Raw genomic sequence first — 57671 nt, forward strand, 5'->3', positions numbered from 1 at the left:
TGGTCGGCGCGCTCGCCGACTGGTTCGCCGTCACCGCCCTCTTCCGCCGCCCCCTCGGCCTGCCCATCCCGCACACCGCGATCATCCCCACCAAGAAGGACCAGCTCGGCGTCTCCCTCGGCGAGTTCGTCGGCGAGAACTTCCTCTCCCAGGACGTCGTACGGCAGCGGCTGCGCGCCGTCGGCATCGCCGCCCGGCTCGGCCGCTGGCTGTCCGAGCCCGACCACGCCGACCGGGTCACCGCCGAGCTGTCGGCCGCGCTGCGGGGGGCGCTGACGGTGCTGCGCGACTCCGATGTGCAGGCCGTGGTCGGCGAGGCGATCACGCGTCGCGCCGAGGCCCAGGAGATCGCGCCCGGCATGGGGAAGATGCTGGAGAAGGTCGTCGCCGACGGCGGCCACAGACGGGTCGTCGACCTGGTCGTCGGGCGGGCGCACGACTGGCTGGTGCTGCACCGCGAGAACGTGATGGACGCCGTGCAGGGCGGCGCGCCCGGCTGGACCCCGAGGTTCGTCGACAAACGGGTCGGCGAGCGCGTCTACAAGGAACTGCTGCGCTTCGTCACCGAGATGCGCGACATGCCCTCCCACCCGGCGCGCGGCGCCCTCGACCGCTTCCTCACCGACTTCGCCTCCGACCTGCAGTCCGACACCGACACCCGGGCGCGGGTGGAGCGGCTCAAGAGCGAGGTGCTGGGCCGCGGCGAGGTCCAGGACCTGATCGCCTCCGCCTGGACCGCCGTACGCTCCATGATCGTGTCGGCGGCCGAGGACGAGCGCAGCGAACTGCGGCTGCGCGTGCGGGCGTCGCTGCTGTCGCTGGGCGCCCGGATGGCGGCCGAGCCCAAGCTGCGCGGCAAGATCGACGGCTGGGTGGAGGGCGCCGCGGTGTACGTCGTGGCGACGTACCGCACGGAGATCACCCTGCTCATCACGGACACGGTGGCGAGCTGGGACGCCGAGCACACCACGAAGAAGATCGAGGCGCACATCGGCCGCGACCTGCAGTTCATCCGCATCAACGGCACGGTGGTCGGCTCGCTGGCCGGCCTGCTGATCTACACCGTGTCGCGGGCGCTGGGGGCGTAACCGCGCCGGGCGGGGGCACCCGATCCGGGTTCCACTCGCTGAGGAGGGAGCCCATGACCACCGCGCAGGCCGAGACCGGCCGCACCATCACCACCGACATACCCGCTCGCCTGGACCGCCTCCCCTGGTCACGCTGGCACTGGACCATCGTGATCGGGCTCGGCACCGTCTGGATCCTCGACGGCCTGGAGGTCACGGTCGTCGGCAACATCGCCGGCCGGCTCTCCGAGCCCGGCAGCGGGCTGCCGATCACCTCCGGCGAGGTCACCGGTCTCGCGGCCGCGCTCTATGTCGCCGGCGCCTGCTTGGGCGCCCTGTTCTGGGGACGGCTGACCGACCGGTTCGGCCGTAAAAAACTCTTCATGATCACGCTGGCCGTCTATCTGGCGGCCACCGCTCTGACCGCGGTCTCCTTCGAGACCTGGTGGTTCTTCGCCTTCCGCTTCCTGACCGGCTTCGGCATCGGAGGCGAGTACGCGGCCATCAACTCCGCGATCGACGAGCTGATCCCGGCCCACTACCGCGGCCGCGTGGACCTCGCCATCAACGGCAGCTTCTGGGTCGGCGCGGTCTTCGGCTCCCTGCTGTCGATCCTCGTGCTGAACGAGAGCATCCTGCCCGCGAACGTGGGCTGGCGGCTGACCTTCGCGCTCGGCGCGGTCCTCGCCCTGGTGATCCTGCTGGTACGGCGGCACGTCCCGGAAAGTCCGCGCTGGCTGCTGATCCACGGCCGCGACGACGAGGCCGAGGAGATCGTCACCTCCATCGAACGCCAGGTCCAGGGCGGCCACCGCGCACCGCTGCCCGAGCCCGCCGGCGAGATCACCATCCACCAGCGCCGCAACGTCACCTTCCTGGAGATCGCCCGCACCGTCTTCGCCGACTACCGCAAGCGCTCGGTCCTCGGCTTCTCCCTCTTCATCGGCCAGGCGTTCCTGTACAACGCGATCACCTTCGGCTTCGGCGCGATCCTCACCAAGTTCTACGACGTCCCCGCCGACCACACCGGCTACTACTTCGCGGTCATCGCCGTAGGCAACTTCTTCGGCCCGCTGCTGCTCGGCCGCCTCTTCGACACCGTCGGCCGCCGCGTGATGATCTCCGGCACGTACCTGCTCTCCGGCCTGCTGCTGTTCGTCACGGCGTGGCTGTTCGGCCAGGGTTCGCTGAGCGCGGGCACCCTGACGGCGTGCTGGTGCCTGGTGCTGTTCTTCGCCTCGGCGGGCGCCTCCAGCGCCTACCTGACGGTCTCCGAGGTCTTCCCGATGGAGACCCGCGCGATGTCCATCGCCTTCTTCTACGCCCTCGGCACGGCCGCCGGCGGCATCAGCGGCCCGCTGCTGTTCGCCGACCTCACGGGCACCGGCAAGGTCGCCGACACGGTGCTCGCCTTCCAGATCGGCGCGACCCTGATGTGCCTGGCCGGCCTGGTGGCGGCGGCCCTCGCGGTCCGCGCGGAACGCCGCTCCCTGGAGGACATCGCCCAGCCGCTCACCGCGGTCCCGGCCCCGGCGGTGGCCCGCACCGGCCCGGAACCGGGGACGGCTACGGCGTGAGGCCGTGCCGTGCCGTGCCGGGGCCTGCGCCTGTCGCCTGACGGCGCGCGGCCCCGGCACGGCACGATCCCACCGGCGTCAGCCGCCCGCTCGGCAAGGGTCAGTAGGCGGCGAGTCCGCGGACGCCGGTGCTGCTGAACAGCAGCCAGAACCTGGTGCCGTCCTTGACGTCGGTGGCCGCCAGACCCCAGGTGTTGGCCTGGACCTGCCGGGGGTCGTTGCAGTAGTAGTCGCCGTTCGTGGGATCGAAGCACGTCTGGACGTAGACCGTCGTGGTCATCTTGACGTTGATGTCGTTGCAGTTGGACGTGGTGTAGGTGGCGCTGTAGGGCGGCCAGTGGCCGTTGTCGTCGGTGCCGTTGATGGTCTTGGCGCTGCCGTAGCACGACGTGGCCGCCGCGGACGCCGCGGGCGCCGGGACGAGGAACAGCCCGGCCATGGCGGTGGCAGCCGCCGCGAGCACCGCTGTCCGTCTTGCTGTCCGTTTCGCTGTCCGCCTCTTGCTTCGCATCACAACGCCTCCATACCGATTTCACGCCGGATAGGCCCGATATCAGCTTCTGCGCATGCGGCAGCCATGTCACTGTCATTCGAATCAGGTGAAGAGCCGCAGGTAGGAGAGCCGAGGGGGACCGGATGCTCCGCATCCATTTCACGGCTGGGGACCTGGCGAGAACCCGCGTCGCCACGGCACCGCACCCGTTGTGGGAGATAGCCGCCAGCCTGCACCGATTCCAGACCCGGGAGGGACGCTGGGCCTACGCGCACTGGTACCGGACCGCTCGCGTCCGGCTTCGGGAGGCCGGTCTCGACCGCGTGCTGCGGGGCATGCTCCTGCCTCTCTTCCCGCGCACGAGCTACTTCCCCGACTTCCTCACCCCGACGGAGGGCGCCGAAGGGCTGGACGCCGGTCTGCACGCCGTGCTCGCCGCCCCCCGCCGACAGGTGACCCTGGAGACGACCAGACTCGCCCGGACGATTCCGTCCCCCCGCTGGGTATCCCGCCTGAACGAGCGCGACATGCGCGGCCGTCTCGTCCAGGCGCTGCGCGACTACCACCGAACCGTGATCGCCCCCCATGAGGACCACATCGGCGAACGCCTGCAAGCAGAACGAATCCGCCACGCCCGGTCCCTGCTCGACCTCGGCGTCGAAGGCATGCTCGGCGACCTCGCCCCGACCATCCGCTGGCGCCATCCCGTACTGGAGATCCCCACCTACCCGGAGAGGCGTGACATCCACCTCGACGGGAGGGGACTCCTCCTCATCCCCTCCTACTTCTGCTGGCAGGACCCCATCACCCTGGCGGACCCCCGGCTGCGACCCGTGATCCTCTATCCCCTCCACCACGCCCCGGCCGCCTCGGCACCGGCCGCCGGCAGGCAGCCGCTGCACGCCCTGCTGGGCCGTACGCGAGCCGCCGTCCTGCAGGCGACCGTCACCGGAGCCAGCACCACCGAAGCCGCCCGGCGCGCCGGGGTCTCGACCGCGACCGCGACCCACCACACCGCCGCGCTGCGCGAGGCCGGACTGATCAACAGCGATCGCCACGCCAACATCGTCCTGCACACCCTCACACCGCTGGGTGCCGCGCTTCTGGCCGGTGCTCGGCCGGATCGCCCCGGCCCCCGACAGCCGCCTGCCCCATGAGGCACGCTCTCGTCGGCTCCGGTCACCAAGTGCGGCCCGCCACGGTCACCGTGCCGGGGTTTCAGCCCCGGCGGTCGGCGACCGCCCAGGAAGCGAGGGCCACGGCGCCCGCGACGCCGAACACGGCGGGCCAGGCGCCCACCTTCTTGGCCAGCGGGTGGGAGCCCACGAAGGCGGCGACGTACGCCGCCGACAGCGCCCCCGCGGCCTTCCCGCCGGCCCGCTGCCGCCACTGCTGCGCGGCGGCGGCCCCCGCGACGGCCAGCACGGCCCCGCCGAGCGGGCGCCTGCCGGTCCAGCGGGCCACGCCGTAGCCGCCGACGAGTCCGCTCGCGGCGATCACCGCACCGGGAACCTTGGCCATGGCCATCGTCTGCCTCCTGCCGCTGCCGCTTCGAGTGTGACTGATGTGCCCGAGGCTAACTCCGGCAACTCCGAAGGCCCCGAACCTGAGTCGGGAGTTGTCAACTTTCCTCTTGAGGGCTATATAAGAAGTCGTAGGGCATCGCACTGAGAGCGCCTGAGGAGAGGAGTGACCCGTGATGCTCATGCGCACGGACCCGTTCCGTGAATTCGACCGAGTCGCGCAGCAGGTCTTCGGCTCGACCGCCCGTCCCGCCGCGATGGCGATGGACGCCTACCGGGCCGGCGACGACTTCATCGTCCACTTCGACCTTCCCGGCATCGACCCCGAGTCGATCGAGCTGGACGTCGAACGCAACGTGCTGAACGTCCGCGCCGAGCGCAAGTCCCCCGCCCCGGAGGGCGCGGAACTGATCGTCGCCGAACGCCCCACGGGTTCCTTCACCCGCCAGCTGTTCCTCGGCGACACGCTCGACACCGAACGCATCGACGCCTCGTACGAGGCCGGCGTCCTGACGCTGCGCATCCCCGTGGCCGAACAGGCCAAGCCCCGCCGCATCCAGATCACGGGCGGCAGCGACCGCCCCAGGCAGATCAGCGGCTGACGTATCCCCGACACCAAGAGACCGAGACTCCACGAAACCGAGAAACACGAAACCGCGACAAGCGTCCCGCAGGCAGCGCGTCCGCCTGCGGGACGCGGCACACCTCTGCGTGAATCCGGAGGAGGAGCCCACACATGACGGCGACGACGGTACCGAGCGTGACGGTGCCGCTGACGACCCCGATGTCGACGACGACGACCGCGACGGCGACGGCGACGACGAGCGCGCCGACCGCCCCGAAGGCCACCCTGAAGACGACCCTGCTGAGCCCACGGCCCGCACCCGCACCCGCACCCGTATCGGTATCGGTCTCGGGATCGGTATCCGGCCCGAGAGCCGAATGGGACGACCTGGTGGAGGAGGTACGGGAAGCCGGTCAGTACACCACCCGGGCGGAGGCCGAACGCGTCACCCGTATCGTCCTGTCGGCCCTCGGCGGACACGTGGTCGGCGACGAACGGGTCGACCTCGCCCGTGCTCTGCCCGAGGAGGCGGCGCGCCTGGTCGCCTCCCAGATCCCGGTCACACGCCCGCTGACGGCCCAGGAGTTCGTCGACGCGGTGGCGGCCCGCATCGAGGGAGCCACCCCCGCTACGGCCCGCTGGGACGTCAGCTCGGTCCTGGGCGTCCTGCCCGGCCTCGTCGCCGACGACGACCTGATCGACCGCGTCCTGACCCAACTGCCTCCGGGCTACGCCCTGTTGTTCGGCCGCGCGGAGCTGGGCCCGCCGACGGCGTAGGCGTCGATGAGGCCGAAGACGGCCTCCGGCTGCTCGATGTGCGGAAGGTGGCCCGCCTTCGCGACGGTCTCCAGCCGGCCGTCGCCGAAGGCCGCCGCGTACGCCGCCCCGTACGCGGGCGTGACGATCCGGTCGCTCTCGCCCCACACCAGCAGAGCGGGCCGCCGCACCCGCGCCAGCCGCCGCAGCAGCTTCGGATCGTGCATGTACGGCTCCCCGGCCAGGATCCGCATCGTGGCCATGTTGCCCTGGCGGCGGGAGAGTTCCTCGGCGGGCAGGCCGGCGGGATCGACGTAGTACCGGTCGGGCTCGTGCCAGGAGTGCTCGGCGGCGGCGCGGGGGTCGAGCGCGAAGAAGTCGGTGATCGGCTCGGCCTCGACGCGCACGCCCACGGCGTTGATCAGCACCAGCCCGCCGACGATGCCGGCCATGTCGCGTACGGCCATCTCGGCGGCGATCCAGCCGCCGAGCGAGGAGCCGACCACGAGGACGTCGGTGAGCCCGCGGTCGTGGAGGAGGTGGAGGTAGGCGAGGGCGAGATCGTCGACGCCGGTGCACCAGTCGGGGCGCGGGTTGCCGTCCCAGCCCGGGTGCACGGGGGTGAGGGTGCGACCGGTACGGGCGAGGTGCCCGGCGAGCCCGGCGACGGTCGCGGGCCCGCCGCCGTGCAGGACGAGCACGGGCCGGCCGTTCGCGGGGCCGTCCTCGGAGATGCGCAGGGGAAGGTCGTCGTACACGTGGCAGATCTGTTCGGCAGGCATGCGCAGCACTGTAACTAAGGATGCTTATATAAGCTAGCTTAGTCCCTTGCTATCCTTGCCCTCATGCACGTTGACCAGCGACTTCAACTCCTCGGCCGGGCGGTCAAGCAGGCCCAGTACCGCCAGCACCGGGCGCTGGACGGCGCGCTGGCCGCGGTCGGCACGACCCTGGCCCAGTGGGACGCCCTGCGCGCGATCGCCCGCACCCCCGGCGCGTCGGCCCGCGAACTGGCGCCGGCCACCTTCCAGACCGAGCAGGCCTTCGGCACCCTGGTGAGCCGCCTGGTCGCCCAGGGCCTGGTCGAACGCCGCCCGGACCGAGGCCGCCGCCTCGCCCACCACCTCACCCCGGAGGGCGAGCGGACCCTGGAAGCGGGCCACCGAGTGGCTGACGCCGTCCTGACGGAATGCTTCGCGCCACTGGGGGAGGAGGAGCGGGGGGTTCTGCTGGGATTGCTGGAGCGGCTGAACGGGGGCGAGGTCACTTGACCCTCGCCTGCGCTTCTCTCCATTCACCGCTACTCGGAGTGGATGCCGTCGTCCGGTGTCACAGCGACGATGGCCACTGTGGGAGGTGGCGGCGACGGCGTGTACACGTACGCCACCGCGAGGCCGGGTACGTCAGCTCGGGGCTCGATCCTCGTCTTGCGCACCTCCGTGCCGTCGTGCTGCGGCAGTCCGAGGAGTACCCCGAGCCGAGGCGCGCGCTCCAGCTCTTGCCGTAGCGCTTCCAGCGCCTCCTCGGCGCCGAGCCCTTTCGCCCGCTGGGCGACCCGTCCTGTGACGGCTGCGATCACACCGCTCACTGGCTCTGGTTCTCCCGCTTCAGTCGGGCCGTGAAGTCGACACCTTCCTGCACTGCGATGTCGAAGTCGGGGTCCTGGTAGAGACGGATCCTGCCGCGGTAGTCGACGATCACGGCGGCGACGGCGTTGAGGTCCGTCTCCGACGACGCCTCCAGTGCTCGCTGAAGGTCCGCTTCGAAGGATTCCCGGTCCCCTGGGAAGCCGTGGCCCGAACGCAGGGCGGCTCGAATGTCGCCGATGGTCCGCAAGGGCAGCGACGCAGAGACTGGTGGCTCCGAATGTTGTGCGCTCACTTTGGTCTGCTCCTCGATGTCCTCTGTACTGAGGGGAGTGTCCTACAAGTGCGGGTGTCGCGTCTGTGTCATGTGCTGCAAGAAGAGTCGCCAGGCGTCGCCACCGATAGTGATCGCGGGCTTCTCCGTGTTCTTTGAGTCGCGTACCAGAGCACTGTCATCATCCAGCGCACACTCGACGCACTCCCCTCCCGCGCCGTTGCTGTACGAGGATCTGAACCAGACCGGACGTCCGGCGCCCTTGGGCGCTGTAGTGCTCACCTTGCATACTCCTTCAAGATCGACTCGACCAATAGTGCTGAGCGCTGAGGACTCAGAGCCGCTGCCCGCAGGCCGTCGAATGCCTTGGTGTACTCACGGACGTGATGCTCGCCTTCCAGATACACGGCGTCAGTAATGCCGTCTCGGTATACAAGATCGGGATCCTCCGGGGCGGGAAATCCGAGCACGGTGAACGTCCCTGTGGCTGGATAGGTGCCCGAGTCGAAGGGGAGTACCTGCAAGGTCACGGTCGGCAACTCGGCGGACTCCAGGACGCGCTCGAGTTGCTCTCGCATCTGACTGCGGTCCCCGATGACATTGCGAAGAGCACCCTCATTCACGACGAACCATGCATCAGGCGCATCGGGACGAGTCAGCATGGCCTGGCGTTCCATCCGTACATGTACGGCTCTCTCGATGTCCGCGGCGGTCATGTGAGCGCCCGACCTGTGGAGTTCGCTGGCATAGGCCTTCGTCTGCATGAGGCCGGGGATCACCTCGCACTGATACTGACGCACCGTCGATGCATCCTGTTCCAGGCCGATGTAGATGTTGAACCACTCTGGAATTCCGGCTCCGTGCACCTGCCACCAGCCGCGTGTCTTGGCCTCCCGGGCCAACGACTTCAGGAACTCGCGCAGCTCCTCACTGGTGCCGTAGAACCGGCACAGGGCCTCGATGTCGGACGGCTGGACCCGGCCGCTTCCCGTTTCCATGCGGTTGACCTTCGAGCCGCTCCAGTCCAGGGCCTCGCCGACCTGCGCGCAGGTGAGCGCGCTCTGCTCCCGGAGCTTCTTCAGCTCGAACGAGAGACGGCGACGGCGTGCCGTCGGTGATCCAGCCATATCAACCCCGTTTCGGATAGCGGGTGTTCAGTCTTGCGCCAAGGGGTGTGCTTGCCAATCACTCAGAAGTGGGAATCTCGCGCTGCAAATTGCACGAGGGCATACGCACCACGCACTCTGATGGCGAGGCAACCCACCGTGAGAGCCGGTAACAGTGGGTCGCTCGCGGGCTTCGCCGTAACGAGAGGAGATTTCGTGGATCAGGAAGCATGTGTGACACGCGAACCCTGGGACCTTTGCTTCACGGCCGAGCCGACAGAGGTGGCCGCCCTGCGTCGGGCCATGCGCCTGCACCTGGGCATCTGGGGTCTGCACGAGATCACCGACGAAGCCCAGCTCTGCGTCAGCGAGTTGGCGTCCAACGTCATCACGCACGTCGGCCCCGGCACACCGGCCACGCTCGCAGTCTCGATGAGCGGAGTGCATCTGCGCATCGAGGTCCACGATCCCGATACGCGCGCCCTGCCCACCCTCCTGAACGCGAACGCCGACTCGGAGGGCGGGCGAGGCATGGCCCTCGTCGACGCCCTCGCCGACCGCTGGGGCGTGCAACTCCGCCCCGATGGGAAAGCCACGTGGTGCGAACTCGCAACGGGTCTCACATCGCCGAACGGCCACGTGGCAGGCCCCGGCGTGCAGCGTGCCGAGGCGTTGTTGGAGTTCTACGCTGGTGCCAAACCCCCCTTCCGGCCCGGCCCGGGACGACTAGGGAGGGCAGTGGCCGAGGAGTCGGTGATCACGGTCATCACGGACTTCCTTCACTGGCTCCGGGCCCACGGCTGCGACCCCGACGAGGTACTGGACCGGGCGCAGACACACTTCGAGATGCAGAGCGCCGGCAGCGGTGGTCCACGGGGATGAGGAAGAGACCGGCACGGAGCGTCAGCCACCGTGCCGGTCTCACCTTCTGCACGCGTCGGTGGCACAAGGCGTCGATGCCCCCGACGCCGCACAGCCATCCGTGTGTCACGGTTCCAGTGCGTTGGCGAAGAAGCCCAGGTCGGGATCGTCCGGAGTGCCGATCAACAGGGCACGGTCAAGCAGGATGTTGTTGTGCTCGCAGCTGGTCTCCGGAAGCATCACGCACGCGTGGCAGGCCGCCAGGTTGATTCCGCCGGCGCCGGACGCTTCGGTTTCTATGCAGAGCGGGTCTGAGGAACACCACTCTGCACGCCGGAGGGCGGAACGGACCGTACGATCGAGAAGCTCCGGTTCACCTTGAGCGACCAGACCACCCAGACTGCCCGCCGAGTCGCTCGTCGCGGTGTAGACGAGGACCCCGGCCATGTCGTCGGCGGCGTAAAGGCGCTCGCGCAGGGCCGCAGCCGGATAGCCCGCCTCCAGGCTCCACTCGTTGATGAGAACGTGGGCCAGCGTGTGCAGCAGCACCATGCGAGGGGTGGCAGGGGAGGGGACGACCAGACTCGGGTCGTCGGCCCTCTGCTCCAGCACTCGCTGGTGGGCGGTACGCATCCGTTCGACCCGGGCTCCCACTGCCAGGGCCTTCTCCCAGGCGTCGAGTCGGTCCTCGTCCAGGCGGAGGAAGACGCCCTCGCCCCGCACCTCCATGGCCGGGAGCCAGCGCAAGGGATGCTCGGACAGCGGCATCTCCTTGGAGTCGGTCGTCGACTCGGCGTCTGTGAGCCGGGTGAACGCCTTCAAGGCGCGCACCTCGCGGAGCTTCTTGACCAGCATCGGGCCGGTGACGCCGAGCGGATCGAGCACGCTCTGGTCGCCCAGCGGAGTCTCGCAGACGAACTGCTCGTCGCGGGCGTGCTCGCTCTCGTCGTTGCCCGAGCGAAGACGCTCGTACTCCTTGTTACGCAGGGCGCGGTAGCGGTGGTCGAAGGTGGGAGCCGTCTCGCTGTCGGGGTCTTCCTCGCGTTCTGCGGCGAGTAGCGTCATCACCTCCTCCAGCGATATCGGACACTTTCCCTTGAAAGCACCTCTGAGATATATCTCGACGTGCGCAGGCTCGTCGTACTGACGAAGCGTGTCCCAGTGTTCGGCGAGCGGATCCGCGCGACCGTCGCTCCACGGCGGGATGGAGAGCGCAGACTTCAGCACCGGCTGCCACACCGCCGAAGAACCGCGCTGAAGCGTGCGCAGGGGGAGTCCGCAATCTTTAGCGGTGGCGGACGCACCGAGCCACGGGCGGGGGCCTCGGCACTTGAGGCCCAGGTCCTTGAGCGCGTTCCTGCGGAAGGAGCCCTCCATCGAGACCTCGGGAGCGTGCCCGCAGGTGCACGAGACGAGGATGGAGCGGAGCGACGCAGTGTGCCCGGACGTGCGCAGCTTGAGCTTCCCCCCGCACTGGCCGGCCGTTGAGGCACCGCGCTCTTTCGAGCGGTGCACCCACTGCCAGTAGGGGAACTCGCCGAGGTGTCCGTCCTTGCAGGCGACGACGAAACGGGAGGGGACCAGGTCGGCCTCACAGGTGCCACAGACGCTTTTACCGGCGGGCGGATTGAAGTCGCGGTGGCGCTGCAGGTCGTTGCAATCGGGGCAGGAGTGCATCAAGGGGAATCGTCGGACCCGGAGACCATCCTTGCTGGTGTCGTCGGAAGCGGGCGGCAGCCGGAAGTAGTCGACGTCGAGCAGCCGAGCCAGGCGGCGCTCATAGATCTGAGGGGACTCATCACGGCTCCAGATCTGTTCAGCCTCGTCGAGCCCCGAAACGATGAAGGACTCGTGATCGACGGCGATGAGCGACCCGACGCCGTACGTGGTGATCGCTTGGGCACGGCGGACCGCACCACGTCGCGGAAGGTTGTGGGCGGGTGCGGCGCCGTTCGCGCCGGTCCGGCGACGGCGGGCGGGAGGCGGGGTCATCGGGTTCCCTCCTGGAAAAGGGCGGTCTCGGCGTCGACGTCGCGCAGGCTCCACAACGTGGACCATGCAGTGGTGTCCTCGGCCTCGTCGTCGTAGGCCTTCAGGAGCGAAGGGGTACGACGGCCTCTCTGAGGTTCGAACAGCAGGCCGCTATGGATGTCGGCTTCCTCGCACCACCAGTCGACGAACTCGTCGAAGGCGCGGGAGACGGCGTCGGTCTCCTCCGGGGTGACCGCTTCGACGCGCTCCAGGAGGATCGACTTGATGCGCTCCCGGAGCACGTGTTCATAGGACTCGACCTGGCTGGCGCCCTCGTTGGGTCGGGCGGCGGGGATCATGATGCGGGCGAGGGCGACGATCACCGCGTGCAGACCCCGGTCGCGGGCGCGGGCGGAGAACGGTGTGACGGAGGTGGACTCGACCTCGCGGTACAGGGCCGAGTGGAAATGCTGGAAGCTCTCGTAGTGGGAACGGTCGCGGGACCGAGTCGAGTTGAGCATGACGGCGACCAGGCCGGGGTGTGCGCGGCCGACTCGGCTGGTCGCCTGGATGTACTCGGCGGTCGTCTGTGGCTGGCCCATCACGGCCATGAGGCCGAGGCGGTCCACGTCGACGCCGACCGCGATCATGTTGGTGGCCAGGAGGACGTCCACGGTGTCCTCGTCCGGTAGCCGCTTCTCGATGCCCTTGAGTCGGGTGGGGATCTCGCTGGCGTCGATACGGCTCGTCAGCTCCGAGTAGTTGGCGACCGAGCGGACCTCCACCCCCTCGCGCGCGGCGAGCAGCTCCAGATAGGCCACCACGTCGTCATGGACCTGGAGTTCTGCCGCGGACAGCAGCCGGAGACTGTTGAAGTAGCCGACGAGACTCCAGTACGCGTCACGTACCTCGTCCTTGGTCTTCGCGTGCTTGGCCCGGTGCAGAAGCGTCGCGTACGTGCGGATCAACAGGGTGGACTGACTGGTGCCAGGGGCCAGGAGGCCGACGTAGCGTCGGCTGGCCTTTTCCTCGCGCGGTGTCTCCACGGCGAACCACGAGTCGCGGGCATCCAGACCGGCGGGCGGGAACTGCCGTACTTCGCGAGCGAAGAGGTGGCGCCCCTGGTCGGCGGCGCGACGGATAGTCGCTGTGGAGGCGATCACCTTGGGCTGGTCGGCGAGGGCGTCCACGGCGGTCTCGTACAGGCCGGTGAGGGTCCCCAACGGACCCGAGATCAGGTGGAGTTCGTCCTGGACGATCAGGTCCGGGGGCGGGGTGGCGTCGTCCGGGTCGTCGCGGTTGAAGAGGGCTGACGTCGCCGGACGCCACGGCATCGACGCGAACTTGTCCACGGTCGCGATCACCAGGGTCGGTCGCGCGTCGTACACCGCCTCGTCGATCAGGTGGACGGGCAGGCCGTCGGCGAAGTCGCAGCTCTCGCCGGGGCATCGGACGCGCATCCGCTTGGCGTCCTCGTCGACTTCGTAGTTCCGTGCGTCGAGGCGGGTCCCGCACCAGGGGCAGGCGTGCAACTGGACGGGGTTCTCCGTGGCCAGGCGCTTGTCGAGGTTCCTCCGCAGCTCGTCGAGCCTCAGGCCGGCCGCGGCCAGCGTGTTGGGAGTGGCCGAACGTCCCACCCACATCCCGACGGAGAACTCCTCATGGCCCAACTCGGGCGTCCGGCGTCGCATGCCCTCCATGGCACACAGCAGGATCGCCGCCCGCTCGAACTGCTGGAGGGTGAGCAGCCGCAGCGTGTACCGCATGAGGACGGTGACCCCGCCGCCGTCCGCACCCTTGCGGATGCGACGCAGAAACGACGTGAGGGCGATCAATCCGAGGTACGCCTCCGTCTTGCCGCCACCGGTGGGGAACCACAGCAGGTCCGACACCTGCCGATCACGGTGCTCACGGTCGTCGATGCCGGCCAGGCAGAGCAGCAAGAACGCGATCTGGAAGGGGCGCCAGCGGCCGGCGGCCGGGGCGGGGGCGCCGACGCGTCCGTCCTTCACCCACTTGCTACGGGCGCGCTGGTCCGCCATGGCGCGGTTGGCGAGGCGGAAAGCCCGCATGAGATCGGGCTTGGTCCGCAGCAGCTCGATGCCTTCACGGATGCGGTCGAGTGCCTCGCGGCAGGCGCTCACCTGGTCCCGCGCGGGCTTCTCGTGGATGGTGCCCGTCAGCGCATCAGCCTCGGTCGACTTACGTTCGATCCATCGTTCGTACCCTGTGGCCAGCCCTTCCAGAGCGGCAAAGACCTCGGCATCGGACTGTTCGGCCAGTCCCAGCATGGACAGCGCCGAGCTGTCGATCTCCGGGTTGGAGTCGGTGAGCAGCACCTCCACGGTGGGGACGAACTGGCTCCGCACCTCGGGGACGGCAGGGGGTACGGCCTCGGTCATACCGATCGGCTGCGGTGTCCAGTCCCACTCGGCGGCGCAGCCGTGGCCGACTGCGAAGGTCGGGGCGTGGCGGTGGAGCAACCGACTCGTGGCGATTTCCGGGTCGTGTGCGGCGGCCGGAGCGGGACGCTCGACGAACGCGGTGGAGCCGTCGGCGGCCCGGACCGTCAGACCGCACTGGAACAGGGAGAAGGCGTCCTGGAGATCCCGCTCGCCGACTTTCTGCGTATTGATCAGCGTGACCGTGACCGTAACCGTGTTGTTGGCCGGATCGACGCGTCGGACGTTGACGTGCAACGCGGCTTCCGGCGCGAGCTTGATCGTCTTCTTCGGATCCGGTCGAGTCACGTCGATGGGCTGGTCAGGGAGGTCGAGTTCCCTGCGCCGCCACTGCTCCCGCTGGTCGGCAGTGGTACGAGCCTCGGCGCGGCGGGCCGGGACGGGCCTGCCGTCGGCGTCGGTGGGTTCGTAGACGGCCGCGCGGGCCGAGACCACGATCGAACTGCATATGGTCGGGCGGACCGCGAAGGTGAGGCCCATCGAGGAGGGGCGCCTGTCCCCCGCGGCGCCGACCTCCTGTGCGGTGCCGGACTCCTCTATGTCGTCGCGGGTGAGGAGAGGGACAGCGTCCAGGCCTTCCTGCTCGGCGGCGTCCTCGTCCTTCCGTTCCTTTGCGGCCCTGTCCGCGGCACGCGGATACAGCACGCCGGTCAGGTAGCGGTCGATCGGTGCGTCCTGGGTGAGTACCTCACCCCGATCGTCCGGCTCGGCGTCATCAGCGGGGCCCAGGAGTTCACGGCGGAGCCCCACCAGGAGCTCTTCGTCCCGGACCCGGTAGTGCTCGGAGTGCCGGCCTGCCACCTGCGTCATGCGCGCTGCTCCTCGTAGTTGTCGGCTCTCCGGTACCGGCCGATGCCGGTGATCCGCGGGGCGATCCACACGCCTCGCTCCCCGAGGCCCGCGTTCGCGCTGGCGGCGGTGCTGCCCGTCACGGTCTCCAGGGTGTCAATCCGCAGATCGTGGATCTCGTCGGGCCACCAAGGGTCCCAGGTACGGTTCACCTTCTGCACCTTGAACAGTTCCTCGCGGAACCCTTGCGAGGCCTCCCCGATCTCCTTGCCGTCGTGCACCAGGGCGTACGGCGGGCTCTGCGTCTCGCCCATCGGCAGGTCGTGGCGTTTGCGTAGCAGCACCTCCTGGCCGGGACGCACCTGTTCCAGGAGATACGCCTGGGTGGCTACGGCGTTGATCTGATGGCCGGGCGGATTGTCCCGGCACACGTCGCCCGCCTCGGCGACGATCCCGTACCTGTCGTACGACCGCCACGATCCGAGGTAGCGACGGCCGTGGCGTTGACCGCCCGCCCGCTTGAAGTGCGGCAGTTGCGGAGGGTCCACGTAGTACAGGTCCTGGCGGGCGCGTGTCATCGCCACGTACAGGGCTCGGGCTTCGACGGGAAGGTCCAGTTCGTCCTGGTATCGCTTGTGGAGGTCGGCGAGGGTCGGTGGTGTCAGGACGATCACCCGGTCGAACTCCAGGCCCTTGGCACGGTGCACCGTCGAGACGACGATGCGGGCGGTCTCCGGGTCAGCCGCTTCGTCAGGGAACCTCCCGTCGGCGACCGCGCGGCGCAGCCGGTCCAGATCGAGCACGCCGCGCCCCGCTCCGCGCGCGACCCGACGCAGCACCGTCCACAGGGCGGCCGTGTTCGGTTCGTACGGAAGAGGGATCTCCGAGAGGAGAGTACGGAACCGGTCCTCGGTGAGGCCGGTCGCCTCCGTGCGACGCAGCAACTCGGCCACCCAGTAAGGCACCGGACGCTCCTCAAGTGGGCGCCGCAGCCGGTGGTCGATGCCATGTGCGTGCAGCAGGCCGGAGATCACGAGGGCCTGTTGGTTGTCACGGGTGAGCACGGCGCAGGTGTCGGAGAGGTCCCGCAGTCCGTCCAGGGTGAACTCGTCGTCGAGGTCACCCATGACGTTCGCCGGATCCAGGAGGAGGTCGCGCAGTTCGTCGTAGCGGGTTCCCGCCTCGTCCGGATCGCTCAGTTGCTGGAGAGGGGGGCCGAGCGGCAGTGCGACCCGGGCCTCGGCGGTGGTGGCCCGAAAGTTACGCGTGAGACGCAGCTCGACCAGGTCGTCGGGGTAGGAGCAGCGTAGCCAGTCGAAGAACCGGCCGGTCTCCTCGGCGCGCTCGCCCAGGTCCTCGATCTGGAAGCCGTACACGGACTGGGCGGCGTCTCCGACGACGGTGAAGCCGCAGCTGTCCTGGTACCGGTCGAGGAGCGTCTCCACCAGCTCGCGCCGCCCGCCCAGCAGGTCCTGCACCTCATCGATCACAACATGGGCCGGTGGGACCGCGTCGCCGATCTCCAGCGCGCCCTTCTCGATCGCGTGGGTGGCCGCGGCGATCCGCTCGTCGAAGCCGACCGCTCCCCACTCGCCGTCCGGATGTGCCTGGAGGAGCACCTCGTAGGCCCACGCGTCAAAGGTGCGGGCGCGTACCCGGTGGGCTCGTTCCCCGTGTCGAGAGATCCGTTCACGCAGCTCTCGAGCGGCCGCCCGAGAGAACGTGAGAACAAGGATCTCGGCCGCATCCAGTGCCTGTTCGGGGTCCTCGTGGCCGCACAGCGCGTCGAGCCGGCGCACCAGGGTGTGAGTCTTTCCCGCCCCGGCGCCCGCGGTGACCAGGACGCGGGCATCCCAGGGCTGCTCGACCACGGCCAGTTGCTCGTCGGTGAGCGGAGGGCTGTCCTGGTAGACGTCGGTCACTTACGGCTCCAGAGGTGCTCGAACTGAGTGAAGGCGAGGCGGGTGTCGAAGTTGGCGATGTTGTCGCTGACGTTGAGGATCAGGCAGCTGTCCTTGCCGCCGTTCCGTGGTCCGCGCAGTCCGCGACCGATCATCTGCTGGTACACGTTGGTGCTGTAGACGGGCCGCGCCACGACCACGACACGCGTGGCCGGTGCGTCGAATCCCTGGGTGAGAACACCGTAGTTGGTGAGGACCTGGATGCGGCCGCTACGGAAGTTCTCGATGCGAGTGCGCCGGTCCTGCATGCTGGTCGTCGAATCCACGGCGGCGGACCGGATACCCAGATCGTTGAGCATGGCTGCCAGGTATTTGGCATGGTCGACGGAGGTGGCGAAGAGCAACGTCGGCCAGTCGGACGGCAGGTCGGCCACCGAGTCGACGATGCGACGACTGCGTGCGTGGTCGTCGGCGAGTCGTTGTTCGGCGGAGCGGGAAAGCACGGCCATCCGATCGGCGTGTGTCTTCTCGTCCCGTGTGAGTTCGATACGGCCGCCCTCAAGGGTGCGGTGCTCGACCTGGGCGAGCATGCCCCAGTCCTGGAGGTCGCGATACGGGTCACCTGACGGGAAGACTCCTTGATCGAGTCGCCGGTTGCCGAAGCGGTTGACCAGGCGGCGGGTCTCCTCCTCATTGGTGTTCCGGAACGGGGTGGCGGTCAGGCCGAGGAGGTGCCGGCCGGTCTCGTACTGGGTGAGTCCCAGCTGGCTCAGAATCTCGGTGTACCGCTTGGAGATGGCGGTGTGCGCCTCATCCACGATCACCAGCGCGGCCTGGCGCAGCCAGGCGTACTGATCGGTGTCCAGGCACCGTTCCAGTTTGGCATCGATGGCGACCACCAGGTGCGGGTTATCGATGACGTTACCGACCTCGTTGCTACTCCACAGCCGACTGATGGTGAGCGGGTACTCGGCGCCCACCTTGCTCCAGACGAACTTCCAGCTCTGAACAGCTTGTTCGCACAACTCTTCCGTCTGGGCGATCCACAGCAGTGGACCCTTGAGATCGCCGACCCGCTTCACCCAACGGATCACGGCCTCGGCGGTGACCCGGGTCTTGCCGGCACCGGTCGGCAGCGACAGCATGCCGCGCTGAGGAGCCAGCCGGTCGAGCATCGTGGAGATGTTCCGGACCAGGTCCTCCTGGTACTCGTGAAGACGCGGGAAGTCGCGAGGGCCCTCGACGGTTTCGAACGGAGGTGGGGAGGGAGTCCTCGAACCGGCGAACGCGACAGGGAGCTTCAGTTCCGAGACGAACGCGATGGCTGCCGATGAACCTCCATACCCGACAGGCGCGTTGGGAAAGCGTGCCTGGATGTCCCGGGCGTGCTGCTGGAGCACTCCGTCACCATGCGCGTTAAACGCCATCTGTGCGATCCGGCGCCCGGATGGCTCCACACCGTCGGTCGCCTGCAACTCGGCCTCCATCAAACCCTCGGGAAGGCCGGCCCGGAGCGCGTCCGCACCGATCAGCAGCTCGATCTTGGTCACCACGTCTCCGGCCTCGCGCACTGCTTTCTGTGCCGCTTTCAGCTCACTGTCCCGAGCCATGCGATCCTGGTGCTCCAGCACCGCGCGGCAACCGGCCGCGCCCAGGCCGAGGCCGAGTTCCCGGTCGATCAGGCGCAGCATCGGCTCGCGCTCCAGAGGCACGCGGACCTTGACGGTGCTGTCCTGGCGCACGGCGTCCAGAGGGGAGGCATGTGCGCCGTTGGGTGTACGGGTGACCTCCTCCAGTTCGCTGCACCTTTGCACCATGCTGTTCCGCTGTCCGCTGTTGAGGCGCTGCCGCAGGGCAGGGAACAGCTCGACCAGAGGAACCGAGTCGCCCTCCGGTACTTCACGGGTCTCCCGGCTGATCACGTCGGAGTAGCGGAGCATTCCCCACTTCTCGATCATCAGCTCGGCATCCTCGGCGGTCGGTACAAGGAGTGCCGGGAGCTGCTCGGCGCGGAGCGCCCGGTACTGATCGGCTCCGACGGCGATCGTGATTTCGTCGTCGGGACGGGTGCCCCAGACATCGCCTATCCGGCAACGGGTCAGGGAGTCCTCGGGGAAGTCCGCGCCGAACCGGGTCAGCATCACGTAGGTGGTGCCCACGAAGGAGTCGTCCTCGCTGCGGGTGACCTCGTCGAGGAGCGCGTCCCACCGGTCGGCAGGAACCTCGTCGACGGTGGTCGGCAGCCGCAGCCTGCGAGCCTTCTCGGGGGAGATGTCGGCGACCGGCAGAACGTCCCGGTAGCCGGAAAGCTGGGGGCCGACGGCCACCTTCAGCGGCTTGATGCCCTGAGAGGTGGCGACAGTGCCGTACTTCCTCAGCATCCACCGGATCGGCGAGGCCACCGCCTGGCGGGTGCTGGTCTGTGCGCCGATCTGACATGTCCAGTTGTCCACCACGGCATCGTCGGGCAGCACCTTCAGGTAGGCGGCACGGGATTCCTCGGAGAGGCCACGGAAGAGGTGGAGCGAACCACCGATCGCGGCGCCCTCAACCTTCATCCGGTTCAATGTCGGGCGCGGGGCGCGACTGTCCAGGCCCCGCAGGTAGGCGGCGTGGACGGCTTGGCGGTATTCCTCGAACCATGTCTCGTCCGCCTGGGGCTGCACCCCACTGGACGGTCGTTCCCGCAGGCCGACCTGGGAGAAGAACGGGGTGTCGTCGGAGTGGAATGCCATGTCGACGGCGATCTTCGGATCGCGCTTCGGGTCGGCGACGACACCCGGCAGCATGCAGTCCTCGACCGGTCGGAACCGTCCGTCGGCGGTCCGTACCCGGAGCGTCGAGCGCGGAGTGGGCACCCGCTCCAAGACTTTGTGGGCCAGCCGGCGGACCCCCGCCTGACGGAACAGCTCCCAAAACCGCTCCCAGTCCGAGTCGCTGTAGTGATCGAAGCCCTGATCGAGAACGCTGACGAACCGACCTTCGACATCGGCCTCCCGGATGCCCAGGGTGTTGAGGGCGTAAGCGAGCGACGGATCCTGGGCAAGCTCGTCGACCACGTACACCAGGGCCTCGCGCAGTCCGCCCTGGTCGGCGCGGCGGAACACCTTGCCGTGCACGGGGGCGACGAGACCGTGCTCCTCGGTGAGCACGACGTGAGCCTTGCGGGCCTCCTCGGCATAGGGGGACTGTGCCTCGATCATGTCCGCGAGGATTCGAATGGCTGTCTTCGATGCCTGTGCGGTGCCGCTCGCGACGAGGGCCTCCAGCCACTCGCGGACACCGGTCCGCTCATGCCCGGCTGCGCCGAGAATGTGCTCGACCTTTCCCGAGCGTAGTGCGTCCGCCTCGACGCTCGGGTGCAGCCAGTTCGAGGGGCGCCCGGGGCACTCGTTCCACATCCGCAGCCAACTGGACAGTTTCTTCAGGTCCCTGTCCAGCCGGGGGTGAATCCGCAGTTCCGTGGGGACGCGCAGGATGCCGTCCTGGTCGGGCAAGGACGGGCGGTCTGCGGTGCGGGCCCAGATCTCCCGGGTCAGGAACTCGTCGGCCCAGCTGATCGTTTCCTTGACGCGGCCGGGTAGCAGTGGGAGGTAGGCGGCCGGATCTTCGGCAGGCGCCAGGGCGGGGAGGGAGTCGACGACCAGTCTGGCCGACACTCTGATCATCTCCTGGTTGAAAGGAGACGAGTCCAGGAGGTTCTGTCGGTCTTCGTTGGTTTTCCATGCTCCGTTGAGAATGCCGCTCAGCGACATCTCGTACTTGGTTGGGAAGAATGACCAGAACCTACCGCGACCACGGGTCCGTGCATTGACGTACAAGCCGGTCTCGGGATGCTTCTCCAAGGCCGGGACTGCCCAGGAAAGGTCGAGCGAGAGCCTGTCGTGAAGTTCGCCGGCGTCCGCTCGGGCCGCCGGACCGGGCGTGTGGGTGGTGGTGAACACCCGCCAGCGGAGGCTGACGACCGTCCCGGCCCTTTCCTCGGTCACGGTGTGGAGGTCGCCGGTCTGTCGAGTGGTCAGGATTCGGCGAGCCGCGGGAACATGACGATGGTCCTCGAGGATGACTTTCGCGACATGCGGCGAGAAGAGTTGGAAGCCCACGGGGAACTCGTCGCGGGGCTCACCGTGCTCCTTGGTGCGTCCGCCGTGCATGTCCAGGCTGAGCCGGCGGTCCGCCTTCGGCAGCAAGGGCAGCCGTACGACGGTGGTCGCCCAGGTCAGGAGCTGGTGCAGAACGGGATCGGCGGCGCGCTCGGCCTGCATGTCAAGAGGACGGGCCATCCGCAGCACAGGGGCGTCAAATTCCGGTCCGTACCGAGCGGCCACGCCAGGCACATTTTTGATTTGCTCGTACGACCAGGAGCGATCGAAGCCGAAACTTCCGGTGCTGCTGAAAAATTCTGGAGCGTCAGTCACCACGAGCACCGATTTGACGCCTACACCGAACCTTCCGATCTGTCCTCCGCGCTTCTTCGACATGCTCATTCGAAGAATGGTTTCCGCACCTTCAGGGGTGACGGGATTCCCTTCGTTCGCGCAGTACAGATGAGTTCCTGTAAGGACGACGTGAACCCTACCGCCAGGCTCGTCGGCGATTTCGTCGGCCGCGTTCTGGACGAGTTCGAAGAGTTGGCGATCTCCATAGCCGCCCTGAGTGATACGTCGCTCTCCATTGGCGTGCTCGGCTACGAGTCCGGGGTCTACGGCATAAGTTTGCAGAACCCGAGAAGACTGCTCGATGACGGTTTGAATCACCGGAGAGAACGAAGACGACACTGGTCCAGCACTCCTGAAATGTTAATGGTTCGGGTGAAGGTGCCTGTGATGGGCCGGCTGCCGATTGCATGGCAGCCGGCCCATGGGTGTGCGAAGTGGCGCCCGGGAGGTGTGCGTGCCGCCTTCCGAGTGTTTCTGCTGGTGAAACGAGTCAGAGGTGTACGCCGAGAGGCCTCCGGACTCTGTGAGTGAACGTGCAGGAGTGGTCAGACTGAGGGGGAGGTGCCGTCGGGGGGTTCCTGGAGGTACTGAGCCATACGAGGAAATCTGTCGATGAATTCATCTGCGCACGGGTGACCCTTGAGAATGTCTGCCGCCACCTTCATTTCTACGATGCCCATTGCGATGTCGAGCTCAAGAGTGCTCAGACCCCGCTTCGAATCCAAGTCGTATTCGTAATATGCATCCATTGATATCCCCTGTTGTCGTCGATTGGCATGCAGGGGATGCATTGAAGCACAAATTGACCCCCCGTGAAAATTAGGTGCATGAAAATCTCAGGTAAAGCGTCTCGCGAAATTACGGTAGCAGGTCTTGGGTCCGTGTCGCTAGTGCTTTGATTTTCGCGAGGAGGCGCTTGCGGGGGGTCGCGCTATGGCTATACCGGCCCTCGATTCTGATTTTGGGCAGAACTCTGCCGCCCGATTCCTCGAAGTTGCGATTCGAGATCTAAGGCGAGGTGAAACTCTCCACCGCTGCTCATATTAATCGACTGCCGACCGCTGGGTCAACAGTGAGTGTCGGTAACGGCCGCTCCCGGATGGGGAGTTGGGCGCTCCGGATGTGTAATTCGATCCAAAGTGGCGAAAAAGCGGGCAATTGACCCATGAGTGCAAGCGGCCAGAGGGTTCGGGTTCGATCAACTGTTGGTTGACGGTACCGGGCGCGTCAAATTAACCTCCTGGGCAGTCGCCTGCGTGGCGCAGGCGACTCTGAGGGGAAGAACAGGTGGCAGGTGGAGACAGGTGAGGAGTTCGGGCCATGGTTGGCTCGACAGCTCAAGCTCGCGGGGAAGACACAGGCCGAACTGGCTGACGAACTCAAGTTGACCCGGGCCGCTGTGTCGGCGTGGATCACCGGCAGGTCGACTCCTCGCCCGACCGTCATGACAGAGATCGCCAAGGCGCTCGGTACGGATGTAGGCACGGTCCACACTCGCACCACCGACACCCAGGCCGGCCTCCCGGTCACTTGGTACCACCGCCCCGGCTACCCCGACGGTGGACGTGACATGGGCAATGCCGCTGCCTTCGCCTTCGACGCCGATGTGCAGGTTCTGGCGCGCGAGACCTGCCAGAACAGCCTCGACGAGCGGCTGACGGAGAACGGCCGCCCGGTCCGGGTCCGTTACACCCTGCACGAGCTCACTGGCGAGGCGCTGGATGCCTTCCGTGAAGCGATCCTCTGGAACGATCTCTTTCCGCACTACGCCGCCGTATCGAAGGCCGCCAGTAACCAGAAGGTCGGTCGGGTCGTGGACGCCGGAGTGCGCGACATGTACGAGAGGGGCCGCTTGGTCCTGCTGCGTGTCGACGACTACAACGCGTCCGGGCTCATCGGTGACGACTACGCGGACGGCAAGTTCGCCGCCGTGGTGAGACGTCAATTGGAGAGCCTCAAGTCCGGGCACGCGGCCGGCGGTTCGTACGGTTTGGGCAAGGCGACGCTGTGGGCAACCAGCGCCCTCGGGCTCGTAATCATCAACTCCACTCTGTCCGTGCCTCACGAGGGACGCACCGAGCGACGGGTCATCGGCCGGCTCGAACTGCCCTGGCGTGAGGTGAACGGTGAGCCGTACGCGGGCCCCGCTTGGTTCGGACGCCCCGATCCCGATTCGCCCGGTGCCAGGGTCGCTCGTTCCTGGTGGGCTGACGAGGAGACCGTTGCCCGCCTGCATCTGGCCAGGGAGAGCGACGAACCTGGTACTTCCTTCCTCATTGTGGGCGCACACGACGTGGCCAGTCTTGAGGCGAAGTTCGACGCCGACGACGAGCCCGTCGGTGATATGGAGGGCGACGACGAGGACACGCGTGACATCCGCAAGATGCACGGCCGTCTGGTCGAGGCGCTGGGGCGTGACTTCTGGGCCGCGATGACCGGCGGGGGCAGCAGGCTGCCCCTCCTGGAGGTCTCTGTCCGTGCCCTGCGGAACGGCAAGGAGGTCGTGCCGGAGAAGCAGGTGGACCCGTCTGCCGAGCAGCCCGCCCGGACTCGTGCCCTGAGGGCGCACTACGAGGGCACCACGGTGGATCGCCTCACCGAGGCCGGGCAGGTGGCGGCGCGGAGCGTTCCGCTGAAGCTGCCGCTCTCCGGCGGCGCCCCTGGCACGCTCGGTACGCACCAGGCGGTCCTGCTGGTCACCGAGGCCGAGGGGGACAGGGACGGAGACGGGGGCAAGAATCAGGTGCACTCCCTGCGCGGCAACCGCATGACCGTCAAGAGGACCGGGGTCCCGAGGCTGCCGCTCAGCACCAACCCTTTCCAGGCTGTTCTGCTGGTGGGCGAGGCAGCCGGAGAATCGGCTCCCTTCGCAAAGGAGGCCGAGGAATTCCTGCGTGCGGCGGAACCACCTGAGCACGACCGCTGGGGTCAGACAGAGGAGCTGACTCTGCGCTGGTCGCCGTCTGCATACCGGCGGATCAACGCGCTGACCGCCGAGGTCAACAGCGCGGTCAGGGAACTCGTCGCACGGCCGAAGCGCAGCAGCCGCGAGGGCGGTGAGGCCGTACGCAAGGCGTTGACCGTGAGAACGAGGCCCAAGGCCAAGGCGCCCGCCGGGCCGGTGGTTCCGGTGCTGGACAAGCTCGATGCGACAGTGGGCGACGACGGGGAATGGCGGATCACCGCCGAAGTGAGCATCCCGCGTGGCGACGAGATCGTCCCGATGGTGCCGGTCGCACAACTGGACGTGCGTTCCGGGGGCCGTCCGAAGCTGGAATGGGCGGAACTCATGGCCGTCGAGGGCTGCGAGGTGGAGGGCGGGACCCTGCGCTTCCCGCCCGGCACGCGGCGCGCGAAGTTCCGAGGATCCACCGACGTCACCAGCCATCCGGTCAGGACCACTCTGACCCGGCTCGTCCTCGAACTCCGTGCCGGCAAGGGGGAGTGACGCGTGAAGATCTACCCGTACAAGCGGCTCAACCGGCCGATCACGCTCAGGGTGACCTCAGTCTCCCTCAAGCTCTCCGACGGGACCCGCGATCAGCTGGAGACCACCGCGTACTCGACCCAGCAGCGGGCCGTTGCGCTCGGCATTGCGGGCCACACCGACTGGGTCAGTGCCACGATCGCCCTCTCGGCGACGCTGCCGCCTGGGGCGAACGCGCCGGACGCGGCCTGGTCCGATCTGTGTGTCCTCGCCGTGCTGACGGACGGCGAGACCAATGTCCGCACCTCGGCCGAGCTCACGCGCGATGCAGAGGACGGCCGGGACTGGTCGGGCTCCATGGAAGTGCTCCGTGACGACCACGTGGGGCGAGCTTCCCTTGCCGTGTACGCCGTCGGGACCGTGGACGGAGTGCGTGGACGGTCGATTGCCGAGACCGACCAAAACTGGATTATCGACACCGTCTCCGACGAGCCGGTGCGTGGGCTGCAACTGGACGTCCAGACGGCATCGTTCAGGAGAAGCTCCCGGGAGTGGCTCCAGGCCTACGCCGACGCCCCCTGGATCGTGGACGCCTCGGCCAGAGTCCCCACCGTGTATGTGAACACCGATGTCGAGGGGGTCATCGGTCTGTTGGACAGCAACGGCTCAGGTATGGACAGCAAGGTGCGTGACCTCCTGGTCGCTCAGATGGCCACCGACGTCTGGACCGCGGTGTTCCACGGTGCCATCGGCGATCTGGAGGTGGAACCCGGCGGCGGACCGGTCTTCCCGACCGACTGGCAGGGCGAGGTGCTGAGGGAGATGCTCCCGGACGTCGTTCCCGGCGTCCATGTCGAGGAGGCCCTGCGACAGGTCCACCGCCGGCGCACCGGCGACTCGGGGTGGGTGGAGCTCCAGACGCGCATCCATTACGCGGCGGTTCGCCGCGCCGATGCCACCAGAGCGCTCGCCTACGTCATCCGCAGGCTGGAACAGATGAACCGCGAGAGTGAGACGTGATCACCCAACCGAACCACGTACCGGAGCGCCTGGGGCTGCTCGCCACTTCGGCCGTCGATCCGTTCCTCACCGAGGAACTACTCAAAGGCGAACAGGTTCACGGCGGCATCGATCTTGCCAAGGTCGTCGAGCCGTTCCCTGAGGACGACCCCAGGTGGTGGGTCGAGCCGATCCGAAGCCTGGTGGAAGACGCCATGTTCGAGTTCCGGGAGGACCGCACCCGAGCTGACGCGTGGCTCGCGCCACGGCTACATGCAACGCTGCGCCTGACACGGCGAGAGGCGGCGGACAAGCGTTTGTGGAACCACATCGCCCTGGCGGTGGCCCCCGACTACGTCGCCTGGCGGCACCTGTCGGAACCGACGGCGAAAAAGCCGGAAAGGCGCATCGCCGCAGAACGGTTCCGTGGCCCTGCGGACCGTCAGTGCTTCTCCCGACTGTGGTGGGCGGCTGAGCTCTTCCGCAACGGGCCGGACTACGAGCCGGTCGAAGCTGCGTGTGGAAATCAGGATCTCATCCACACCGTTCTGCGGCTCGAGCTGATCGATCACCGTCCCACCGCCCAGGCATTGGTCCGCCTTCTGAAGAGTGGACAGGTCTCCACCGGGCGGGATGTCAATGGCCTCAGCGTCGCGATCAACGCGGCCGGAGCGACCCTGATCTACGATATCCTCGCGCCTGACACGCCCCGCGCCCCACTCCATCTGCGCGACTGGATCGCGGAAGCGGAATCCGCGCCGCCCGTCGAGCGGTACGAACTCCCGAAGGGCCCCGACGAGGATCCTGTCCCGGAGGAGTCCGTGGCCGCGCTCACCAGCTACTTTGCAGAGCTGTTCGAGACCGCGCCGGTCAGGGGCAGGAAGCTCGGGGATTGACCTGGCGCCGGGCTCGGACTACTTCGCCGCCGCCTTCTTGCCCTTGCGAGGGCGCAGGGAAGAAGGCGGCGGCACCTGGTCCTTGGCCTGCGGGCACCGGTCGGTGCAGGCGTCGGCGGCCCCGCAGCCGTTGCTTCGCAGCTTGGCCCGCTGTTCATCCGTGGCCGGTTGCCACGGCTTCCTCAGCACCTCCGGGTCCGGCACGGGGAGTCCGAGAGCGGCGCTCAGCAGGTGCGCACCGAACAGGGGCGGTACGGCGTTGCCCACCTGCTGGGCCTGCGCCGTACCGGACCACGGATAGTCCGGCGGGAAGCTCTGCAGCATTCCTGCCTCGTTCATGCTGAACCGCGGTCCCTCGTAGACGATGTTCTCGTCGAGGTGCTCGAAGACCACGAAGCGGGAGATGCGGCCGGTGACGGTGGTGGCGGGCTGTTGGTCGGTCCGCACTCCACGCCTCCCCGGGTGCCCGGAACTGCCGTAGTTCGAGCGGACCAGGAACGGAGTGACACGACCTGGATGTGAGCCCACCGGGTGCGCGAGAGCATCACGCATCGACCTCCAGGGCAGCAGGCCCTCGTCGCTCCCCGATGCGGCGGCCTCATCGAGGGTCGGCTGATGGTTCTGGTCTGGGGCCTGGTCGGGTTCGCTCGATCCCCTCTTCCGGTTCCATTCCTTCGCCTCGTAGGAATGGTGGGTAGGGGAGGGGAGCGAGGGCTCACCGAGTCCTTCACGCCGAGCGATCAGTACCGCGCGGGATCGCGTCTGCGGCACCCCGTAGGTCTCGGTGTCGAGGACGTCGACGACAACCTTGTATTTGGTCCCGTCGGGGAGTCCTGTCTCCTCCAGTACCTTGGCGTAGTGCTTCCAGAGCGGGGCCACCGCGGGCACCTGCTCCAGGACGATGACGTCGTACGGGCGGTTCTCCCTGTTCGGGCTCCGGGTTGCCTGAATCGCGTATCGGAGTGGTTCGAGGACCAGTGCGGTGCGTGGATCGGTGAGAGTCTTCAGATCCTCGTCGATCTCCTGGTCGGAGTCGCCTCCCATGAGCCGCTCGATGTACTCCTTGACTCTGTCCAGCGCTTGGCGCCCGGCGCCGTGGCCAGCCACCGAGTACGTCTGGCACGGAGGGCCTCCGGCGAGCACGTTGATCTCCGGCGGCAGCGTCTCGAAGGCATCCCTGCGTATCGCGCTCACATCGGCGTGGAGGGTGTCCAGCCCGGCGGCGTACCGGGTCAGGCATGCGCTCCTGTCCCATTCGATACCGAGACTCGGAATGTCGAGTGAGTGACCGGCGACGTCCAGCCCTCCGGGACCTGCGAAGAGGTCGAGGACGAAAGGCTGGTCGAGGATGTGCTTATGGGACGCCGTGCTGGTCATGTGGCGGAAGTCTAGCCGGCCGAAGGGGCTGCTGGATCCGGAATGAGCGCTGCGGCCACAGCCTGTCCCAGCGCCTTCCCCACGGGCGGTGGTGTCGCGTGGCCGATCTGGCGGTACCGGGGGGTCTTGCGCCCGGTGATCTCCCACGTCTCGGGAAAGCCTTGCAGCAGTGCCGCCTGCCCAGCCGTGATCTTCACCATGTTGTCCTGGCCGAGTCCGGGAGCCCATACGAAGTCCGCGTCGGGTATCTCGTCGCCCACGGTGTGACCGTTGACACCCATGGTCTCCCAGCTCCGCTTGGCCCCCGTCGGTCCCAGATCTGCACCACCCCGATTCTTCGAGCCGCCGACCAGGGTCGGAGCCGGTCGATCGGCCTGGGCAGCCCAACGGCCGGCGTCCTGCCAACCGCGTGAGGCCATGGACGGCCCCAGAACGGCACCGACCGTCGCCGGCTGCTGCACAGTCGGTGCCGGCGGCCGGAACGCCCCGGCCCACTGTCGCTCGATGGCGACCAGGACGCCCTGTTTGCGGTTCTGGGGCACGCCGAAGTCGACGGCGTTCACGACGAACCAACTGAACTCATAGCCCAGGTGTGCCAGTTCGGCCCGGGCGAAATCACGAAACTCCTGATACGCGTCCGAGTGCGCGAGCCCGGGAACGTTCTCGATGAGTACCGCACGAGGCCTGATCGCATGGACTAGGTAGACCGTGGCCCTAAGCAACCGCTCCTCCGCACGCGAATCGGCTCGTCCGACGGTCGCACTCGACTTCACTCGCGGGAGGCCGGCCGAGAGAAGATCCACATTGAGGCTCACAGGATGCTCGGTCGGGTCGAAGTCCATCAGGTCGGCGTGAAGCACGTTCCATTGCGGCCGGTTGGCCCGCAGAGTGCTGACAGCGAGTTCGTCGTCGTCCAGCAGCAGGCGCGGCTCGAACCCCGCCTGTTCCAGCCCGAGGGCGAGCCCACCCGCCCCTGAGCACACATCGACGAAGGTCAGCCCACTCATTCTCTTCTCCCCCCGGTCCCTTCCGTCCGCCGCCGCTCCACGGCCGCTTCCACCCGTAGGGCCACTTCCTCGGGAGCTTCGTGCTCCCAGAATCGCAGCACTGTCCAGCCTTCCGCGATCAGATGCTCGGTCGTCTCCCGGTCGCGAGCCATGTTCCGATCCAGTTTGCGGCGCCACCAGTCCGCGTTGGCCTTCGGGTGAGTGGCGTGCTGAGGGCAGCCGTGCCAGAAGCAGCCGTCGATGAGTACCGCGACCTTGGTCCGGGTGAAGGCTACGTCGATCCGTCGCCGGGGCATGCCTGGCACGGGGTACTCCACGCGGTAACGCAGTCCGGCCGCGTGCAACAGCCGTCGCACGGCCAGCTCGGCCTCCGTGTCCTTGCTCGCCTGCTTGCTCATGCGGGCGGAAACGGTAGGAGAGGAGGGGATGGCATCTGGCACGGGAGCATTTTGCCGGCGGAGGTGGATCGGCGTGTAGCCGGGGAAGGAACAACCTCGCTGGAGCGGGCTTCATCGGGGAACGGGTGCGGCCCGCTTCGGTGGCGGTGTCGCGCTTCCGCCGCCGGCGTCAAGAGCGCTCCCCCTCCGCTGCGGGTCCGCGTCGGCTGTGCCGATGGATCTTCGTGCCACCCGTGACCCGGATCGTGGAAGCACGGGTCGGAAGCGAGCGGGAGGAGAGTGCCCGAGGGCGGCCTATACGCCGTGGCCGGTGTTGCATGGATGCGGCGGGCCGCATCCCACTCCTGCCATCACGATCTTCGATGGCTCGGCCCTTCCGTCGCGGACGGCGCCTCGGCTGTCGCCCTCTGCCACGGGACGGAGCAACGCAACACCCGCAGTGCGCGGTGCCGCACCGGGCCTGGGAGGCGACGCGTTCACGGCACTGCGGTGCGGGCGGTGGCCGCACGGCGCATGGTTCCTGTGCGGCCACCGGATCCTTCCCCCGGCGGGATGTCGTTGGCCCGGCTCGTCGTACGAGCAGCCCAATCCGTGTTCGACGCTGGAACGACGGAAGTCGGTGCTCCGCGCCTCGACCACCGGCTGTGCCGGCCGTCGGGGGACTACCGGACCGCCTCATTCGGCGGGGAGGCGAGGTCGCCGACGGTGCGGCGGAGTATGTCGGCCAGGTCTCGGCGGTTGGTGACGCCGAGCTTGCCGTAGGCGCGTTGCAGGTGGTTGCTGACCGTCCGGGGCGATAGGTGAAGGGCGGTGGCGATGTCGTTGCTGGAGGCGCCGCCCGCGGCGAGCAGGGCTATTTCTCGTTCACGCGCGGTGAGGGGTGCGGTGGTCTCCGCTGCGGCCAGCAGCGGTGTCCTCGCGCCAGGGCAACGTCGCGCGCAGATCGTGGCTCGCGTTGTCGCGTTGGCGGCACGCCGGGTCTGTCCTGTTCGTAGCCATGCGGTGGCGGCCGCGGTCGCGGCTTCCGCTGCCAGCAGGTCCGCTCCCAGGGCTTCGAGTTCTTCCGCGGCGGCGAAGAGCCGGTCGGGGTCGTCAGCCGCCAGGGCGGCGGCGAGGTGGGCCCGGGCCTGTCCCAGGGCGCCGTCACATGTGCCGGCGAGCTCAGCCAGACGATCGGTGACTTCTTCGGCGCCGCCGAGCCGGGCTACGTCTGTCAGGAGCAGCGCCTCTGAAGTGACATGGCCGCCTTGCCGGGCGCTCGAGGCGGCCTCGGTCAGCACCGCCCGGGCCGCGGCCAGGTCGCCTCGGGCGGCGTGGAGCCAGGCCTCGCCCAGCCGCTCCTCGCCTCTGAAGAGTCCGCTCATCGGGTGGGCCAGGCTCTCGGCGACGATGGCCTCAGCGGTCTCGATGTCGCCCATCTGCGCGTGCGTTGCCGCGAGAACCGAGTCCATGAGGCGGGTCGCGAAGGCGACATTCTGAGAATGGGCCTCCGAAGCGGCCTCCGCACAGAGATCGCGCGCTTCACTCAGGTGACCGGCGATGAACTCGGTGCGGCAGGTGAAGAAACTCGCCCACAGGTAATTGGCGGGCGATCCGGCGGCAACCGCCTGCGAAATCGCGTCCCGGCCGGTCGTCCGTGCCTGTTCGAGCTTCCCTGTCTCCGTCAAGGCCACCGTGAGGCCGTGAAGCTGGGCGGAAGGGTGCTGGAACAATGCCTTCTGGTCCATGCGGAGGTGGGTGGCGTATGCTTTCGTGGCGAATTCCGAGGCAGCGGCTGCTTGGCCGGTGAAGGCCATGGCGAGGCTCTTGCAGAGCGCGCTCACGAGCCATACGTCGAGTATGTGCTCGGAGTCGATCGCTGCTTCGAGGTCCGCCATCGCGTCCAGCAGGCTCAGGCCGAGGACCGGTTCCCCGGTAAGGCAGCGTATGTAGCCTTCGTTCGCCTGGATGGCTTTTTTGCCGATGGTGCTGCCCATGTGGTCCTTGCCCCAGTCGTTCACCCTCAGGGCTTCGCTCGTGCGGCCGTGCAGGAGGAGGGTCAGAGCTCTCGCCCGGACCGTGACGATCCGTTCCGCTTCGTTTTCCGCGGCCTCGCACGCTCTCGCGAGAACTGTTTCCGCCTCTTCGAACTGATGAAGACTCGAATGGGCTTCACCGAGGAGCAGGCGGGTGGCGGTCGTGTGGTGGGTCTCGGGCAGGGCCTCGAGCAGGGTGACGACCTGCCTGTAGTCATGCGCGTGCCGGGCGAGGGAGGCGGCCTGACTCAGCAGGCCCGGTTCGGCGGTGCCGGTGGCGGTGAGCTGCCAGGTGGCCAGGTGCAACGCGTCGTCACGCCGGCGTGCGCCATGAGCCAGGGTGCGCTCGTACTGGTCTTGCAGCAGGGTCCGGCGGCGGAGGGAGGGGATGCCGGCGCGAAGCACCTCTCCGTAGAGGGGGTGGGCCAGTTGCACGGTCGTGCGGCGCCGGCTCGTGGTGACCCGGATCAGCCCGGCGGCCTCGAGGTCGGTCAGTACGTCCAGAGACGCGGTCGCCTGAGCGTCGGCGAGCGGCAGCGGTTCGCACAGAGCCAGCAGCTCCAGGATCGGAAGCGCTGCCGGACCTCCGGCCAGGAGGCGGGCTTTGATCAGTTCTGTGAGTTTGGGGGTGCTGGTGAGCAGGTCCATGGTCAGTTCCCAGACCATGCCACGGCGAGTCAGCGTCCCGGCTCGCAGCGCACCGATGACCAGCTCGCGCAGGTAGAGCACGTTGCCCTGGGAGACGGTGTGCAGATGCTTCAGGGTGCGGTGGCCGGTCGGGCCGCCGAGTACCTGGCGCAGCAGGTGGTCGGTCTGTTCCTCGCTCAATTCGCCCAGATCCATGCGCCACACGGCTTCCGGGCCGGTCAGAGCGGCGACCGCTTCGCTGGCCGGCTCTCCGGTGCGCACGGTGCCGATCAACCGTATGACGCGGGCGTCCAGCAGCTGGCGGAGCAGAACGGCCGAGGTCGCGTCCAGGAGATGCAGATCATCGATGAACACCGCCCACCTGTGCCCTCGCGGCCCGGCCAACGCGGCGGCGACCTGGTCGAAGCCCCGTACCGGGTCGGACAGGTCCACATCGGCCGGCAGAAGGTGCGCGATCGCCCCCAGCGGCACCGTCGCGGCGGCTGCCGACGCGGTCGCCCGCAGCGCTTTGGAACCCGAAGTGACGGCACGCGCCAAGCACTCCTCGGCAAGCCGTGTCTTGCCGACGCCGGCCGGACCGCACACCACAACCCCTTGGCACGACCGGTCCGCCCACGCCCGGGTGAACAGCGCCATGTCCCCGTCCCTGCCGACCATCGGCCAGCGCGAGGCGCTCAGCTGCGCGTTCACGCGCGGCCTCCGAACGGCGCTCGCGCCCGCGGCTGCCACCCGCCGTGGCCCAATCTCTCCATGTCCACCCCTACGCCCCCTGCAGACCTCGCCTCCGGGGTGTCGATGAGCCACGGTGGCGAGAATCGGCTGACTGGATCAAGCGCCTCAAAGTACGGCATCTTGCGCGTCCAGGCGATAGCGGAATGTGTTGATCTTGAATTGGGCGGGCGTGGCATCGGCAGGTCCTGCCACGGGCCTGCCATGCGGGAGTTGATCAGGCCCGCTCGGCCATGGGAGATGTTCTCCCAGGCCGAGCGGGCCGTCGTCGAGCGGGTGGACCGGTGCTGAGGTGTACCGGCTCCGGTCCTGGTCGCCGGCAGCCAGTCGGCAGCCAGTCGGCAGCCAGTCGGCCGCTAGTCGGCGGCCACGGTCGGCTGCGGCAGCTGGTCGATCGCCGCCACCCGGCCGAAGTCCAGCTTGATCAGCTGGTCGGCCAGGTCGAAGTAGCGGTCGTCGTGCGTGATCACGATGACCGTCTTGCCGCGCTGCTTCAGGTCGGCCAGGATCTCCCGGTAGAACACCTCACGGAAGCGTGGCTCCTGATCGGCGGCCCACTCGTCGAACACGTAGATCTGCCGGTCCTCGAGCAGCGCCGTGAGCAGGGCCAGCCGCTTCCGCTGCCCCTGTGACAGGGCGGTGGTGGACAGGCGGCCGTTCTCCACCGTCACCTTGTGCGCGATCTGCATCTCTTCGAGGTACCGCCGCACCTCACCGTCGAGATCCGGCTGGTTGAAGCCCGGGTAGTCCTCGAACAGGTGGAAGTCCGAGAACACCGCCGACACGTTCTGCCGGAACCACTCGATGTTCTCGTGGGCGATGTGCTCCCCGTTGAGCGCCAGGTGCCCGGTGCGCGGCACGTACAGTCCCGTGATCAGCTTGGCCAGCGTGGACTTGCCGCTGCCGTTGCCGCCCACGACGAAGGTGACCTGGCCGGGTTCGAAGACCAGGTTGAGCGGGCCGAGCCGGAAGCCGGAGCCGTCGTCACCCGGCGGCGGTCCCATGGGGGCGGGCAGGCCGTTGCCGAAGCTGTGGTTGATCCGGTGACGGCCGTTGACGTCGGGCGGCGGTGACGCCGGACCCGCGCCCGGGGCGGGCGGACGCCCGCCGCGGTGCCCCGCGGGATGACCGGCGTGCTCCCTCGGCGGATGTCCCCCGGGACCCGGCTTCTGGCCGCCCGCGAGATGGGGCGGAGGCTGGGTTCCGGGCGGCGGAGGGAACGGCGAAGGCGGCTCCGCCGCGTAGTTGTAGCCGACGTCCACCAGTTCCAGCCGCGCCTCGCCCGCCGGCGGCCTGTCGCTGTAAGGCAGGCTGTCCTCGTTGTGCATGGTCTCCAGCGACAGGTTCATGGAGCGGATCTTCGCCAGCGCGACGTCACCGCGCAGCAGGTCCGGGATCCGGTGCATGAAGTTCTGCATCGGCATGGCGAGGAAGGTGGTGACCAGTACGTACCCGACCATGACATCGCGCTCGAAGTTCATCGCCTCGGCGAGCACGAACAGGACGAGGGCCATGGTCGCCAGCTGCATCATCTGCCCGAAGCCCTGGGCCACCGAGAACTTCGAGCCGGCTCTGACGTTCTGCTCACGCAGGGTGTCGGCCGATCCGAGCAGATGACGGGTCATGAAGTCCCGGCGCCGGATGCGGTGCAGCTTGAGTTCCTTGATGCCCAGCGACACGGCCTGGTAGGAACGCAGCAGCGCGTCCTCCTGCTCCCGTGCCTCCCGGTAGATGCGCCGTACGCGCTTGAGGATGACTTCGACGCAGGCGATTGCGAGCAGCGTGGCCGCCACCGTCACCGCGAAGACGACCCCGGAGACGGCCGCCAGGAACGCGAAGCAGCCGATGATGGTGGCCGCGTCGATGCAGATGCTCGGAATGGCCGTGGCCGCCTGCGACAGTGAGCGGACGTCCTCGGTCAGCGTTGCCATCAGGCGGTGCGTGCCCAGCCGTTCGAGATGCTCGAGCGGGGCCGAGACGATGCCCGCGCTCAGGTCGGTCCGCAGCCGGTAGATGGCGTCCTGGGCCAGACGGATCAGCAGAATCTGCGACAGGACACCGCCGGCCAGGATGACGAGTCCGGTCAGGACGAAGCTGTGGACCGTCACGCCCGGATGCGGTTCCGGTGACACGACGCCCCGGATGAGCATCACCAGATAGGTGTTCGCCGCACCGCAGACCAGGCCGGCGGCGATGACGGCAGCGATCCGCATCCTGGATATCGAGATGAGGTACCTGATGAGTTGCATGGTTACCGCTCTTTTCGTAGGCCGCGATCAGGCCGGAATTCGGCGCTCACTGCCGGACGATGTCGAAGACGATGCCTTCGAGGGTGACGCCGGGCGCGAAGGAAAATGCCACACCGGTCGAGATCTGCTTGTCCGGCTCGGCCTGGGAGATCATCTGCTCCAGGACGAAGACGAGCGATACGCTGAGCATGTTTCCGTGCCGGGCGAGCAGGTCCCAGCTCGATGCCGCCCGGTCCTCGGGAATGCCCAACGAGCGCGCCGATTCCTCGATGATCCTCGGTCCGCCCGGGTGGATCGCCCAGAGATCGACGTCGGACTTGTCCAGTCCGTTCCGCTCCAGCACTGCCGACACCACCGGGTCCACGCCCTGGTAGATGTACTGGGGGAGGTCCGGCGACAGCTCGCACGTTATGCCGTTGTCGTTGACGCCGAGCACGATGCCGTCTTCCGCGCCGTCGAAGAGGTGGCTGAAGGTGTCGCGGATGACGACCTTGCCGGGCGCCAGCGGCTGGTGCACCTGACCGGCACCGATGACGACCGCGCCGCACCCGTCGCCGAACAGGCTGTGGGTGATCACGTCGTTGACGTCGTCGTCGAAGACGGCGTTCACCGAACTGAGTTCGAGGCACACCACCAGGGCCTTCTTGTCCGGGTGGGCGCGAACGTAGTCCACCGCGGTGCGCATGCCGTTCATGGCCGCGGCGCAGCCCATGAAGTTCACGACCACCCGGTTCACCGTCGGGGACAGCCCCAGCTGCTTGATGAGGGCGACGTCGACGCCGGGCGCGATGAAGCCGGTGCTCGTGACGAAGACCAGCATGCCGATGTCCGACGCCGGATCCTCCAGAGACGCGACGGCGCGGCCGGCCACGTCGACGGCGAGCGGCACCGCATGACGGTAGAAGAGGTTCATGCGGTCCCGGATGGTGCCGACTTCCTTGCTGAACTTGAGGAAGTCGGGGTCCAGGGGGTCGATCGCCAGGTGACGCGAGGTGATCCTGGTCCTGCGGTACAGCCGCGGGATACGGCGTCGCTGCGCGGGCTCCGAGAAGAGCGCGGCCACCTGCTCGGCGACCTCGGCCTGCTCGAAGTCGCGGTCCGGCGAGCCCGTCGCGATGCTCTCGATCACGCCCACGGTGGTCAGCGGAGCCGGCGGCAGCGCACCTCCGATCGGGTCGTGGCCGGGGACACGTCCGGCGATGCCGGCCGCGGATTCAGAAGACGTGAAGCCGTCACCGATGGTGATAGTCACGGATTTCTCCTCTGCATGGAATGAACGGCGAATCGGGCGAGCGCCGATGAGATGAGGCGCAGTCGAGCTCGATCGCCAGTGAAGTTTCTTTGAGTGACAGCCTCAGACGGTGCCGATTCCGGTGAACCCCTGCGCCGCGTATACGACACACTGCTTCAGGGCGAGCGGCGAGAAATGTTCGCGCCAGAATCCCCAGTCCTTCTCCACGGCATCGTCCGAGGGTGAGAGCAGATAGGTGTTGATCTGCTTGGGGAAACGGTCGGTGAAGAAGCTCTTGGCCGGTATCCATTCGACCCCGAACTTCGCCGCCTCCTCACGCAGCACGTCCTCGGTGACGATGTTCGCGAAGCCGCTGCGCTGATACGGCAGCACGTGATGCACGCGATGCGAGCTGAGGCCGGCCGACAGGAAGCAGTCGACATAGCGGTTCCCGACGACCTTGAGGTCGTAGGCCTGCTCCATCTGGTCGACGGCCCAGTCCTCGGTGTTGTGGACCAGTTCCTCGGTCTCGACCTCGAAGTCATGGCTGGCGACCACGAGGAACGTGCTGATCCACATGGTGATCAGGAACTGGAGCACCCAGGCCCAGAGGTCCCCCATCACGGCGAACAGGACAAACTCGCCCACCAGCAGGAAACGCACGCCGAACGAGCCGATGAAGTGCGGCAGCGCTCCGCCCCACGTCCCGTACATGTCCTTGACGCCCACCTTGCGGGTGAGCCGGCAGACATCGAGAAGCCGGATGATCATGCCGGTCATCGTGTGACCGAACTTGTGTACAGTGTGCAGCGGAATGCGGAACAGCCGTGGCACCCGCATCATCATGGTGAAGACGTTCTTCTTTATGTCCACTTCGCTCTGCGTGAACGGGTGGTGCAGCAGTGCGTGGCCGTCCGCGGTCACGAACGACAGAGCGACGTAGTTGAGGTCGAACGCATTCACGTAGATCTTGTTCATGCCCTTCTGGGCACGGTGGATCGCGTAGTGGCCGAAACCGGCCATCGCGCTGCGCAGCAGCACCATGGCGATCACGAACACCGGCAGCGGCATCCAGCTCCGTTCGAACAGGCGCAGGCCCTGAACGGCGAAGTACAGGACGGCCAGTATCGCTACCGTGATGTTGAAGTAGCGGTCCATCCGCCTGATGCGAGCGGCCATCTCGCGCTGCTTGAGCCGGGCCTTCACCTTGTGAAGGAGGTCGTCCTTGTTGTCGAAGCGGTACTTCGGGGTGTCGCGCCAGCTGTCGAAGTCCTCGCTGAAGAGGAACGCCGGGGCGTTGGCCTTCGGGTGAATGTCCTCCGGCAGTGCCTCACGGCCCAGCGAGTAGCGTTCGAGCATTCTCGCGACGGCCTCGGGGTTCTTGTGGTAAGAACCGACGATGGCGGTGATGTCACGGTTCTTCGTGCGTCCGATGAAGAATTCGCCGCCCGGGTGCTTGGAAATCCATTCACTCAGGTCGTAGGCTTTTCCGTCGTAGACCCAGACGTTGGAGATCGGCGGCGGGCCGTCCGGGTGAGGAGGCCGGCGGAACTCCTCCGGCTCGGCCTCCGGCCGGCCGGTCGGCTCGGCCTCTGGGCGGTCAGTTGTCGTCATTGCATTCCTCCCCGCCTGATCTCGCAATCAGTGCACCGGTTGGTTTTCCTGCGTTCAAGCGGTACGTGGGGCCCGCCGGAAAGTGATTCGCGTGTCTGCGTGCGTAGAACAATGTGCTGCTCCGGCAGTCTCGGAACCTGAAAACGAAAGCGGCCCGGGGCGCGGTCTGACAGGCGTCGCCGCCATTCCGCGTCCCCGGGCCGGCATCCGCTCGCTAGGCGGCCGGGTTGGGGATGGAAACCGGGGTGCCCCACTTGGACAGCATCACCGTGATGGTTCCGTCTCCCTGCTTCACCACGGCCTTGACCAGGTTCGGAGCCTTGTCCGGAGAGCCCTTGTCAGGAGGAGAGGCCTTGCCCGAACCGCTCGGCGGCGGGACGTCCTTGATCCAGACGGTGATCGGGAGGGGCCCGCCCTTCTTGCCGGACTGGGGGACGATGAAGTCGATCACCGAGGCGTCCACGGTGCCGCTGATCTTCACCGTGTCGACGCCGTCGACCTTCTCCCGGGCTTCCGACTTGGGGTTCTTGATCTGGGCGATCACATTGGCGATGCCCTTGTCCTTGTCGAGGATGACACCCGGGTCGTAGACCTTCTCCGCCGGCCCGACCGGCTGGTACGCGGAACCGTCGCCGGCGTACAGGGTCTTGTTCGAGACGACGAACTTGGTGTCGGTGAAGTCGGCCTGCTTGCTGGTGCGCACCCGGGCCTCGCCGGCCGCCTGCCCCTGGCCCTTCACCTTGTTGGTGACGTCGGCGTTGACCTTCTCCACCGGCAGGTTCGGGATGTCGGCGACAGCCAGGTTCAAGTGCACGTCGTGCAAGGTCTGGGTGGTGCGCGCGCTCTCCGCGACGATGCGCGTGGCGTCCGGCAGGGCGCTGGGCTTCGAGGGGCCCGCGCCCTTGTCGTCGCTGCTCGAACAGCCGGTCAGCACCGCCGCGGACGCAGTCGCCGCCAGCGTGATCGTCACCAGGCCCAGCCGTCTGCGCTTGGCAGCGAGCGTGCTGGATATGCCATCAGCCATGACAGTCCCCCGAAAATCTTTGATTACGTCATTGAGCAGGAAAAGCCGCTACCTGGCTGCGGCATACGCATCTCACGCATCGGGACGACGCGTGCCAGGAAGCTCGCCAGACCTTGTGAAGCCGTCATCTGACCAGTGGTCACCAATTCACTGATTCAGGTGGTCTGCGTAGCTGATCCGTACGGATGCAGACAGTACTTGACTTTTCGGCCAAGGGGTGTGCTCTGCACTGAGTACTTGTTACTCAATTTCTGCGACGACCCTTGAGGCTGTGCCGGCCGCGGTGGGGGGAGTCGGGCCGGGACGGCAGGGGTGGGGCCGGGACGGGAAGGGTCCGCCCGGGACTGCCGGGACTGCCGGGGCGGGCGGGGCGGGTGGCGTGGTGGCTTTTTGGTTCGACCGGAGGAAACCCGGGTGATCGGCGGGGCCCGGCGTTCCTGGGCCGGCCGTGCCCCGGGGGGCCGAGGGGGGCGGGGCGCCGGCTGTTACGCCCCGTGGCACTCCCCGTAAGCCCGGCCCGACCCGCACCAGCAGGCCGCGCCCTTCTGCGGCGGCCACACCGTCGCCCGGCCCCGGGCTGCCAGGGTGGTCGCGTACTGGGGTAGCAGCGACGGGTCCGCCGGGGAGGTGCCCTCCGATGCGGCGAAGGCCTCGTAGGAGGGGACCGTGCCCGTGACGATGCCCAGGTTGGGGGTGCCGGAGGCCGCCAGCTCTCGCAGCGAGGCCTCTATCGTCGCCAGGTGGCCGGCGTGGGAGGGGTACTCCTCCGACAGGGACGGGTACGCCGCGAGCAGTTCCGTCAGTTCGGCGGCCGGCCAGTGCAGGACCGCCACCGGGAACGGGCGGGAGAGGGCTTCGCGGTAGGTGCCCAGTTCGGCGCGGAGGCGGGAGATCTCCGCCGCGAGTTCCGCCGGGTTGTCCGAGCCGAGGGACCACACGCGCTTGGGGTCGTGGAGCTCGTCCAGGGAGACGGGCGAGGAGTGCAGCGTGTCCGCGAGGGCGTCCCAGTCGTCGTGCGCCGCGCCGAGCATGCGGCGGACCCGGTGGCGGCCGAAGAGGAGCGGGTGGGTGGAGTACGGGGGTTCGGGGACGTCCGTCAGCAGCAGGCGGACGCCCTCCGTGAACGTCTCCTGCGCCGCCTCCAGCTCGTCGTGCGACTCCAGCGCCTCCGCCACGATCACCCAGGGGGCCGGGTCCCGGGGCGCCGCCGCGCGGATGCCGGTGATGATCGCGCGGGCTTCCGCCTCGTGACCGTACTCCCACAGGTTGGAGGCCTTCAGGGCCCGTACCAGGTGGGGGTTCTCCAGACCGTCCTGGGACGACAGCAGGCGGTCGTAGAGCGCGGTCGCGGCGGGGCGGTCGCCGGCCAGCTCCAGGTGGGCCGCGGCCCGCAGGAGCAGCGCTTCGGAGTCCTCGGGATACAGGCCGGCGGTCCGCTCCAGGCGGGCGGCTTCCGCGGTGTGGTCGACGTTCTCGGCAGGCGTGTCGGGGCGCATGGGTGACACCGTACTGCCGACCACCGACACGGGGAGAGCCGTCCCGGCTCCAGGATGCGCTGCTGCGGGACGGCGCTCCACGCGCGGGCCGGCCGGACTCTTCCCGGCTACCGGGCAGACCCTGTCCGGTAACCGGAAAGACCCTTCCGGCCGCCGGCCACACCCTTCCGGCCGCCGGCCGGACCGTCCCGGCTAGATCGTCACCCCGTCGATCTGCAGCGTCTGCACCGACTTCGCCGCGAACGGCACCGCCACCGACTTCCCGCTCAGGTACGTGTCCGCGTACGCCTTGTACCGGTCGCCGCCGGTCGTCACCGTGTTCCAGCGCGGGACCAGGCCGCCGGAGCCGCCGCTGACGGTGGTGAAGCGGGAGAGGTCGAAGGTGAGGGTCTGGGCGGAGGCGGAGGTGTTCGCGGCGACGATCACCAGGCGCCGCGCCGACGCGTCGTAGCCGGCCGCCGCGTAGCTGACGCCGGTGTCGAGGATCGTCATGCCCGGGCGGATGTGGCGGCTGAACTGGGCCATGACGTAGTACTTCGTCTGCACCGCGCCGGGCTGCAGCGTGCTCGCGTCGTAGGCGATCATCGCCCAGTTCGCGGACGGGTCCATGACCTGCCAGTAGACCCAGGCGGTGGGGTGCAGCCAGCGGAAGTCGTAGAGCAGGTTGCTCGCCATCGTCATGCCGGTGCCGTCGTTGTCGCCGGTCTCCGAGTTCCACAGGGCCTTGCCCGCGGTCGTCACGACGTCCGTGTAGAGCAGGTCCCGGCGGCCGCCCGAGCCCTGGTAGCCGTGGACGTTGACCCGGTCGACGTATCCCTTCGTCGTCGAGCTGAAGGAGTTGAAGGTGGTGCGGGCCAGGTCGTAGCTGGTCTCGTCGGACGCCGCGATCCGCGTGCCGGTCAGCCCGCGCTTGTCCAACTCGCTGCGCAGGTAGGGCAGTACGGCCGACTGGACCGTCGCGTCGATGTGGCAGCCCTCCTGGGTGCCGGTCGCCGTCCACCAGCTGGAGCTGGGCTCGTTGAAAGCCTCGACGGTGGAGAAGGTCACGCCCCAGTCGTTCTTCGCGCGCAGGGCGACGGCGGCGAGGTGGGAGGCGTGCTGGCGGTAGTTCCAGGACTGGAGGTTGTTGCCGCCGTCGGCGGCGCCGGACGGGTTGTGGTTGTAACACATCCACCACATGGGGGAGTTGGCGAACAGTTCGGTGACCGCGCCGCGTTGTGCCGCCTTGACCAGCATCGCGCGCTGCGTCGCGTCGGCCGTCCAGTCCCACGCCGAGGACGTCGGGTCCTCGTTGTTCCAGTCCTGCCAGTAGCCCTCGATCTGCTTGAAGGCGGGGATGTTGGGGGAGACGGCCATGCTCTCGCCGCCCACGCTGTTCCAGCTGCACGCGCCGAGGTTGTAGCGGGCGATGTTCAGGCCGAGGCCGGGGAGTGCGGTGCCGTCGTAGTTCACCGACTTGGTGGTGAAGAAGATGTCGGCGAAGTCGTCCCGGGCGCCGAACACGTTGGCCCACCAGGCCAGGGAGGTGCCCCAGCCCTCCCAAGTGCCGTACTTCGTGCCGGGGTTGACGGCGACGGTGGCGTCGGCGTGGGCGGTGCCGGTGGCGAGCGCGCTGCCCAGGAGGGTGCCGCCGGCCGCGGCCAGCAGGGTTCTGCGTCGGATCATGGATGCGTCTCCGCTTCGCTCGACGTGGCTTGTCCCGTGCATGCCACGAGGAAGCATCGGGGGTGGCAGGAGGGGTTGTCGAGGGTTGTGACAGTGATTTCTCAACCCTTTCTCAAACCGACGTACGAAGTCTCGAACGAGGGGGTCGGGCGTGGTTACGGGCTTACGGGGCTGGTGAGTTGGCGGTCCGGCCCTTATCGTGCGGGCGGCCCGGTGAAGGAGGCGGCATGGCGATGCGCGTTCCTGTCGTGCAGCACAGCGGCCGACGGCGGCGGGAGCGGCGGCGGCGCGCGCTGTGGGCCGGGGGCGAGGCGCTCGTCACCGTCGGGGTCGTCCTCCTGCTCCTCGTCGCCCACCAGTTGTGGTGGACCAACCGGGAGGCGCGGCGGGGGGCCGAGCGGAAGGTGGAGGCGCTGGAACGGGAGTGGGCGGCGGGCGGTGGCGGCGGCGATGACCGGGGCTCCTCCCCTACGGCCCTACCGGCGCCGTCCGGCCGGCAGGGCGCCGGTGCCCGGTTCCGGCGGCCGCCGGCGGCCGCCGCCGGGGCGCCGTCGCGTCCCCGCCGCTCCCAGGCCTACGCCGTCCTCACCGTCCCCCGCCTCGGCCTCCGCGTCCCCGTCGCCGAGGGCGTCGGCAAGCGGGACGTCCTCGACAAGGGGTACGCCGGCCACTACCCCGGCACCCAACAGCCGGGCCAGGCGGGCAACTTCGCGCTCGCCGGGCACCGCAACACCCACGGGGAGCCGTTCCGGCACATCGACCGGCTGCGGCGCGGGGACGTGCTGGAGGTGGAGACACGCGGCGCGGTGTACACGTACGCCGTCGACCGGACGCTGCCGCGGACGTCGGCCCGCGACGGGGGCGTCCTGCGGCCGGTCCCGCGTTCCACGGTCCGCCCCGCCTACGGCTACCCGAGCCCCGGCTACTACATCACCCTCACGACCTGCACCCCGGAGTACACATCTCGGTACCGGCTGGTGGTGTGGGGGACCCTGCTCTCGATGCGACCGCGGGCGTGACGCGCCGCGCGAGATCGCCGCGACGCAGGGCCCGGCCGTGGGGGCCTCGGGTGGGGCCTGTGGGTGCCTTTCAGGCGCAGCCAGTTTGTCCGGGGGTTTCGCAGCAACTGTCGTTCGAGGTGCTCACCCTCGGCACAGTGGCGGTACTGCTACTCCGGGGCGCCGTGGGCGCCGCGGGCGCTGCGGCGGCCCGCCACAGGCGCGGGAACGTCCCCGCCTCGGCCCCGCCCGCCCTGCGTGAGTCGGTGCCCGCCGGGAAGAGCTGACGTACAGTCATTGCCTCTTCAGCCCTGGATCTTTGCCGACCCTTGACCCTTGCCGTACCTGGCGCACAACCCTGCTGCCTATGTCATGGGGTTGGCATGTGCACAGAGTGAAGTACGGGGGACGGGCCGCGTGTCGGACCTGAAGAAGGAAGCCGCGTCCATGCACAAGGCGGCGTCGGGGTTGCGGGCGGTGGGGCATCACACCGCGACGTGGTGAGGGTGGTCAGATCGTGCAATTCCAGGTCTCACAGGAGTATCTGGACAGGATCAGGAGGACCGCGATACCTCAGAAGCAGCCGGATGGGCTCGGGTTCACCGACGCCGAGTGGCGGCAGCTCAAGAAGATCTGCCCTGAGATCTCGGATCCGACCAAGGGGAACGATCTGTACGGGATTCCCAGCGGCCTGCTCCAGGAGTTCCGGGAAGAAGTGGCAAAGTACCCGGGTCGGGTAGTCCAGGAAGGCTGACGGAGAAGCACCGTAATGTTCCATGAGATCGAGGACATCGAGCTGGAGAGGAGCCGGCTGGCGCACCGGCCGGCACCCGAGGAGGCACCTCCCGTCCTGTCGGCCTTCGACGTGCGCACCAACTGCCCCGTAGCGGAGTTCGACGCGAGGCTGCGATCCGTTCTGGCTCCCGCCCTGCAACTGGCGGTCTCCCACTCGTTCGACGAAGGGGAGCTGCCCGTCGACACGCTGCCCGGATGGTTCGTCGCTGCCTCGCAAGGAGCCTCCTTCGAGACGGCCCCCGAACACGTGAGGCGTGGCGTGGAGCGTTATGCCGTCGCGATCGGCGAAGGGCCGTGGCGGCCCCAGGAATGGCTGTACCAGTTCGACCCCGAATCCGAGTTCCGCGGCTGGGCCTGGTTGGACCTGACCCGTTCCGGGGATCGTGAGGCGCGTATCTGGGTGGACACATGGGGCGAGTCCTTCTTCGCCTGTAACGAACTGCGTTGGGCCGCCTACGTCTCCGGCGCCGATGAGGTGTCCGGGCCGACCTTGGTCAGAACCGCCGACTGGCTGGCTGCGATCGAGTCGTGAGCCGCGCGGGGCCCTCGGCCCCGCCTCCAGCAACGTGAACAGGCCCACCGGCAACGTGAACGTGCCCACCAGGACCGCCGACGCCGGGAACGGCAGCCCCCGCCGGTGACCGCAGCCGGCCGTCCCCGGACCGGCGTCAGCGCGGCGACCAGGGACACCTGAGCCAGGCGAAGGCATCGAGAACCGTCACGTACGGCCGAACCGGTCAGGTATAACCGTAGGAGCAGACTGGCCCCGCCCGCATGCATGCGGGCGGGGGACAAGGAGGAGGGGGGACGCCGTGATCGGGAACTGGATGTCGCGGCGGCCCGTCGCCGTTCTGTTGTTGCTGGTGCTCGGCGTCGCCCTGTTCGACACCGGCAGCCTCACCGCCACCGTCGCGCTCGCCGCGACCGCCGCGGCCGGCTCCGCGCTCGCCGCCTGCGCCCTGGTCGCCGCGCGTTCCGCGCCCGCCGTGCCGCCCACCCGGGTGCGTACGGCCATCCGCGACCGCGCCCGCCGTACGGCATTCCTGCCGCAACGCGATCCCGACGCCAAGGGCCGCACCCGGCCCCGGGCGCCCGGGCGTGCCCTCCCGGCGACCACCGCGTAGGGCACCCGCTTCATCCGCAGCGTCCGCCCTCGCGCGGGTCGTCATGCCGCCATGACCCATGTCCCGGCACGACGAGACCCCCCGGAGGGCTCACCCATGTCCGTCTTCGCTGTGTTCGCCACCCTGGTCGAGCACCTCGCCGACCTGCTCCAGCCGCTGCTCGGCGCCTCGGCCGCCGCCGCGGCGATCGTCCTGTTCACCGCACTCGTACGACTGCTCGTCCACCCCCTGTCCCGGGCCGCCGCCCGCGGTCAGCGGGCCCGGGCGCGACTGCAGCCGCGGATCGCCGAGTTGCGCGAGAAGTACGCCGAGGATCCCGAGCGGCTGCAGAAGGCCGTGCTGGAACTGCACGCCGAGGAGAAGGTGTCGCCGCTGTCCGGCTGTCTGCCGGGTCTGCTGCAACTGCCCGCGTTCTTCCTGCTGTACCGCCTGTTCTCCAGCACGACCGTCGGCGGGCGGCCCAACGGACTGCTCTCCCACCGGCTGTTCGCCGCGCCCCTCGGCGACCGCTGGGCCGACGCCCTGTCCGGGGACGGGGTGTTCGGTCCGGCGGGACTCGTGCACCTCGCGCTGTTCGCGGTCGTCGCGGTCGTCTGCCTCTTCGGCTACCTGCTGGCGAAGCGGGCGACGGCCGCGAACTCCGCCGTCACGGCGCCCGTGCGCGGGCCCGAGCAGGAGCGGGTGCCCGGGCTCGGTGCCGTCACGGCGCTCGTGCCGTTCATGTCCTTCTTCACCCTGGTCACCGTGGCGGTCGTACCGCTGGCCGCCGCACTGTACGTGGCGACCAGCGCGGCGTGGGGGACCGCCGAGCGGGCGGTGCTGTACCGGGGAGGCCCGTGGTCGCGGTCCACTACGTGAACGGCTCTTGCCATATTGCACGGCGACCTTGGACGATCGGCCAGTCCTCCGATGACTGTGACCGTCGGCGGGGCACCCGCGACTGAGGGAGATGGAGATCATGAAGCTGCTGCGAGTCGGTGCGGCGGGAGCGGAGCGGCCGGCGCTGCTCGACGCCGAGGGCACCCTGCGGGACCTGACGGGTGTCGTGGCCGACATCGACGGGACGCTGCTCGCCGACGACGCCGCGCTCGGCCGGATCCGCTCCGCCGCCGACGCCGGCGAACTGCCCGCCCTGGACGCGGCGGGGCTGCGGGTCGGGCCGCCGCTGGGGCGGATCGGCAAGATCGTGTGCATCGGGCTGAACTACCACGACCACGCGCGCGAGACCGGGGCCGAGCCGCCCTCTGAGCCCGTCGTCTTCTTCAAGGCGCCGGACACCGTCGTCGGGCCCGAGGACACGGTGCTGGTGCCGCGCGGGTCGGTCAAGACCGACTGGGAGGTCGAGCTGGCGGTCGTCATCGGGCGCACCGCCCGCTACCTGGAGTCGGCGGAGGAGGGGCTCGCCCATGTCGCCGGGTACGCGGTGGCGCACGACGTGTCCGAGCGGGAGTTCCAGATCGAGCGGGGCGGGACCTGGGACAAGGGCAAGAACTGCGAGACGTTCAACCCGCTGGGCCCCTGGCTGGTGACCGCCGACGAGGTGCCCGACCCGCAGAACCTCACGCTCAGGCTGTGGGTCAACGGGGAGCTGAAGCAGCACGGCACGACCGCCGAGCAGATCTTCCCCGTGGGTGAAGTCGTGCGGTACGTCAGCCAGTTCATGACGCTGTATCCCGGTGACGTCATCAACACCGGGACGCCCGCGGGGGTCGCGATGGGCGCGCCCGAGCCGAAGCCGTACCTGCGGGCCGGGGACGTCGTCGAGCTGGAGATCGAGGGGCTGGGGCGGCAGCGGCAGGAACTGAAGAACGCGTAGGCGCTCCGCTGGGTGCCGGGTGCCGGGTGCCGGGTGCTGGGTGCCGGGTGCCGGGATCGCGGGGCTGCGGATCACTGGGGTCGCCGGGGCGGCGGGGGCCGGGGTGCCGGGGTCGCCGGGCGCGCTGGGCGGCGGTCGCCAGGGCGGCGGGGTGCCCGGTCCCTGGGTCGCCAGGGTGGCGAGGGCGGCCGCGTGGTCGGCGCGGCACGGGCAGTCGGGGTGCCGGGGCCAGGTCCGGGGCCAGGTCCGGGGCCGCCGGGTGGGCCGGGCGGCGGGGGGTTTCCGGGAGCCCCGGGCCGCCGATCGGGCGCGGGTCCGGCGGGGGCCGGGCGTGCGCGGCCGATCGGGCGCGGGTCGGCCGGGGTCGGGCGCGGGTCGGGCCGGGGTCGGGCTCGGGCTCGGGTCGGGCCGGGGGCGGTCGTGCGGGTCCCCGGGGGCCTGTGGGCGGTCGGTTCAGGACAGCAGGGAAGCCAGTTCGCGCCATGCCCGGCGGGGCAGCGACTCGCGGGTGCCGCCGTCGACGACCTGCAGGGCGACATGGTCCGCGCCCGCTGCGAAGAACGTGTCGATCCTCGACCGGATCGCCGTCTCGTCGCCCCAGGCGAACACCGCGTCGACCAGACGGTCGCTGCCGCCGTCGGCGAGGTCGGCCTCGGTGAAGCCGTGGCGCAGGAAGTTGCCGGTGTAGTTCGGCAGGGCCAGGTACATGGCCAGGTAGTCGCGGGCCAGCGTCCGGGCCCGGTCCGGGTCCTTCTCCAGGACCACCTTCAGCTCGGGTGCCAGCAGCGGGCCCTCGCCGAGGATCTGGCGGGCGTACGCGGTGTGCTCGGGGGTGACCAGGTACGGGATCGCGCCGGCCGCGCGGTCCCGGGACAGTTCGAGCGTCCTGGGGCCGAGGGCGGCCAGCACCCGGCGCGGGGCGGGCACGCCGGCCTCGTCGAGGGCGTCCAGGTAGGCGACCAGGGACGAGTAGGGGCGGCGGTACTGGTCCGTGAACTGGGCGTGGCTGACTCCCAGGCCCAGCAGGAAGCGGCCGGGGTGGGCCTTCTCCAGCTCGGCGAAGGCCGCCGCGCTGTCCGCCGCCGGATACTGCCAGATGCTCTGGATGCTCGTGCCGACGGTGATCCGCGAGGTCGCCTCGACGAGCGGTACGGCGTGGCGTACGGCAGTGCTGCCGCCCAGCCAGACGGCGCCGTAGCCGAGCTGCTCCAGCTCGGCGGCCGTCTCGGCGAGTTCGCCGCGCCGGGCGGGGTCCTCGGAGCGCAGGCCGATGCTCCAGACGCCGTAGCGTCCGACGGTCGCCTTCGGGCCGGCTGTCGTGTCGCTCATTGCTGCGATCCCTTCGGAAGGTGGTGTGGTCGTCACGTATCCACCTGCAACCGGCCGGCGCGCCCGGCGCATTCCGTCAGCGGTTCAGGAACTCCTCCAGGGCCTCCACCACCAGGCGGTGGTCCTGCAGCTGCGGCAGCCCGCTCACCGTCACCGCGCCGACCACGCCGACCCCCTCGACGTTGACCGGGAAGGAGCCGCCGTGCGCGGCGTAGGTGCCGGGGTCCAGGCGGGAGGACTCCTCGAACGTGGTGCCCTTGGCGCGGAAGCGCGCGCCGACCAGGTAGGAGGAGCTGCCGTAGCGCTCCACCACCCGGCGCTTGCGGGCGATCCAGGCGTCGTTGTCCGGAGTCGAGCCCGGCAGCGCGGCGTGGAAGAGCTGCTGGCCCGCGCGGTGGATGTCCACGGCGACCGGGGCCTGGCGCTCGCGGGCGAGCTCCACCAGCAGCGAACCGAGCGCCCAGGCGTCGTCGTGGGTGAACCGGGTGAAGACCAGCCGGCGTTCCTGCGCCTCCAGCTCCTCCAGGGTCGGCGGGATCTCCGGATGGAACTTGGGCGTGATCCCGGTGCTGGGCGTCACAGCGTCACCGCCACCGAGTCGCGGGCCGACCGGCGGGCCGCCTCCAGTACGTCGAGCGCGGCGGCCGCCTCCAGCGCGGGCACCGGGTTGGCGCCGTCGCCGGCGAGGGCCCTGGCCACGGCCGCGTAGTACGCCGGGTAGTCGCCCGGCAGGCTCGGCTCGGGGCGACCGCCGCCGGTCAGCGGGGACTCGCCGGAACCGACCCGGCCCCACAGCGACTCGGGCTCCGTGCCCCAGCCGGCGGCCGTGCCGGGGCGCCGGCCCTCCCGCAGGGCCGCCTCCTGCGGATCGAGGCCGTACTTGACGTATCCCGCCTTCGAGCCCAGCACCCGGAAACGCGGGCCGAGTTGCGCGGTCGTCGAGGACACGTACAGGTGGGAGCGGACGCCGCTCGCGTGCGTGAGCGCGATGAAGGTGTCGTCGTCCGCCTGCGCGCCCGGACGCCGGACGTCCGTCTCGGCGTACACCTGCGTGGCGGGGCCGAACAGGACGAGGGCCTGGTCGACGACGTGACTGCCGAGGTCGTACAGCAGACCTCCGATCTCTTCCGGGTCGCCGGACTCGCGCCAGCCGCCCTTCGGCTGCGGGCGCCAGCGTTCGAAGCGGGACTCGAAGCGCCATACGTCGCCCAGCTCGCCCTCGGCGAGCAGCTTGCGCAGAGTGAGGAAGTCGTTGTCCCAGCGGCGGTTCTGGAAGACGGACAGGAGCAGGCCGCGCTCCTCGGCGAGCGCGGCGAGCTCACGGGCCTCGGCGCCCGTCCCGGCGAGCGGCTTGTCGACCACGACCGGCAGGCCGGCCTTCAGGGCGGCGGTGGCGAGCGGGACGTGGGTCTTGTTCGGCGACGCGATCACGATCAGGTCCAGCTCGGCGGACCGCCGCTCGAACAGCTCGTCCGCGTCCGTCGCGATGCGTACGTCCGGGAACTCGGCGCGGGCCTGCTCCTGCCGCTCCGGGCGGGAGGTGACGACCGTGTCGAGGACGAGGCCCTCGGTGGCGGCGATCAGCGGGGCGTGGAAGACGGAGCCCGCGAGGCCGTAGCCGACGAGGCCCACGCGCAGCGGGGAGCCGAGGGAGGGGGCGGGGCCGGGGGGTGCAGCAGTCATGCCTCCACTTTCGCAACGCTGTTGCCTAAGTGCAAGCGCGGGGAAACAATGGCGGCGTGGATACGACGAGGAAGGGCGGGGCGGGGGGCCCACGGGGCGTCGGCGCGGCGGCTCCGCGGGGCCTGGGGGCGGCGGCTCCACGGGCCGCGGGGGAGGGGGCCCTGTACGGCGGCGGGGCGGCGGCTTCGGCTTTGCGGGGTCCCGGGGCGACGGGCGGGGCAAACCTGCTCGCCGTGCGCGGCCACAACACCGCGCTCGTCCTCGACCTGCTGCGCAGGGCCGGAGCGGAGGGCATCAGCCGGCTGGAGATCGCCGAGCGCACCGGGCTGACCCCGCAGGCCGTCAGCAAGATCACCGCCCGGCTGCGGGCCGAGCACCTCGTCACGGAGGCCGGGCACCGCGCCTCGACGGGCGGCAAGCCGCGCACGGTGCTGCGGCTGGTGCCGGAGGCGGGACACGCGGTCGGCGTGCACGTGGACCGGGACGAGACACGGGTGGTCCTGGCCGACCTCGCCGGAGGCACGGTGGCCGACCTGCGCACCCCGCTGGACCTGGGCGCCGGGGCGGAGGCCGTGGTGGGACGGGTCACGGGGGAGGTGAAGGCGCTGGTCGAGCGGGTGCTGGGGGAGCGGGTCCTGGGGGAAGGCGGCGGAGACCTGCGGGCAGCCCCGGCGGGACCCCTTCTCGGCGTCGGCGTCGCCCTGCCCGGTCCGCTCGATCACGTCCACGGGGTGCTGCACCGGGTCACGGGGTTCCCCGAGTGGGACGGGTTCCCCCTGCGGGCCGAGCTGGCGCGGCGGCTCGGGGTGCCGGTCGTCGTCGACAAGGACACCAACGCGGCCGCGCTCCGACTCGCCGTCGGCGGCGCGGGGGGCGACGGCGCGGGCGACGGCGCGGGCAACAGTGGCGACCCGGGCGACGGGGAGGGCGGTGGCCGGGCGGTTGGCTCCTTCGCCTACCTGCACGTCGGTACGGGCCTCGGCGCCGGGCTGGTGATCGGCGGTGCCGTGCACCGGGGCGCCCGCACCGGGGCCGGGGAGTTCGGACACCAGGTGGTCCAACTGGACGGGCCGCCCTGCGGCTGCGGCAACCGCGGTTGCGTGGAGGCGCTGTGCCTGGCCGCCGTGGCGCGCGGCGACCTGACGGAGGCGGCGCGCGTGCTGGGCACCGGCGCGGGCAACCTCGTCGCGCTGCTCGACATCGACCTGGTGCTCCTCGGCGGCCGCACCGTCGCCGCCGCTCCCGAGGTCTTCGCCGACGGCGTCGCCGCGGTCCTCGCCGAACGCGCCCGGCGCACCGGGGAGCCGCCGGTGCCGGTACGGATCGCCTCCGGCGGCGTGGCGGAGGGCGCGGCCCAGCTCGTACTGGCGCCCCTGTTCGGACGGACGGACGGCTGAGACGCTGACCGCCTCCGGCGCCGGGCCCGCTTCGGGTGCTCGGTGCCGTGCGGCGCCGTGCGCTGCGGTGCGTTCCGTGCGGTGCGGTGCCGTGCGGTGTGGTGCGTTCCGTGCGGTGTGGTGCGGTGCGTTGCCGTGCGGTGCGTTGCCGTGCGCTGCGGCGCCGTGCCGTGTGGTGCCGTGCGCCGCGGTGCGCCCGGCCGGGCGGCGCAATTTCGCCCCTCTTTCGGGCGTTCGTGGGGGCGGTGGCCGTGTCTCGGTGACCCCTTCCGGCGTGATCATGTGTTCATGCGACTGCGCACGTCCCTGTCCCTCTGTCTCGCAGCATCAGCCGCCCTCCTCCCCGCAGCAGCTTCCGCGTACGCGATCCCCGGCACAGGCCCCGGCCCCGGCCCCACCCCCTCCTGCGACACCGGCCGCGGCTTTCCCCTCACCACCCGAGTCCACGGCGGCCCGGCCGCCTACCAGGCCGGCGGCGGATACGGCACCTGGTTCCTCGACCTCACCAACCGCACCACCCGGACCTGCACGAACATCCACCCGGTCATCGTCCTCGTCGACGAGCGGCGGGCGCTGAAGCCGACGCAGCCCCGGCTGGAGTTCTCCGCCGGCGCCCGGCCGCAGCCGGTCCGCTTCGAGAAGACCGACGAGGACGAACTCGTCGGCGCCTTCGACGACGGCTCCGTGGGATTCACCGTCGGCCCCGGCCGGACCGTCACGGTCGAGGTGCGGCTCGCCCTCGCCGCCGACACCGTGCCGAACGAGATCACCGTCACAGCGGCCGTAGTCCAGCGGCACGACGACGACGGCGACTGGGTCGGGCAGTCCAACGACTACCGCTTCCGCGTCGAGCCCGAACCGGCCCCCACCGCCCCACGCCCCCCATCCCCCCAGCCCACCCCTGCCCACCCCACCGCCCCCCGTCCCACCAGCACCGCCACGGCCAAGGACGCCGCCCCCGACGCCACGGCCAAGGACGCCCCCATCGCCACCGCCACCGCCACCGCCACCTCCACCGGCGTCGGCCCTACCGCCCCCACCAGCCCCGACGCGTCCCCGCCCCTCGCCGACGAACTCGCCCGCACCGGTGTCACCACCCGCACCGGAGCCATGGCCGTCACCGCCGCCCTCCTCGTCGCGGCCGGCGCGCTGCTGCTCGCCCGGAAGCCGCTCGGACGAGCGCTGCGCAGGCCGGGCAGACCGCGGAGGCGCCGCTGAACGGGCCGTCCGCATCCGCGCTCCCGCCGAACCGGGCATTCCCTCAAGATCCGGTCACTGTCTAGGCTGGGCCACCCAGCACCGCGTACACGCGTACACGCGTACGGCAGGAGATCTTGCACATGGCAGACCGCAAGCCCATCGAGTCGTGGCTCACCGACATGGACGGTGTTCTCATCCACGAGGGCGTACCGATCCCCGGCGCCGACGCCTTCCTGAAGAAGCTGCGTGAGTCCGGCAGGCCCTTCCTGGTCCTCACCAACAACTCGATCTACACCCCGCGCGACCTGCACGCCAGGCTGCGCCGCATGGGCCTGGAGGTCCCGGTCGAGTCCATCTGGACCTCCGCGCTGGCCACCGCGCAGTTCCTCGACGACCAGCGGCCGGGCGGCTCGGCGTACGTCATAGGCGAGGCCGGCCTGACCACCGCGCTGCACGACATCGGCTACATCCTCACCGACCACGAGCCCGACTACGTCGTCCTCGGCGAGACCCGCACCTACTCCTTCGAGGCCATGACCAAGGCGGTCCGGCTCATCCAGAACGGTGCCCGCTTCATCGCCACCAACCCCGACGAGACCGGCCCCTCCACCGAGGGCCCGCTGCCCGCGACCGGCGCCGTCGCCGCGCTGATCACCAAGGCGACCGGCAAGCAGCCGTACTTCGCGGGCAAGCCGAACCCGCTGATGATGCGCACCGGTCTCAACGCGATCGGCGCCCACTCCGAGAGCAGCGCGATGATCGGCGACCGCATGGACACCGACGTGCTGGCCGGCATGGAGGCGGGGATGCAGACGTTCCTGGTGCTCACCGGCCTGACCCGGCCCGAGCAGGTGGAGGACTTCCCCTACCGGCCGTCCGAGGTCGTCGACTCCATCGCCGACCTCGTCGAGCGGATCTGAGCCGAGCGGATCCGAGCCGAGCGGATCTGAGCCGAGCGGATCCGAGCCGAGCGGATCCGAGCCGGGCGACCCAGGCGTGTCGATCCGAGCCGAGCGGATCCGAGGGGCGGAAACCTTTCTGAACCCGTACGGAGCAGCCGGGGCCCGCTGAGGATGCGGGACGCGGTGCCGGGGAGGAACCTCCAGGTATCTGGAGGTTCACGATGGGTTCCACGAAAGCCACGCTCGGTGCGGCGGTCTTCGCCGCCGCCGCGGTCGCGCTCGCGCCGTCGGCGTACGCACAGGACGGAGGCGTCTCGGTCAGTCCGTCGTCCCCGGCCCCCGGCGGCGACGTGGCCCTGCGCGTGAGCGGCTGCGCGTCGCGGACCGCCACCGCCCACTCCGCCGCCTTCGTCGCGCAGGCCCGGCTCGCCGGTGCCGGCGGCACGCTCGCCGGCGAGACCCGCGTCCGTTCCTCGATCGGCCCCGGCACCTACGACGTGGAGATCGCCTGCGCGGACGCGGAGGTGAAGGGCAGGATCACGGTCGCCGCCGCGTCGTCCGGCCGGCCCACCGGGCCCGCCTCGCCCGTCGCCCCCGTCCCCGCGGGCGGCGGCGGCACCGCTCGCGTCGCCGCCACGGACGCCCGTCCGGTCGGCCCCGGCACGGTCCACGCGGTGACCGGGCTGGTGCTGGCCTGCGCCGCCGCGGCCGCCGTGGCGGTGCTGGGCGCCCGCTGCGGCCGGGGCAGGGGCTGACCGCCGTGCCGGTCAGGTTCGACCGCGAATGCTCCTCCGGCACCGGACGTCTCTTCATGGGCCTGGCCTGGGTCGTGCTGCTGCTCGGGCTGTGGCTGTGGGGGCGTCAGGTGACCGACGTGGCACAGGGCACGTCCGCGCCGACCACCGGTGACATGGCGGCCGTCGGCCGCCCGCCCGAGGTCCGGCTGCCGCCCGCGGTGCGCCCGCTCGGGGACGCGCTGCCGCAGCGCATCGACATCCCCGGCCTGGGCGTACAGGCACCGGTGGTGGCCCGCGGCCTCGACGCGCGGGGGGCCGTCGACCCACCGCCCTTCGACCAGGCCGGCGCCGTGGGCTGGTACGCGGGCGGCGCCGCGCCGGGGGCGGTCGGTCCGGCGCTGATGGTCGGCCACGTCGACACCGAGACCCGGCCCGCCGTCTTCTACCGGCTGAGCTCACTCCGGCCCGGCCAGACGATCCGGGTGGTGCGCGACGACGGCAGGATCGCGGAATTCACCGTCGACGACGTGCAGGTCCAGGCCCGTGACCAGTTCGACGCCCAACAGGCCTACGGGCCGCGCCGGCCGGGCCGCGCCGAGCTGCGGCTGATCACCTGCGGCGGCACGTTCGACCGGGCGACCCGCACCTACACGGCGAACGTGATCGTCTCGGCGTACCTCACGGGGTCGGCGGGTGAGCCCGTTCGGCCGCACCTGGCCCGGTCGGCGGCTCGCTCCCCCTGAAGCCGCCGACCGGGCCGGTCCTCGACCGCGCGTCCGCCCCGGGCTGCGGGAGTAGCCCGGCGAGGTGCGCGGGAGGTCTCGTGGGCCGGACCAGGACATCGGCCGGCCGGGGTCCGGGACCGCCCGAGAAGACTTTAGAACGGATGAGCGGCTGGGCCCAGAGGGGCGCGACGCCGAGTCCCCGGCCGCTCGCCCTGAGTCATGGGCGCAGGTAGCGGGCCTTCACGGCCCCTCCCACACACCTTCACGACCCCTCCCGCGGACCTCCACGACCTCTCCGTGAGCCCGGCCGAGTCCTTACGACGGCTCCTCTGTGAGTCCTCACCGCGCCCCCGGTCGAGTCCTTCCGGCGCCCCCCGCGAGCCCTCACCCCGATCCCTCACCCCGATCCCTCACCCCGGGCCCTCACCCCGAGCCCTCACCCCGGGCCCTCACCCCGGGCCCTCACCGCGCCCCCGCGAGCCTCATGGCCCCCTCCCCGAACGGGCCCGTCAGATCCGCTCGCAGGGCCGCGTCGTCGACGGTCCGGGCGAGGACGGCGTGCACGACGTCGGCGAGCGGCAGCCGGCGGCGGCGTGCGTACTGCCGCCGCCGCCGCGAACGCCCGGTCGGGGTGGGCGTCCCAGCGTGTTCGGCCAGCATGCCCTTGGCCTGGGACGCGGAGGCCGAGCGGATCCGCAAGATCGCCGAGCAGCCCACCGGGGAGTGGATCGGCCCGGAGAACCCCGAGCAGGAGGCCCGCGGCTGCACCGAGGCCGCCGACAAGGCCGGCCGCACCGCCCTGCTGGTCCTCTACAACATCCCGCCCCTGCACCGGCGGCGCCGAGGACGAGCGCTGGTGCAACCCGCCGGGCCGCGCGCTGGGCGTGCCGCCGACGACGAAGACGGCGGACCCCCTGGTGGACGCCTGCCTGTGGGTCAAACGCCCCGGCGCGTCGGACGGCGAGTGCAAGGGCGGCCCCAAGGCGGGCCAGTGGTGGGCCGCGTACGTGCTGAAGCTCGCGAAGGCCGGCGAGTAAGTGCGTTGTGGCAAACCGGATCTCGTTATCGACAACGGCGTAGGCTTCCCGCGGGTTCGGACGGGCCTGCAGGCGCCGCGTCTGGTGCTGCGGGGTAGCAGCGACCGAAGGGGCAGCGACCGACGAACGCTTCGGTCGCTGCTCGGGAACGGCCTTAAAGGTGGCGGCTGGTGCAGGGGTGCCATGCGCCGCGCCGCCGGATCCGTCCGCCGGCGACGGCGGGCGTCGACGTGGTGCCTGGGTGGTCCTCCGGGAGCGAGGCCGGAGCCGACACGAGCTCGCTGTGCGCCTTCGCGGTGAGTACCTGGTGGAGACGTTCGTCCAACTCCTCGTGCGAGATGAGCCCTTCGGCGAACGCCTCCTGCGGGCGCCGCACGGCCATAGAGCGGTCGCCAGGGGCTGACGGACGGCCGCCTGCGTGCCGGTCCGGTACCGGCTTCGGCCCTCCTCGACGAACGGCCCGGGCGGGGCCGGCCGCCGCGCCGGTCATGGGAACGCGGGCGTGTCCCCACGGAGCGTCTTCTCCAGCCAGTCCGCCCAGCGCAGAACGGAGTCGGCACAGGCGTCGGTCGCGGGGGCCAGCCGGGTGCGTGGGCCGACGACCTGGAGCGCGGCGACGACTTCGCCGCGGAAGTCGCGGACCGGCGCGGCCACGGAGTACAGGCCCGGCTCCGCCTCCTCGTCCACGATCGAGTACCCGCGCGTGCGGGTCGCGGCGAGTCTGCGCCGGAAGTCGTCCAGGTCGACCGGCGTGTTCGGGCCGTGCCGCAGGAACTCGGTGCGGGCGAAGACCGACGCGATCTCCTCGTCGTCGGCGTCGACCAGCAGGGCCTGTCCGCAGTCGCTGCAGTACGCCGGGTACGGGCGGCCGATCCACGAGCCGACCTGCTTGCTGCCCCGCGGCACCCGCTCGGCGATGGTCACGGTCGTGTCACCCGCGAGCACCCCGAGATAGCAGCTCTCGCCGGTTTCGCCGACCATGCCCTCCAGTGCCGTGTGCCCGTCCGTTCGCAGCCGGTGCGCGGTGACGTCGAGTGCGTCGGCGTAGAGCCGCCAGTGCAATGACACCGAGCGGGGCTCGCGCACGGCGAATTCCTCCCGGGCCATGGCGTCGAGGCTGCGGGAGAGCTGGCTGCGGTCGCGGTCCATCTCCCGGGCCAGGTCGGCGACCGAGGTGCCCCGCAGGCCCTCGGCCGTCCGGTGCGCCAGCGCCACCAGTATGTCCAGCCCTCTGCCCATGCTCGACTGCTCCATGGCTCCCTCGGACGCCCTGCGGGCCGCACTCGCTGTGCGGCGTCTTCTCGGTTCGGCTGGCGCGAGCACTCTACTGGGCGACCCAGCCAGGCAAAATTGTGCTTCATTCACATCTTGTCATGCGGTTAATGCACTTCTAGCATCTGACGCATCCCCTCCGCCCCGGGATCTCCGCGGGCGGCCACCCCAGAGCTGCCCCTTCCCGGGGTGTCCGAGAAGGGATCACAGCAGGCATGACCTCGACCATGACGACCCAGCAGCGCACCCACGTCCTGATCCGCCGCCGCTCGGCGCGGGCGCTGAAGGTGTACTGGCCCGTCTCCCCCCAGACACTGGCCCTCGTAGCGGCGGGCAACGTCGAGGTGCTGCGGGCAGACGAGTCCCTGGCCGACCTGCTCCGCATCGTGGAGACGTCGCCGTGCCTCGGAGACTTCGGTCTTTACACCGATGTCTTCGAAGTAGGCATCGGTGCCGAAGGCTTCACCACGGGCCTCGGAGCCGCCCCCACCCTCGGTGAGGTCGGCGAGCA

48 protein-coding genes and 1 pseudogene (2 of these 49 only partly in view) are annotated in these 57671 nt (G+C 69.6%); 23 read left to right on the plus strand and 26 right to left on the minus strand.

Features of this window, described 5'->3' with window-relative positions; genetic code table 11:
• Both AB0G63_RS15650 and AB0G63_RS15655 read left to right on the plus strand, forming a co-directional pair.
• On the plus strand, window positions 1-1088 hold the 3' portion of the coding sequence (locus AB0G63_RS15650) for a DUF445 domain-containing protein (protein ID WP_360750072.1). The gene continues 343 nt to the left of window position 1, outside the view; the window shows 1088 of its 1431 coding nt (coding positions 344-1431); the start codon falls outside the window, past its left edge; it ends in the stop codon at window positions 1086-1088.
• A gap of 53 nt (window positions 1089-1141) precedes the next feature.
• Window positions 1142-2644, plus strand: coding sequence for an MFS transporter (locus AB0G63_RS15655; protein ID WP_360750075.1), 1503 nt, complete (start codon window positions 1142-1144; stop codon window positions 2642-2644).
• A gap of 100 nt (window positions 2645-2744) precedes the next feature.
• Here the strand turns inward: AB0G63_RS15655 and AB0G63_RS15660 are convergent, their stop codons facing one another.
• Complete coding sequence (locus tag AB0G63_RS15660; RefSeq protein ID WP_360750078.1) at window positions 2745-3107, minus strand: hypothetical protein; 363 nt, start codon at window positions 3105-3107, stop codon at window positions 2745-2747.
• Window positions 3108-3280: 173 nt separating this feature from the next.
• On the opposite strand from AB0G63_RS15660, the gene AB0G63_RS15665 reads away from it, so the two are divergent.
• On the plus strand, window positions 3281-4294 hold the full coding sequence (locus AB0G63_RS15665) for a helix-turn-helix domain-containing protein (RefSeq protein WP_360750081.1): 1014 nt from the start codon (window positions 3281-3283) through the stop codon (window positions 4292-4294).
• Between the two features lie 61 nt (window positions 4295-4355).
• Here the strand turns inward: AB0G63_RS15665 and AB0G63_RS15670 are convergent, their stop codons facing one another.
• Complete coding sequence (locus AB0G63_RS15670; RefSeq protein WP_360750083.1) at window positions 4356-4658, minus strand: hypothetical protein; 303 nt, start codon at window positions 4656-4658, stop codon at window positions 4356-4358.
• Between the two features lie 178 nt (window positions 4659-4836).
• Here AB0G63_RS15670 and AB0G63_RS15675 point away from each other — a divergent pair, with 178 nt between their 5' ends.
• Complete coding sequence (locus AB0G63_RS15675; protein ID WP_360750086.1) at window positions 4837-5262, plus strand: Hsp20/alpha crystallin family protein; 426 nt, start codon at window positions 4837-4839, stop codon at window positions 5260-5262.
• Between the two features lie 350 nt (window positions 5263-5612).
• Window positions 5613-6002 carry a DUF2267 domain-containing protein gene (locus AB0G63_RS15680; protein ID WP_360750186.1) on the plus strand — a complete coding sequence of 130 codons (390 nt, stop codon included), beginning with the start codon at window positions 5613-5615 and terminating at the stop codon, window positions 6000-6002.
• Here the strand turns inward: AB0G63_RS15680 and AB0G63_RS15685 are convergent.
• Entirely contained in the window at window positions 5954-6763 is an 810-nt protein-coding gene (locus AB0G63_RS15685) for an alpha/beta hydrolase (RefSeq protein WP_360750089.1), read from the minus strand. The genes AB0G63_RS15680 and AB0G63_RS15685 overlap by 49 nt on opposite strands.
• Window positions 6764-6826: 63 nt before the next feature.
• Between AB0G63_RS15685 and AB0G63_RS15690 the strand changes: the two genes are divergently transcribed.
• Entirely contained in the window at window positions 6827-7252 is a 426-nt protein-coding gene (locus AB0G63_RS15690; RefSeq protein ID WP_360750092.1) for a MarR family winged helix-turn-helix transcriptional regulator, read from the plus strand.
• 29 nt (window positions 7253-7281) lie between these two features.
• On the opposite strand, the gene AB0G63_RS15695 is transcribed toward AB0G63_RS15690, so the two are convergent.
• From AB0G63_RS15695 to AB0G63_RS15710, 4 genes are read right to left on the minus strand one after another with little or no spacing between them, the layout of a single operon-like run.
• Window positions 7282-7569 (minus strand): hypothetical protein, encoded by a 288-nt coding sequence (locus AB0G63_RS15695; protein WP_360750095.1) that lies wholly within the window; start codon window positions 7567-7569, stop codon window positions 7282-7284.
• Window positions 7566-7862 (minus strand): DUF6247 family protein, encoded by a 297-nt coding sequence (locus AB0G63_RS15700; protein ID WP_360750096.1) that lies wholly within the window; start codon window positions 7860-7862, stop codon window positions 7566-7568. The genes AB0G63_RS15695 and AB0G63_RS15700 overlap by 4 nt, the downstream gene beginning before the upstream one ends.
• 42 nt (window positions 7863-7904) lie before the next feature.
• Window positions 7905-8123 carry a DUF397 domain-containing protein gene (locus AB0G63_RS15705; RefSeq protein ID WP_360750098.1) on the minus strand — a complete coding sequence of 73 codons (219 nt, stop codon included), beginning with the start codon at window positions 8121-8123 and terminating at the stop codon, window positions 7905-7907.
• Entirely contained in the window at window positions 8120-8968 is an 849-nt protein-coding gene (locus AB0G63_RS15710) for a helix-turn-helix transcriptional regulator (protein ID WP_360750100.1), read from the minus strand. Before AB0G63_RS15710 ends, AB0G63_RS15705 begins: the two co-directional genes overlap by 4 nt.
• A gap of 195 nt (window positions 8969-9163) precedes the next feature.
• Here AB0G63_RS15710 and AB0G63_RS15715 point away from each other — a divergent pair, with 195 nt between their 5' ends.
• On the plus strand, window positions 9164-9829 hold the full coding sequence (locus tag AB0G63_RS15715) for an ATP-binding protein (protein ID WP_360750102.1): 666 nt from the start codon (window positions 9164-9166) through the stop codon (window positions 9827-9829).
• A gap of 105 nt (window positions 9830-9934) precedes the next feature.
• On the opposite strand, the gene AB0G63_RS15720 is transcribed toward AB0G63_RS15715, so the two are convergent.
• The 4 genes from AB0G63_RS15720 to AB0G63_RS15735 are packed head-to-tail and all read right to left on the minus strand — an operon-like array spanning window position 9935 to window position 21709.
• On the minus strand, window positions 9935-11800 hold the full coding sequence (locus AB0G63_RS15720) for a DUF1998 domain-containing protein (protein ID WP_360750104.1): 1866 nt from the start codon (window positions 11798-11800) through the stop codon (window positions 9935-9937).
• Window positions 11797-15051 carry a helicase-related protein gene (locus AB0G63_RS15725; protein ID WP_360750106.1) on the minus strand — a complete coding sequence of 1085 codons (3255 nt, stop codon included), beginning with the start codon at window positions 15049-15051 and terminating at the stop codon, window positions 11797-11799. Before AB0G63_RS15725 ends, AB0G63_RS15720 begins: the two co-directional genes overlap by 4 nt.
• Entirely contained in the window at window positions 15048-16952 is a 1905-nt protein-coding gene (locus tag AB0G63_RS15730) for a UvrD-helicase domain-containing protein (protein WP_360750108.1), read from the minus strand. The genes AB0G63_RS15725 and AB0G63_RS15730 overlap by 4 nt, the downstream gene beginning before the upstream one ends.
• A complete protein-coding gene (locus AB0G63_RS15735) occupies window positions 16949-21709 on the minus strand; it encodes a DEAD/DEAH box helicase (protein WP_360750110.1) in 4761 nt (1586 codons plus the stop codon). The genes AB0G63_RS15730 and AB0G63_RS15735 overlap by 4 nt, the downstream gene beginning before the upstream one ends.
• Window positions 21710-22664: 955 nt before the next feature.
• Between AB0G63_RS15735 and AB0G63_RS15740 the strand changes: the two genes are divergently transcribed.
• From AB0G63_RS15740 to AB0G63_RS15750, 3 genes are read left to right on the plus strand one after another with little or no spacing between them, the layout of a single operon-like run.
• Window positions 22665-24818, plus strand: a complete 2154-nt coding sequence (locus tag AB0G63_RS15740; RefSeq protein ID WP_360750112.1) for a helix-turn-helix transcriptional regulator — start codon at window positions 22665-22667, stop codon at window positions 24816-24818.
• 3 nt (window positions 24819-24821) lie between these two features.
• On the plus strand, window positions 24822-25817 hold the full coding sequence (locus AB0G63_RS15745; protein WP_360750114.1) for a hypothetical protein: 996 nt from the start codon (window positions 24822-24824) through the stop codon (window positions 25815-25817).
• Entirely contained in the window at window positions 25814-26692 is an 879-nt protein-coding gene (locus AB0G63_RS15750) for a DUF6339 family protein (RefSeq protein ID WP_360750116.1), read from the plus strand. Before AB0G63_RS15745 ends, AB0G63_RS15750 begins: the two co-directional genes overlap by 4 nt.
• A gap of 18 nt (window positions 26693-26710) precedes the next feature.
• Here AB0G63_RS15750 and AB0G63_RS15755 read toward each other — a convergent pair whose 3' ends face one another.
• The 10 genes from AB0G63_RS15755 to AB0G63_RS15800 all read right to left on the minus strand — a co-directional run bounded on the left by AB0G63_RS15755 (window position 26711) and on the right by AB0G63_RS15800 (window position 42145).
• Complete coding sequence (locus AB0G63_RS15755; protein WP_360750118.1) at window positions 26711-28069, minus strand: DNA cytosine methyltransferase; 1359 nt, start codon at window positions 28067-28069, stop codon at window positions 26711-26713.
• An 11-nt stretch (window positions 28070-28080) separates the two neighbouring features.
• A complete protein-coding gene (locus tag AB0G63_RS15760; RefSeq protein ID WP_360750120.1) occupies window positions 28081-29076 on the minus strand; it encodes a DNA cytosine methyltransferase in 996 nt (331 codons plus the stop codon).
• Window positions 29073-29474 (minus strand): very short patch repair endonuclease, encoded by a 402-nt coding sequence (locus tag AB0G63_RS15765; RefSeq protein ID WP_360750122.1) that lies wholly within the window; start codon window positions 29472-29474, stop codon window positions 29073-29075. Before AB0G63_RS15765 ends, AB0G63_RS15760 begins: the two co-directional genes overlap by 4 nt.
• Window positions 29475-30136: 662 nt before the next feature.
• Window positions 30137-32827 carry a LuxR C-terminal-related transcriptional regulator gene (locus AB0G63_RS15770; protein WP_360750124.1) on the minus strand — a complete coding sequence of 897 codons (2691 nt, stop codon included), beginning with the start codon at window positions 32825-32827 and terminating at the stop codon, window positions 30137-30139.
• 395 nt (window positions 32828-33222) lie between these two features.
• On the minus strand, window positions 33223-35115 hold the full coding sequence (locus tag AB0G63_RS15775) for an ATP-binding cassette domain-containing protein (protein ID WP_360750126.1): 1893 nt from the start codon (window positions 35113-35115) through the stop codon (window positions 33223-33225).
• A 46-nt stretch (window positions 35116-35161) separates the two neighbouring features.
• Window positions 35162-36367 (minus strand): 3-oxoacyl-[acyl-carrier-protein] synthase III C-terminal domain-containing protein, encoded by a 1206-nt coding sequence (locus AB0G63_RS15780; RefSeq protein WP_360750128.1) that lies wholly within the window; start codon window positions 36365-36367, stop codon window positions 35162-35164.
• Window positions 36368-36469: 102 nt separating this feature from the next.
• Window positions 36470-37960 (minus strand): cytochrome b5 domain-containing protein, encoded by a 1491-nt coding sequence (locus AB0G63_RS15785; RefSeq protein ID WP_360750130.1) that lies wholly within the window; start codon window positions 37958-37960, stop codon window positions 36470-36472.
• 214 nt (window positions 37961-38174) lie between these two features.
• Window positions 38175-38984 (minus strand): LppX_LprAFG lipoprotein, encoded by an 810-nt coding sequence (locus tag AB0G63_RS15790; RefSeq protein WP_360750132.1) that lies wholly within the window; start codon window positions 38982-38984, stop codon window positions 38175-38177.
• Window positions 38985-39469: 485 nt separating this feature from the next.
• Window positions 39470-40480 carry an SEC-C domain-containing protein gene (locus AB0G63_RS15795; RefSeq protein ID WP_360750134.1) on the minus strand — a complete coding sequence of 337 codons (1011 nt, stop codon included), beginning with the start codon at window positions 40478-40480 and terminating at the stop codon, window positions 39470-39472.
• A 192-nt stretch (window positions 40481-40672) separates the two neighbouring features.
• The gene (locus AB0G63_RS15800) at window positions 40673-42145 is read right to left on the minus strand and encodes a glycoside hydrolase (RefSeq protein WP_360750136.1); all 1473 of its coding nucleotides are present in this window, start codon (window positions 42143-42145) and stop codon (window positions 40673-40675) included.
• 233 nt (window positions 42146-42378) lie between these two features.
• Between AB0G63_RS15800 and AB0G63_RS15805 the strand changes: the two genes are divergently transcribed.
• The 6 genes from AB0G63_RS15805 (at window position 42379) to AB0G63_RS15830 (ending at window position 46878) form a co-directional block, all read left to right on the plus strand.
• Window positions 42379-43164 (plus strand): class E sortase, encoded by a 786-nt coding sequence (locus AB0G63_RS15805; protein WP_360750188.1) that lies wholly within the window; start codon window positions 42379-42381, stop codon window positions 43162-43164.
• A gap of 496 nt (window positions 43165-43660) precedes the next feature.
• Window positions 43661-43897 carry a hypothetical protein gene (locus tag AB0G63_RS15810; RefSeq protein ID WP_360750138.1) on the plus strand — a complete coding sequence of 79 codons (237 nt, stop codon included), beginning with the start codon at window positions 43661-43663 and terminating at the stop codon, window positions 43895-43897.
• Between the two features lie 15 nt (window positions 43898-43912).
• On the plus strand, window positions 43913-44470 hold the full coding sequence (locus tag AB0G63_RS15815; protein ID WP_360750140.1) for a hypothetical protein: 558 nt from the start codon (window positions 43913-43915) through the stop codon (window positions 44468-44470).
• A 280-nt stretch (window positions 44471-44750) separates the two neighbouring features.
• On the plus strand, window positions 44751-45062 hold the full coding sequence (locus AB0G63_RS15820; protein ID WP_360750142.1) for a DUF6412 domain-containing protein: 312 nt from the start codon (window positions 44751-44753) through the stop codon (window positions 45060-45062).
• A gap of 96 nt (window positions 45063-45158) precedes the next feature.
• Complete coding sequence (yidC, locus tag AB0G63_RS15825) at window positions 45159-45920, plus strand: membrane protein insertase YidC (RefSeq protein WP_360750144.1); 762 nt, start codon at window positions 45159-45161, stop codon at window positions 45918-45920.
• A 100-nt stretch (window positions 45921-46020) separates the two neighbouring features.
• Window positions 46021-46878, plus strand: coding sequence for a fumarylacetoacetate hydrolase family protein (locus AB0G63_RS15830; protein ID WP_360750146.1), 858 nt, complete (start codon window positions 46021-46023; stop codon window positions 46876-46878).
• Window positions 46879-47331: 453 nt separating this feature from the next.
• On the opposite strand, the gene AB0G63_RS15835 is transcribed toward AB0G63_RS15830, so the two are convergent.
• From AB0G63_RS15835 to AB0G63_RS15845, 3 genes are all read right to left on the minus strand, one after another.
• Entirely contained in the window at window positions 47332-48207 is an 876-nt protein-coding gene (locus AB0G63_RS15835; protein WP_360750148.1) for an LLM class F420-dependent oxidoreductase, read from the minus strand.
• A gap of 76 nt (window positions 48208-48283) precedes the next feature.
• Window positions 48284-48787, minus strand: a complete 504-nt coding sequence (locus AB0G63_RS15840; RefSeq protein WP_360750150.1) for a heme-degrading domain-containing protein — start codon at window positions 48785-48787, stop codon at window positions 48284-48286.
• Window positions 48784-49890, minus strand: a complete 1107-nt coding sequence (locus AB0G63_RS15845) for a Gfo/Idh/MocA family oxidoreductase (RefSeq protein ID WP_360750152.1) — start codon at window positions 49888-49890, stop codon at window positions 48784-48786. The genes AB0G63_RS15840 and AB0G63_RS15845 overlap by 4 nt, the downstream gene beginning before the upstream one ends.
• A gap of 161 nt (window positions 49891-50051) precedes the next feature.
• Between AB0G63_RS15845 and AB0G63_RS15850 the strand changes: the two genes are divergently transcribed.
• The 6 genes and pseudogenes from AB0G63_RS15850 to AB0G63_RS15875 all read left to right on the plus strand — a co-directional run bounded on the left by AB0G63_RS15850 (window position 50052) and on the right by AB0G63_RS15875 (window position 55888).
• A complete protein-coding gene (locus AB0G63_RS15850; protein ID WP_360750190.1) occupies window positions 50052-51287 on the plus strand; it encodes an ROK family transcriptional regulator in 1236 nt (411 codons plus the stop codon).
• Window positions 51288-51575: 288 nt separating this feature from the next.
• Window positions 51576-52505 carry a hypothetical protein gene (locus AB0G63_RS15855; RefSeq protein WP_360750154.1) on the plus strand — a complete coding sequence of 310 codons (930 nt, stop codon included), beginning with the start codon at window positions 51576-51578 and terminating at the stop codon, window positions 52503-52505.
• Between the two features lie 122 nt (window positions 52506-52627).
• Entirely contained in the window at window positions 52628-53407 is a 780-nt protein-coding gene (locus AB0G63_RS15860; protein ID WP_360750156.1) for an HAD-IIA family hydrolase, read from the plus strand.
• 203 nt (window positions 53408-53610) lie between these two features.
• Complete coding sequence (locus AB0G63_RS15865; protein WP_360750158.1) at window positions 53611-54144, plus strand: hypothetical protein; 534 nt, start codon at window positions 53611-53613, stop codon at window positions 54142-54144.
• A gap of 56 nt (window positions 54145-54200) precedes the next feature.
• Window positions 54201-54869 carry a class F sortase gene (locus AB0G63_RS15870; protein WP_360750192.1) on the plus strand — a complete coding sequence of 223 codons (669 nt, stop codon included), beginning with the start codon at window positions 54201-54203 and terminating at the stop codon, window positions 54867-54869.
• Window positions 54870-55335: 466 nt separating this feature from the next.
• A pseudogene (locus AB0G63_RS15875) lies at window positions 55336-55888 on the plus strand (glycoside hydrolase family 6 protein).
• A 154-nt stretch (window positions 55889-56042) separates the two neighbouring features.
• Here AB0G63_RS15875 and AB0G63_RS15880 read toward each other — a convergent pair.
• Window positions 56043-56270: a DUF1707 domain-containing protein gene (locus AB0G63_RS15880; protein ID WP_360750160.1), complete on the minus strand. Its 228-nt coding sequence runs from the start codon at window positions 56268-56270 to the stop codon at window positions 56043-56045.
• A gap of 104 nt (window positions 56271-56374) precedes the next feature.
• Window positions 56375-57142, minus strand: a complete 768-nt coding sequence (locus tag AB0G63_RS15885) for an IclR family transcriptional regulator (protein WP_360750162.1) — start codon at window positions 57140-57142, stop codon at window positions 56375-56377.
• Window positions 57143-57375: 233 nt separating this feature from the next.
• Between AB0G63_RS15885 and AB0G63_RS15890 the strand changes: the two genes are divergently transcribed.
• Window positions 57376-57671 carry the 5' portion of a hypothetical protein gene (locus tag AB0G63_RS15890; RefSeq protein ID WP_360750164.1) on the plus strand. 157 nt of this gene lie beyond the right edge of the window, so only the first 296 of its 453 coding nucleotides appear in the window; the start codon lies at window positions 57376-57378; its stop codon lies off the right edge, out of view.

It is taken from the genome of Streptomyces sp. NPDC020996 (genome assembly GCF_040641355.1).
Classification (GTDB): domain Bacteria; phylum Actinomycetota; class Actinomycetes; order Streptomycetales; family Streptomycetaceae; genus Streptomyces.

What these genes read in the sequence shown, in the direction of transcription:
- AB0G63_RS15690 (WP_360750092.1), top strand. Translation starts at nt 6,827, where the DNA reads ATGCACGTTGACCAGCGACTTCAACTCCTCGGCCGGGCGGTCAAGCAG.
- AB0G63_RS15860 (WP_360750156.1), top strand. Translation starts at nt 52,628, where the DNA reads ATGGCAGACCGCAAGCCCATCGAGTCGTGGCTCACCGACATGGACGGT.
- AB0G63_RS15815 (WP_360750140.1), top strand. Translation starts at nt 43,913, where the DNA reads ATGTTCCATGAGATCGAGGACATCGAGCTGGAGAGGAGCCGGCTGGCG.
- AB0G63_RS15800 (WP_360750136.1), bottom strand. Translation starts at nt 42,145, where the DNA reads ATGATCCGACGCAGAACCCTGCTGGCCGCGGCCGGCGGCACCCTCCTG.
- AB0G63_RS15710 (WP_360750100.1), bottom strand. Translation starts at nt 8,968, where the DNA reads ATGGCTGGATCACCGACGGCACGCCGTCGCCGTCTCTCGTTCGAGCTG.
- AB0G63_RS15795 (WP_360750134.1), bottom strand. Translation starts at nt 40,480, where the DNA reads ATGCGCCCCGACACGCCTGCCGAGAACGTCGACCACACCGCGGAAGCC.
- AB0G63_RS15685 (WP_360750089.1), bottom strand. Translation starts at nt 6,763, where the DNA reads ATGCCTGCCGAACAGATCTGCCACGTGTACGACGACCTTCCCCTGCGC.
- AB0G63_RS15805 (WP_360750188.1), top strand. Translation starts at nt 42,379, where the DNA reads ATGCGCGTTCCTGTCGTGCAGCACAGCGGCCGACGGCGGCGGGAGCGG.
- AB0G63_RS15785 (WP_360750130.1), bottom strand. Translation starts at nt 37,960, where the DNA reads ATGACGACAACTGACCGCCCAGAGGCCGAGCCGACCGGCCGGCCGGAG.
- AB0G63_RS15870 (WP_360750192.1), top strand. Translation starts at nt 54,201, where the DNA reads ATGGGCCTGGCCTGGGTCGTGCTGCTGCTCGGGCTGTGGCTGTGGGGG.
- AB0G63_RS15675 (WP_360750086.1), top strand. Translation starts at nt 4,837, where the DNA reads ATGCTCATGCGCACGGACCCGTTCCGTGAATTCGACCGAGTCGCGCAG.
- AB0G63_RS15665 (WP_360750081.1), top strand. Translation starts at nt 3,281, where the DNA reads ATGCTCCGCATCCATTTCACGGCTGGGGACCTGGCGAGAACCCGCGTC.
- AB0G63_RS15765 (WP_360750122.1), bottom strand. Translation starts at nt 29,474, where the DNA reads ATGAGCAAGCAGGCGAGCAAGGACACGGAGGCCGAGCTGGCCGTGCGA.
- AB0G63_RS15670 (WP_360750083.1), bottom strand. Translation starts at nt 4,658, where the DNA reads ATGGCCAAGGTTCCCGGTGCGGTGATCGCCGCGAGCGGACTCGTCGGC.
- AB0G63_RS15880 (WP_360750160.1), bottom strand. Translation starts at nt 56,270, where the DNA reads ATGGCCGTGCGGCGCCCGCAGGAGGCGTTCGCCGAAGGGCTCATCTCG.
- AB0G63_RS15720 (WP_360750104.1), bottom strand. Translation starts at nt 11,800, where the DNA reads ATGACCCCGCCTCCCGCCCGCCGTCGCCGGACCGGCGCGAACGGCGCC.
- AB0G63_RS15830 (WP_360750146.1), top strand. Translation starts at nt 46,021, where the DNA reads ATGAAGCTGCTGCGAGTCGGTGCGGCGGGAGCGGAGCGGCCGGCGCTG.
- AB0G63_RS15755 (WP_360750118.1), bottom strand. Translation starts at nt 28,069, where the DNA reads ATGACCAGCACGGCGTCCCATAAGCACATCCTCGACCAGCCTTTCGTC.
- AB0G63_RS15855 (WP_360750154.1), top strand. Translation starts at nt 51,576, where the DNA reads ATGCGACTGCGCACGTCCCTGTCCCTCTGTCTCGCAGCATCAGCCGCC.
- AB0G63_RS15885 (WP_360750162.1), bottom strand. Translation starts at nt 57,142, where the DNA reads ATGGAGCAGTCGAGCATGGGCAGAGGGCTGGACATACTGGTGGCGCTG.
- yidC (WP_360750144.1), top strand. Translation starts at nt 45,159, where the DNA reads ATGTCCGTCTTCGCTGTGTTCGCCACCCTGGTCGAGCACCTCGCCGAC.
- AB0G63_RS15835 (WP_360750148.1), bottom strand. Translation starts at nt 48,207, where the DNA reads ATGAGCGACACGACAGCCGGCCCGAAGGCGACCGTCGGACGCTACGGC.
- AB0G63_RS15655 (WP_360750075.1), top strand. Translation starts at nt 1,142, where the DNA reads ATGACCACCGCGCAGGCCGAGACCGGCCGCACCATCACCACCGACATA.
- AB0G63_RS15845 (WP_360750152.1), bottom strand. Translation starts at nt 49,890, where the DNA reads ATGACTGCTGCACCCCCCGGCCCCGCCCCCTCCCTCGGCTCCCCGCTG.
- AB0G63_RS15775 (WP_360750126.1), bottom strand. Translation starts at nt 35,115, where the DNA reads ATGCAACTCATCAGGTACCTCATCTCGATATCCAGGATGCGGATCGCT.
- AB0G63_RS15865 (WP_360750158.1), top strand. Translation starts at nt 53,611, where the DNA reads ATGGGTTCCACGAAAGCCACGCTCGGTGCGGCGGTCTTCGCCGCCGCC.
- AB0G63_RS15725 (WP_360750106.1), bottom strand. Translation starts at nt 15,051, where the DNA reads ATGACGCAGGTGGCAGGCCGGCACTCCGAGCACTACCGGGTCCGGGAC.
- AB0G63_RS15790 (WP_360750132.1), bottom strand. Translation starts at nt 38,984, where the DNA reads ATGGCTGATGGCATATCCAGCACGCTCGCTGCCAAGCGCAGACGGCTG.
- AB0G63_RS15760 (WP_360750120.1), bottom strand. Translation starts at nt 29,076, where the DNA reads ATGAGTGGGCTGACCTTCGTCGATGTGTGCTCAGGGGCGGGTGGGCTC.